Source organism: Streptomyces sp. NPDC093252 (assembly GCF_040683675.1).
Lineage (GTDB): Bacteria > Actinomycetota > Actinomycetes > Streptomycetales > Streptomycetaceae > Streptomyces.
The window spans coordinates 1-57671 of record NZ_JBFBEM010000021.1 but is presented as its reverse complement, the minus strand read 5'-3'; the positions used below and the strand labels follow the sequence as shown (position 1 = coordinate 57671).

Below are 57671 nucleotides of genomic sequence, written 5' to 3'. Positions count from 1 at the left end.
CCGCCGAGTGGGCAGGCAGCTTCCAAGAAACCTTCCTAGTAGGTTTGTGTCAAGGTAGGTAGTGAGCTTTTATCGAATCCAGGAAACCCACGGCCGACTCGCCGCAGCAAATCCATTGCCTCTACCTACCAGGTAGGTTAGATTCGAGTCACACCGCAGCCAGCCGATCCGGGCGCCGTACGTCCGGGAGACGTTCGGGAGTGACATGTCCGTGCCCCAGACCCCCGCGAAGATCTTCCGCGGCAGGGTGGCCGACCAGATCGTCGAGGATCTGCGCGCGCAGATCCTCAGCGGCACCCTGCCCGACGGCTCCCGCCTGCCGTCCGAACGCGAACTGGCCGGGTACTACGACGTCAGCGGCCCCACCGTGCGCGAGGCGGTCCGGGTGCTGACCGCCATGGGCCTGGTCCACACCCGCAACGGCAGCCGGGCCACGGTCACCGCCCAGGGCGACACCCTGCTCGCGGTCTCCATCGCCTCGGTCGTCCAGGTCGAGAAGGTCGGCGCCCGCGAGACCCTCGGCCTGCTGGGCGCGCTCAACGCCTACGCGGCCGAACTCGCCGCCGTGCACGCCGGGGACGAGGAGATCGACCGGCTGCGCGCGGCGGCCCGGGCGATCCCGGAGGCCGAGGGCGTCGAGGCGTCGGCGGCGGCGCTCCAGGAGTTCTTCACGGTGCTCGGCGAGATCTCGCACAATCCGCTGCTCGCGGCGCTGTGCCGGTTCCTCACCGAGGTGCAGATCGGGCTGGCGATGAAGCTGTCGGGCGGCCCGCAGGGCGACTTCGGCCAGGTCTCCGGCCCGTTGCACACCGGCCGGATGCGGATCGTCGCGGCCGTCGCCTCGCGCGACGCGCGGCATGCGGCGACCGTGGTCCGCGAGTACCACCGCGAGGTGATCCAGCGGATCGCCGCCGTGCGCGAGGCGGCCGGCGAGCCCATGGTGTCCGAGTCCGGGCTGACCGAGGCGCTCACCTCCTGGCTGCGCTCGAACGTCACCCTGGGCGGACAACCGGCGTCCACGGCTTCCTCGGCCTCCTCAGCTTCCTCGACCTCCTCGGCCGCCTCCCGGGGCACGGCCCCGTGACCGCGCCCACGGCGCCCACCGCGCTCACCGCCGCGCCCACCGCCCCCAGCGCCCCCGCCGCGCCCGCCTTGGCCCCGGCGCCCGGTGCCGCCCCCGCCCGGACCGTCCGCGACGCCGCCTTCGACGTCCTGCGGCTGCACGGGCTGACCACCCTCTTCGCCAACCCCGGCTCCACCGAGGTGTCCGTCCTCACCGATCTCCCGGCCGACCTGGAGTTCGTGCTCGGTCTGCACGAGGGCTCGGTGGTCGGCACGGCGACCGGCTGGGCGCTGGCCCGGGACGAACCCGCCCTCGTCCTGCTCCACACCACCGCCGGGCTCGGCAACGCGGTCGGCGCGCTGGCCACCGCCCGGGTCAACCGGGCGCCCCTGGTGGTGCTGGTCGGCCAGCAGGACCGCCGCCATCTCGCCCAGCAGCCGTTCCTGGCCGGCCGGCTGGAGGGCCTGGCCGGGGACTATCCGGTGCGGGTGGAGACCCCGCCGCGCGCCCAGGACGTCCCCGGCGCCATCGGCCGGGCCGTGCACGCCGCCCGCGAGGGACGCGGCCCGGCGCTGGTGCTGGTCCCGATGGACGACTGGGCCCAGCCCGCCGACGACCTGCCAGTGGCCGCCCCCGAGGTGCTGCGCCGCTCGGCGGGCGCCGATCCGGGAACCGTCGCCGAGGTCGCCGGCCGGCTGGCCGGGGCCGCCTCGCCGGTGCTGGTGGTCGGCGCGGGCGCCGACCGGGCGGCCACCTGGAAGGCCCTGACCGCCCTCGCCGAACGGCTGGACTGCCCCGTCTGGCAGGAGCCGTTCGGGGCGCGGGCCGGGTTCCCGCAGGACCACCGGCTGTTCGCCGGGCATCTGCCGGCCGACCGGCCCCGGCTGCGGGCCGCGCTCGCCGGGCACGACCTGGTGCTCTGCGTGGGCGCGCCCTTCCTGCGCCAGTACCCGTACGCCCCGGGCGCGCTCACCGGGGGCGGCGCCGAGGTGGTGGTGGTCACCGACGACCCGGCCGAGGCCCATCACTCCCCCGTGGGGCTCGCCGTCGTCACCCCGCTGCCCGACTTCTGCGCCCGACTGGCCCGCCGCACCCCGCCGCGCGAACCGAAACCGGCCACCATCCCGGACCCTGCCACCATCCGGAACCCTGCCACCATCCAGGACCCTGCCACCATCCCGAACCCTGCCGACATCTCGAACCCGGTCACCACCCCGGACCCAACCACGGCCCCGAACCACCGGCGACCGCCCCGGCCCCTCACCTCCGAGGCCCCGCCGCCCCCACTGCCGCCTCCTCCGACCCCGCTGACCCCGGCCCAGGTGCTCGGCGCGCTGGCCGAACGCCTGCCCGCGGACACGGTGATCGTGGAGGAGACTCCGTCCTCCCGCCCCGAACTGCACGCCCTGCTCCCGGCCCGCGCCCCGCTCGGCTTCCTGAGCGCGGCCATGGGCGGCCTCGGCTTCGCCCTCCCCGCCGCGGTCGGCGTACGGATGGCCCGGCCGCGGCGCCCGGTCGTCGCCGTGGTCGGCGACGGCTCCTCGCTCTACCAGATCCAGGCCCTGTGGACGGCGGTCCAGTACGGCGTCGGCGCGGTCTTCGTGGTCCTCGCCAACGGCCGGTACGCGGTCATGGACAAACTCGCCGCGCAGCACGGCGGCAAGCCGCCGTGGCCGGCGTTCGAGCAGGTCAGCGTGGCGGGCCTGGCACAGTCCCTGGGCTGCGCGACCCGCCGGATCAGCACGTACGACGAACTGGGCGCGACCCTGGACGCCCTGTGCCCGGAGCTGACCGTGCGCACCGAGCCGCTGGTCCTGGAGGTCACCGTCTCCGCGGCGGGCGACTTCCGCCCCTGACGCCCCCCACATCACCCCCGCCCCACACTTACGCCTTGATGCCCCGACACCCGCACCCGCACCGTGCCCTCTGGAGGCCGTCATGTCCCTGCTCGATCCCACTCTCTGGTCCGGCAAGGCCGGCATAAGCGGCTGGACGGTCCCGGCCGGCGGCACCGCCCCGGTCCTGGAGCCCGCGACCGGTGAGGTCCTGGACGTCATCGGGCTGGCCACCGCCGAGGACGTCGCCACCGCCGCCGAGCGCGCGGCCCGCGCCCAGTCGTCCTGGGCCCGCGCCCCGTACATCGAGCGGGCGGCGGTGCTGCGCCGGGCGGGCGATCTGTTCACCGAGCACGCCGCGGAGATCCAGCGCTGGCTGATCCGGGAGGCGGGCTGCATCCCCGGCAAGGCCGCATTCGAGACCTCGGTCGCCGCGCAGGAGTGCTACGAGGCCGCCGCGCTGGTCTCCCATCCGCTCGGGGAGATCCTGCCCAGCGCCGAGCCCCGGCTGAGCCTCGCCCGCCGGGTGCCCGCGGGCGTGGTCGGGGTCATCGCGCCCTTCAACGCCCCGCTGATCCTGGGCATCCGGTCGGTGGCGCCCGCCCTGGCGCTGGGCAACACCGTGCTGCTGAAGCCGGATGTGCGGACCGCGGTCTCGGGCGGTGTGGTGATCAAGCGGGTGTTCCAGGAGGCCGGGCTGCCCGAGGACGCGCTGCATCTGCTGCCGGGCGGCGCGGACACCGGGGCGGCGCTGGTGGTGGCCCCGCAGGTGCGGGTGATCTCGTTCACCGGGTCCACGGCCGCGGGCCGCAGGGTGGGGGCCGCCGCCGCCGAGAACCTGAAGCGGGCGCATCTGGAACTGGGCGGGAACTCGGCGCTGATCGTGCTGCCGGACGCCGATCTGGAGAAGGCCGCCTCCACGGCCGCCTGGGGTTCCTTCTTCCACCAGGGCCAGATCTGCATGACGACCGGCCGCCATCTGGTGCACGCCTCGGTCGCCGACGAGTACGTGGCCCGGCTCGCCGAGAAGGCGGAGCATCTGCCGGTCGGCAACCCGGACAAGGAGGAGGTGGCGCTCGGCCCGATCATCGACGCCGCCCAGCGCGACAAGATCCACGCCCTGGTCACCGCGAGCGTCGACTCGGGGGCGCGGCTCGCGGCGGGCGGCACCTACGAGGAGCTGTTCTACCGGCCGACCGTGCTCGCCGATGTCACCGACGCCGCTCCGGCCTACACGGAGGAGGTGTTCGGCCCGGTGGCGCCGGTGCGGTCCTTCACGGACGTCGAGGAGGCGATCGCGCTGGCCACGGCCGGCCCGTACGGTCTTTCGCTGGGCATACTGACCGGTGACGGACTGCGCGGTCTGGAGCTGGCCGAGCGGATCCCGACCGGGATCGTGCACATCAACGATCAGACGGTGAACGACGAGGCGGTGGCCCCGTTCGGCGGCGTGGCCGCCTCCGGCACCGGGGCCCGGTTCGGCGGTACGTCGAACATCGAGGCGTTCACCGAGACCCGCTGGATCACCGCCCGCTCGACCCAGGCGGCGTACCCGTTCTGACCGGCCCGGTGAACCACAGTGCCCCGCCCGGCCCGGTGAACCACCGTGCCCCGCCCGGCCCGGTGATGAGCGCGTAGGGACAGCGGCCGGACGGGGCCCCGGCCGCCCACCGGACGGAGGACGGCACCCCCTCAGGGATCCACCAGCCCCGCCCGGATCGCGTACCGCGTCAGCTCCAACCGGTCCCGCATGCCCAGCTTCTGGAGCAGATTGGCCCGGTGCCGCTCGACCGTCTTCGCGCTGATGAAGAGCAACTCGCCGATCTCCTTGGAGGTGTGCCCCTCGGCGACCAGCTTGAGGATCTCCTCCTCGCGCTCGGTGATGGCCCGCTCCGGCAGCCCGTCCCCGCGCTGGAGCCGCTCCAGATACGACCGCACCAGCGCCCGCTCGGCCCCCGGGTACACGAACGGCTCCCCGCGCACCGCCGCCCGGCACGCCTCCACCAGATCCCGGTCCGCGACGGACTTCAGCACATAGCCGCAGGCCCCGGCCTTGAGCGCCTCGAAGAAGTACTGCTCGTTGTCGTACATGGTCAGGATCAGGATGGGCAGGCCGGGCAGCCGCCGGGACAGTTCGCGGGCCGCCTGGAGCCCGGTCATCCGGGGCATCGCGATGTCCAGCACCGCGAGATCCGGCTCCCGCGCGCGGGCCAGCTCCACCGCCTCCGCCCCGTCCCCCGCCTCGGCGACCACGGTGAGATCGGGCTCGGCATCCAGAATGAGCCGCACACCCCGCCGGACGAGGGTGTGATCGTCGGCGAGCAGCACGCGCGCCGGGACCTGGACCGACGCCGCCCCCGGCACCGGGGCCCGGGCCGACATCGGCACCGGGGCCTGGGCCGGGGCCTGGGCCTGCGCCGACGCCGGCACCGGGGCCTGGGCCTGGCCCGACCCGGCGGTCATCGCCCGCCCCCGGACGCGCCCGGCCCCCGCGACGGCGCCCCGCCGACGGAGACACCCCGGGGACCACCGGCCGTCCCGTCCACCATCCGGTCAACCGTCCTGCCCGCCGCCCCATCCACGATCCCGTCCACCGCCCCGTCCCCCACCGGAACCCGCAGCCCCACCTCCGTCCCGCGCCCGTCCGCCCCCGAGGTGAGCGTGAGCGCGGCGCCGACCAGGAGCGCCCGCTCGCGCATCCCGGCGATCCCCGCGCCCTCGGGGGCCCCGCCGAGACCGCGGCCGTTGTCGCGGACGGTCAGTTCGACGGCGTCGGACCGTACACGCAGCCGGAGCGCGGCGCGGTCGGCGCCGGAGTGCCGGGCGGTGTTGGTCAGGGCCTCCTGGGCGACCCGGTAGAGCACGAGTTCGGTCTCGCGGGTCAGCGGGGGCAGTTCGCCGGTGAGGTCGGGACGGACGGTCAGCCCCTGTCCGGTGAACTCCCCGGCGAGCGACCGCAACGCGCTGACCAGCCCCAGTTCGTCGAGGACCCCGGGGCGCAGCCTGCGGGCGATCCGCCGGATCTCGTCCAGCCCGGCGCGGGTGGCCTCCTGGGCCTGCTCGACCTCCTCGCGCAGCTCACCGGGGACCCGGTCGGCGACCCGCTTGAGCTGGAGCAGCACCGCGGTCAGGGTCTGCCCCACCTCGTCGTGCAGTTCCCGGGCGATCCGGTGCCGCTCGCGCTCCTGCGCGGACAGCGCCCGCACCGCACTCCCGGCCCGCTCACTCTCCAGCCGGTCCAGCATCGTGTTGTACGTGGTGATCAGCCCGGCCGTCTCCGCCGGGCCGGCGACATCCGCGCGGGCGCCGGGGCGCAGCAGATCGGCGGTGGCCATGGAGCGGCCCAGCCGCTTCAGGGGGGCGAGGCCGACCCGCAGGACCAGGGCGTTGGCGACCAGCAGCACCACCAGCCCGGCGCCCACCACCAGGGCCTCGCCGAGCAGGACCGGGGTGGAGACGGTGACCGGGCCGAGCAGCAGCGCCGCCGCCACGATCAGGGCGGCGGAGTTGAGCGAGAAGATCCGCCAGAACAGCGACACGTTCCCGGCCCCGCTCCCGCTCCCGCTCCCTGTGACCCGACTGATCCGACCGGCCCGGCTGATCCTGCTGATCCGGCCGGCCCGACTGATCCGGCCGACCCGACGGCACGTCCGCGCCGCCCACAGCCTCGCCGTGGGCCGCGGGTCCCGTATATCCGTCACAACACCCATGTCGCCACGGTATGCGAGGGTGGCAGCATGGCGGCGCCGCCGAAGTCGATCCGCACACCCGCACCACCGCCCAACACACGCTCCATGTATGAGGGAGAAGAAGAGATCGTGTCCGCTCCACGCCTGAGGGCGACGCCGTTGCCGGGCATCGGGGTCCAGTACGACCTGATCACCAAGGAACACCGGCACCTGTCCGTCGTCGCCCACCGCGACGGCGCCCGGACGGTGAACGTCTACCGCACCGACGACCCCGACTCCTGCGCCCAGTCGCTGCGGCTGTCCAGCGCCGAGGCGGGCTCGCTGATCGACGCGCTGAAGCCGTCGCACACCAGCGCCAGCCTCCTCTACACCACCGATCTCGGACTCGTCGCCGAGCGGATCGAGGTGACCTCCGCCTCGCACTGGAACGGCCGGGTGCTCGGCGAGACCCGGATCCGCACCGAGACCGGGGCGTCCGTGGTGGCCGTGCTGCGCCGGGCGGAGGCCATCCCGTCCCCGACCCCCGACTTCCGGCTCGCGGGCGGTGACACCTTGATCGTCATCGGCACCCGCGAGGGCGTCGACGCTGCCGCGGCGATACTCGGGCGGGAGTGAACGGGTGCATTCCTCCGCGGTCCTGCTCATCGAGTTCGGCTCCATCATTCTCGGCCTCGGCCTGCTCGGCCGGATGGCCGCGCGGCTGAGCTTCTCCCCGATACCCCTCTATCTGCTGGCGGGACTGGCCTTCGGCGAGGGCGGGCTGCTGCCGCTCGGCGCCAGCGAGGAGTTCATCGCCATCGGCGCCGAGATCGGCGTCATACTGCTGCTGCTGATGCTCGGGCTGGAGTACTCGGCCAGCGATCTGGTCTCCAACCTCAAGGCCCACTATCCCTCCGGTCTGGTCGACTTCACCCTCAACGCCCTGCCCGGCGCCGTCGCCGCGCTGCTGCTCGGCTGGGGTCCGGTCGCCGCCGTCGTCCTCGCGGGCGTGACCTGGATCTCGTCCTCGGGTGTGATCGCCAAGGTGCTAGGCGATCTGGGCCGGATCGGCAACCGGGAGACCCCGGTGATCCTCAGCATCCTGGTCCTTGAGGATCTGGCGATGGCGGTCTATCTGCCGATCGTGACGGCCGTGGTGGCGGGCGTCAGCCTCGCGGCGGGCAGCGTCACGCTGGCCATCGCGCTGGGCGTGGCCGGTCTGGTCCTCTTCGTCGCCCTGCGCTACGGCCGGGTGATCTCCCGGTTCGTCTCCAGCGACGACCCGGAGAAACTCCTCCTCGTGGTCCTCGGGCTCACCATCCTGGTGGCCGGTGTGGCGCAGGAACTCCAGGTGTCGGCCGCCGTCGGCGCGTTCCTGGTCGGCATCGCGCTGTCCGGCGAGGTCGCCGAGGGCGCCCACACCGTGCTGAGCCCGCTGCGCGATCTCTTCGCGGCCGTCTTCTTCGTGTTCTTCGGTCTGCACACCAACCCCGCCAGCATCCCGCCGGTCCTGCTGCCCGCCCTGGCCCTCGCCGTCATCACCGCCCTCACCAAGATCGCCACCGGCTACTACGCCGCCAGACGGGCCGGTATCCCGGCCAAGGGCCGCTGGCGCACGGGCGGCGCCCTGGTCGCCCGAGGCGAGTTCTCCATCGTCATCGCCGGTCTCGCGGTGACGGCCGGCATCGAACCGTCCCTGGGCCCCTTGGCCACGGCCTACGTCCTGATCCTGGTCGTCGTCGGCCCCCTGACGGCCCGCTACACCGAGCCCCTGGCCACCTACTGGACCGGCCGTCGCGCGGCCCGCCGGGAGCCGGCGAAGCAGCCGACCGCACCGGAACGGGAGCCTGTCGGCGACTGACCGGGAGAACGGAAGAGGCCCCCCGGGGCCCTCGCAGCCCCCACGGAGGGCCGGACGCGCCGAGCGTGTCCGGCCCTCCGCGCTTCCCATCCCCAACCCCCCGGTGATCCAGGTCACTTCTACAACATCGCGGGACGAGGACCCCGACCCCCTCCCTCCATGGCATGCTCATGCCTCATTACCGACGAGTAGGGTCGACTGGCCGCTACGCGGGGCGGCGTCCCCGCCGTGCCCCGCCGCGGCCCTCTCCTCCCGCACCCCCACCTCCCCAGGACTCACCTTGCGCAGACGCCCCGGGCACTCGCGTGCCCTGATACCCGCCCTGACCTTGACCGCCCTCCTCCTCGCCACCGGCTGCTCCGCTCCCCCACCGTCGCCCGACACCCCCGCCCCCGCCCTCACCACCGGGACCCCCACGGCGGCGACGGCCACCGCCGCCGAACACTCCCTGGCCGTCGCCGCCGCCCCGCCCGGCACCCCGGCCGCCACCGCCACCCCCTCCGGCCCGGACGACAGCGGCGTGACCCGCCGAAGCACCCTCAAGGTGGCCTCCTACGACAGCCGGACCGGCAGCGCGGTGATCGCCCCGCCGAAGAGAGGCGACGAGGACGCGAACGGGAACGAGGGCGGGAACGGCAGCAGAGTCGGCGGCCCCGGGAACAAGGACGGGAACGACAACAGAGCCGACGGCCCCGGGAACAAGGACAGGGACAGCAACGGAGTCGACGGCACCGGAACTGCCGGCGGCAGCCGCACCCCCGCCCGGCCGATGCCGAACCCCCCGGCCGTGGGCGACGTGATCGCCAGCGCCCCGGCCCCCGGTGCCCCCGACGGCCTGCTCGCCCGGATCACCGAGGTCGGCGAGACCACCGCGCGCGGCACCGAGGTCGAGACCGAACCCGCCACCCTCGACGCCGTGCTCGGCGACGACACCGCCGACGGCACTGTCCCCGTCGACCCCTCCTCCTTCGAGATCGACCCGCTCCTCCCCGATGTCGAGGTCTCCTGGGCGACGACGGGCGAGGTCCGCGTCGGCCCCGAGGGCGCCACCGTCCCACTGGGCAGTCTGCGGCTCGACGTCCGCGCCGACCTCCCGGCCACCACCCCCGGTGCAGCACCCACCCCCGCCTCCACCCCGGCGCCCGACCCCGCCTCCGTCTCCGTCTCCGGCCCGGCATCCGCGAAAGCATCGATCTCCGGCTTCGTCCAGATCGCCCCGCAGATCGACTTCCGCTACGACGGCACGGGCACCGGCTCCGCCCCCGCCTCCGCCCGTCTCGGCGTCTCCGGCGACTGGATGTCCGGCTGGGCCCTGAAGGGCCGGGCGGCCGTCACCCGGTCACCGCTGCGGATCCCGTTCGCCGAACTGCGCTCCGCCCCCGTCCTCCAGGTGGGCCCCGTCCCGGTCGTGGTCACTCTCGACCTCACCTGCTATCTGGAGATCAGCGGCGACGGCGGTGTCACCGTCGATCTGGAGCAGCGCCTCGACGGCGACTTCGAGGCGGGCGGCACCTTCGGTCCCGGCCGGGGCTGGATCCCGGTCGCCGCCGCGGAGCTGACCGGCACCCCGGTCAGGACGTCCGTCACCGCCGCCGGAAAGGTCCGGGCCGCCGTCGGCGCCGAGGCCGGGGTCGGCCTCTACGGCTCCGTCGGTGTCCTGGCCGACCTCGCCCCGTACCTCCGCGCCGAGGCCACGGCAGGCACCTCGGGCACCCCGCCCACTCCACCCGCCTGGGCCGTCCTGGGCGGCGTGGACCTCAAGGGCACCCTGCGTCTCCAGCTCTCCGTCTTCGGCACGCCCGTGCTCCGCCACGATCTCCCGCTGGGCACCCTGCACCGGGAATGGAGACTGGCCTCCGGCGGCACCGCATAACGCCCTCCCCTGTCACGTCCCCGTCCCCCCTCATGCGCCGCCCGGGTTCCAGCCCTGGCGGCGCAGCACCGCGGAGATGTCCGGGGCCTCGTAGTGCTCCCCCTTCAGCACCTTGCCGTCCGCACGGCGGGCGACCTCACCGTCCGGACCGAGCTTGGTCATGTTCGAGCGGTGGATCTCGGCGATGACCGCGTCCAGATCGATGCCGTGCACCAGAGCGGTGCCATAGGCGACGTACACCACATCCGCCAGTTCGTGCGCGAGCCGGTCGAGCGGGCCCCCGACCGCCACCTCGGCGACCTCCGCCGCCTCCTCGGCCAACAGCTCACCCCGGTGGGCCGCCAACTCCGGGGAGACCTCGGCGGGAGCACTGCGGGCATCCAGCCCGAAGGCGTGGTGGAACTCATGGACCAGCGCGGCAGGCGAATCACTCATACACAGAATGTAACCGCCCCCACTGACAACGCCCCCGCCCCCGATCTCCCGCCCCCGGCAACGCCCTCACTCCCCGACCCCTTGCCCCCGACACCACCCCCAGCCCCCGACCCCACACCCCCGAAATCAACCCCACCCCCAGCCCTTCACCCCCGAAAGGGCACCCCCACCCCCGGGCAACCCCCAGAACCCAGCGGAGCGCCCACGCTCCCGACAGGTCTCGTTGTGATTCCGATCCTGGTCACCCCACCCCACCGGCTGGCAGGATCGCTCGTATGTCCAAGCTGTTCGCGCGGATCGGCCGGGGCCGGGCGCTTCAGGGCACGGCCGCCGGGGTCGTCGTCCTGGGGCTGCTGCTGTGGTGGTTGATGCCGCTGGGCGAGGAGCCGCCGGGCGGGACGATCACCCTGAGCACCGGCACCCCGTTGGGCGTCTACCAGAAGTACGGCGAGCTGCTGCGGGCCGAGCTGGACCGGGACATGCCGGATCTCGACATCGCGCTCCAGAACAGCGACGGCTCCCAGCAGAACGTGCAGCGGGTGGCGACCGGCGAGGCCGACTTCGCCATCGCCGCGGCCGACGCGGTGCAGTCGTACCAGTTGGCGGACGAGCCGGGCGCCGCTGAACTGCGCGGGGTGGCCCGGCTGTACGACGACTATGTGCATATCGTCGTCCGGCCCGACCGGGGCATCGACAGCGTCGCGGATCTGAACGGCAAGCGGGTGGCGGTCGGACCGCTGCGCTCCGGGGTGCGGCTGATAGCGGACCGGGTGCTGGAGGCGGCCGGGGTCGAGGTCGACGCCATGGCCGACGGGATCGACACCGCGCCGGGCCGGCTCCAGAGCGGTGACATCGACGCGTTCTTCTGGTCGGGCGGGCTGCCGACGGAGGGGCTGCTCAGGCTGGCGGAGACCTATCGGTTCGCCGTCGTGCCCCTGGAGCCGGAGTTCGTGGCGAAGCTGCACTCCGCCGACGAGGGCATGAGCTACTACCGGGCCACCACCATGCCGAAGTCCGCGTACAAGGACATCCAGTCCGAGCCGGTGGCCACCATGGCGGTCTCCAATCTGCTGATCACCCGCAAGGACATGGATCCCCGGGTCACCGAATGGCTCACCCGGACCGTCATCGACAGCCGCGATGTCATCGGCAACCATGTGCACTCGGCCCAGTTGGTGGATGTGCGGACCGCGATCTACACCGAGCCCCTCACCCTGCACGCGGGCGCCCGCCGCTACTACCGCTCAGTGAAACCCTGACCCCTGACCCCTGACCCACGCCTCTTGCCCCCACCCCCGGGCGTCGGACCCCTGCCCCCCTGACCCCGGGCCATGCGACGAGTCCAGACCCCCCAAGCCATCCGGCGGGCCCGGCTCACACCCCCGGCCCACCCCGAGGCACCCGTACCGTCACCTTCAGGCCGTGCGGGGCGTGATGGCCGTAGGTGAGGGAGCCGCCGCCTGCGGCGAGCAGGGCGTGGGAGATGGAGAGGCCGAGGCCCGAACCCTTGATGTTCTGATGGCGTCCGCTTCTCCAGAAACGGTCGCCGACCCGCGAGAGTTCCTCATCGGTGAGGCCGGGCCCGCGGTCGGCGACGACGATGGTGACGCTGTCGCCGTTGGAGGCCACGGTGACGGTCACGGCCTCGCCGCCCGGGGTGAACTTCAGCGCGTTGTCGATCACCGCGTCCAGCGCGCTGGACAACGTGACGGGGTCGGCCCAGCCGGTGGTGGCCGGGCAGTCGCCGGTGAGCAGCGCGCCCTTGGCGTCGGCCGTGGGCGCCCAGGCGGCGACCCGCTCGGCGGTGAGCGCGCCGATGTCGGTCAGCCGGAGATCGGCCTCGGCGTGCTCGGCGAGCGCCAGGTCGAGGAGGTCGTCCAGCACCTGGGCCAGGCGCTTGCCCTCGGTCTGCACCGAGGCGATCTCCGCGTTGCCCTCGGGCAGTTCGAAGGCGAGCAACTCGATCCGCAGCAGCAGCGCGGCGAGGGGGTTGCGCAACTGGTGCGAGGCGTCGGCGACGAAGGCCCGCTGCTGCTCCAGCACATCCTCGACGTTGTCCGCCATCTCGTTGAACGACCGGGCCAGCCGCCGGAGTTCCGGCGGTCCGCCCCCGACCGCGACCCGTGACTTCAGCCGCCCGGTGGCGATGTCATGGGTGGTCGCGTCCAGGATCCGTACGGGGCGCAGCACCCAGCCGGTCAGCCGCAGCGCGGCGCCGACGGCCAGCAGCATCGCCGCCATCAGCCCGGCGCCGATCACCAGCCAGGACCTCAGGATGCGGTCCCGGAGCTGGTCCGTCGGCGAGTCGGTGACCACGACGGCGACGACATCGCCGTCCCGGATGACCGGCGAGGCGACCACGAGCCGCCGGCTCTGCCAGGGCCAGACCTGCTCGGGGTCGTCGCTGCGGCGGCTGAGCAGCGCCTCGGCGTAGGCGTCCCGCAGTTCGCCCTCCTCCGGCAGCCGCCACTTCTCGGGTGCGCGGGACATGACGTTCTCGTCAACGTAGAAGACCCCGACACGGATGCCGTACACCTGGTGGTAGGCGTCGAGTTCGGTGTCGAGGATCTCCTGGCGCTGGTCGACCGTATCGGTCGCTGACGGGGCGGTGAACTGGGCGACGGCCGCGAAGAACGCGGTGTCGTCGATCCGGTCCACGACCACCCGCTGCTGCTCGGCGGAGGCCATGCTCACGGCGAGCGGCACTCCGAGGGCGAGCAGGACGGCCGCCATCAGGACGATCAGCAGCGGGAGCAGCCGGGTGCGCACCGGGCCCGCTAGGCGGCCGGGGCGACGAGCCGGTAGCCCACGCCGCGTACGGTCTCGATCAGGGCCGGCATGCGCAGCTTGGCGCGCAGGGAGGCCACATGGACCTCCAGGGTGCGCCCGGTCCCCTCCCAACTGGTGCGCCACACCTCGCTGATGATCTGTTCCCGGCGGAAGACGACCCCGGGGCGCTGGGCGAGCAGGGCGAGCAGATCGAACTCCTTGCGGGTCAGCGGGACCGGCGTTCCGTCGACGGTGACCTGCCGGGTGGGCAGGTCGATCCGGACCGGGCCGAGGTGCAGGGCCCCGTCGCCGCCGGCGGCCGGGTCCTCGTGGACGGTGCGGCGGCTGACGGCGTGGATCCGGGCGAGCAGTTCGCCGGTGTCGTACGGCTTGACCACATAGTCGTCGGCGCCGAGGTTGAGGCCGTGGATGCGGGAGCGGACGTCGGAGCGCGCGGTGACCATGATCACCGGGGTGCTGGTGCGTTTGCGGATCTTGCCGCAGACCTCGTAGCCGTCCTGGTCGGGCAGTCCGAGGTCGAGCAGGACGACGCCGAATCCGGCGCCCTCGGGGACCAGGGCCCTGAGGGCCTCCTCGCCGTTGCGGGCGTGGGTGACGTCGAAGCCGTGCCGGGCGAGGATCGCGGACAGCGCGGCGGCCACATGGTTGTCGTCCTCGACAAGGAGCAGTCGCATCCCGGCCTCCTTCGGTTCATCGCGTGTACGGTCCCGACGGTTAGAAAGATCCGGCGAGCGGATCTTCAGCTATGGCCGAAGCCCTCCGTGCGGCGGCCCCCGTGGGCCGTGTCGCGCGCGTGGTTCCCCCGCGCACGCGCGCGTGCACCCTGGCAGTCACGCCGATCGGCGACAGTGCCGTCAAGGGGGTTCCGGGGGTTCATGGGTACCGTTACGCGGACGAAACAGGGTCGCGGTCGCCTGTTACACGGCGTGTCGGGCCGGAGCCGGGCCGTAGTCGTTTCGTGATACTCAAATTCGCCTCAGATGTGCTGACGCTGATCGCACGGGCTGGTTACTGTCCTCCGCAACCGAGGAGGACGGAGCCAGTAAGCGATGACCGAAGTATCGGTGGCCAAGGACGATAGGGCCGCGACCGGCGAGCTGGTCGTCCTGAAGAGCGTCAACAAGCACTTCGGCGCGTTGCACGTGCTCCAGGACATCGAACTGACGATCGACCGCGGCGAAGTCGTCGTGGTGATCGGCCCCTCCGGGTCGGGTAAGTCCACCCTGTGCCGCACCATCAACCGTCTGGAGACGATCGACTCCGGTTCGATCACGATCGACGGCCGGCCGCTGCCCCACGAGGGCAGGGAGCTGGCCCGGCTGCGCGCCGATGTCGGCATGGTCTTCCAGTCGTTCAATCTCTTCGCGCACAAGACCGTGCTGGAAAATGTGATGCTCGGTCAGATCAAGGTGCGCAAGGCCGACAAGCAGGCGGCCGAGGAGAAGGCGCGCGCACTGCTCGACCGGGTGGGCGTGGCCAGTCAGGCGGACAAGTACCCGGCCCAGCTCTCCGGTGGCCAGCAGCAGCGCGTCGCCATCGCGCGGGCACTGGCCATGGGACCGAAGGTGATGCTCTTCGACGAGCCCACCTCGGCCCTCGACCCGGAGATGATCAACGAAGTCCTGGAAGTCATGCAGCAACTCGCCCGGGACGGCATGACCATGATCGTCGTCACCCATGAGATGGGCTTCGCCCGTTCGGCCGCCAACCGCGTGGTCTTCATGGCGGACGGCCGGATCGTGGAAGAGGCGACACCCGACCAGTTCTTCAACAACCCGCGCAGTGACCGCGCCAAGGACTTCCTGTCGAAGATCCTGCACCACTGAGCGTTGCTGTCGAAGATCCGCACCACTGAGCGACCGCGCCCCCGGCCGCTCACCGACCCGGCTCGGCGGACCCGTTGACGGGCCGTCACCACCGCGACGAAGACGACGCCATCCCCCACCGTACGGACGCCATCTCCTCACCACACGAAGGATGTTCACCATGAAGCTCCGCAAGGCCACCGCGGCGGCAGCCACCGCCCTCGTCCTCTCCCTGACCGCGACGGCGTGCGGCGGCGACGACAGCAGCAGCGACGCAGGCTCCGACTCCAGCAGCAGCGGTGGCGGCGACACGATCAAGATCGGCATCAAGTACGACCAGCCCGGTCTGGGCCTGAAGGAGCCGAGCGGCGACTTCTCCGGCTTCGACGTGGACGTGGCGACCTATGTCGCCGGGGAGCTGGGCTTCGAGCCCGACCAGATCGAGTGGGTCGAGACCAAGAGCGCCGACCGCGAGAACGCGCTGGCCCGCGGGGACGTCAAGTTCATCGCCGCGACGTACTCGATCACCGACGAGCGCAAGGAGAAGGTCGACTTCGCCGGCCCCTATCTGCTCGCCCACCAGGACCTGCTGGTCAAGGCCGACTCGGACATCGCCGAGGGCACCGACCTCAATGGCAAGAAGCTGTGTTCGGTCACCGGTTCGACGTCGGCGCAGAACGTCAAGGACGAGATCGCGCCGGACGCGCAGCTCCAGCAGCGCAGCACGTACTCGGAGTGCATCTCCAGCCTCCAGAGCGGTGCGGTCGACGCGCTGACCACCGACGACTCGATCCTCGCGGGCTTCGCCTCCCAGGAGCAGTACCAGGGGCAGTTCAAGCTGACCAACCTGAAGCTGAGCAACGAGAACTACGGTATCGGCGTCAAGAAGGGTGACACCGCGACCGTGAACAGCATCAACGAGGCGCTGGAGAAGATGGTCAGCGACGGCGCCTGGCAGCAGGCCGTCACCGACAACTTCGGCCCGGCCGAGTACAAGAACGAGCCCGCCCCGGCGATCGGCAACGTCGTCTCGTAGCCGTCCGCCCGGCCGTCCCCGGTGTCCCGGGGCGGCCGGGCCGCGGAGCGCATCCGATGGGTGGCGACCGGCAGGCCGCCGCCCATCAGTGAGCGGGCGTCCACCCCTGCTGCGGACGCCCGCGGCCGACGCGGAACACCCCGGGCCCACACCGCCGCCCCCCACCACGGCGTCGGGCCGGATCCGCCACGTTCGTCACCCACCCGGAAGTGCGGGAGACCGTGTTCGACTTTCTTTCCACCTACGACGACCCCACCCTGCTGGGCGCCTTCTGGATGACGGTCCAGCTCACCTTCTTCTCGGCCATCGGCTCCCTGGTCTGGGGCACGCTGCTGGCCGGCATGCGGGTCAGCCCGGTACCGCTGATGCGCGGCTTCGCCGTCGCCTATGTGAACATCGTCCGGAACATCCCGCTCACGGTGATCATCGTCTTCACCTCGCTCGGGCTCGCCGACATCTTCGGCGTGACCATGGGCGCCCCCGACGACTTCGCGCTCCAGGGCTTCCGGCTCGCGGTGCTCGGCCTGGCCGCCTACACCGCCGCCTTCGTCTGCGAGGCACTGCGCTCGGGCATCAACACCGTGCCGGTGGGGCAGGCCGAAGCGGCGCGCGCGCTGGGGCTGAGCTTCCTCCAGGTCCTGACGCTCATCGTGCTGCCGCAGGCGTTCCGGGCGGTCATCGCCCCGCTCGCCAACGTCCTGATCGCGCTCACCAAGAACACCACTGTGGCCGCCGCCATCGGCGTCGCCGAGGCCGCGCTACTGATGAAGGAAATGATCGAGAACGAGGCCCAGACCCTGCTGATCGGCGCGGTCTTCGCCTTCGGATTCCTGGTACTCACCCTGCCCACGGGTCTGCTCCTGGGCTGGCTGAGCAAGCGACTGGCGGTGAAGCGATGACCTCCGTCCTCTATGACGCCCCCGGCCCCCGGGCCAAGGTGCGCAACCTCATCCTCTCGGTGGTGTCCATCGTCCTGCTCGCCGTCCTGGTGTGGTGGGTGTGGCAGACCCTGGACGACAAGGGCCAGTTGGAGTGGGCGCTCTGGGAGCCGTTCACCCAGGGCGAGGCATGGACCACCTATCTGCTGCCCGGCCTCGTCAACACCCTCAAGGCCGCGGCGCTGAGCGTGGTCATCGCCCTGCCGCTGGGTGCGGTCTTCGGCATAGCGCGAATGTCCGACCACAAGTGGGTGCGGGTCCCCGCGGGCGCGGTGGTCGAGTTCTTCCGGGCCATCCCGGTCCTGCTGCTGATGCTGTTCGCCAACGAGGTCTACGTCGGCTTCTCGGGCATCAGCAGCGACGACCGGCCGCTGTACGCGGTCGTCACCGGCCTGGTGCTCTACAACGCCTCGGTCCTGGCCGAGGTCGTGCGGGCCGGCATCCTCGCCCTGCCCAAGGGGCAGACGGAGGCGGCGCAGGCGATCGGGCTGCGCAAGGGCCAGACGATGACGTTCATCCTGCTGCCGCAGGCCGTCACCGTGATGCTCCCGGCGATCGTCAGCCAGCTCGTCGTGATCGTGAAGGACACCGCGCTGGGCGGCGTCCTGCTGAACTTCACCGAGCTGCTGAACTCCCGCGGCACCCTCGCCGCGAACTACGCCAACGTCATCCCCAGCTTCGTCGTCGTCGCGATCATCTTCATCGTCCTCAACTTCATCCTGACCAGCTTCGCGAGCTGGCTGGAGCAGCGTCTGCGGCGCAGCAAGCGCAGCACGGGCGCGGTGCTCGGCGCGGACCAGGTGGAGGAGCTGAACGCGGCGGAGGTCGGCGGGACGTTCGGGACGGGCGCCAACAGCGGTTCGACCTGAGCCCCTCCCCGGCCGGGCGACCGGCCGGTGACGGACTGATGATCCGTCAATAGCCTGCTGTGACCCAGGGGGCAGTGGCATGATCGCCACTGCCCCCTGTCACTTGACGAGGGCACTGGCAATGGGTTGCATACGTTCTGTGATCGTGCACCCTGCTCCCACCTTCTGTTCACATATGTCCCTCCGGACACCTTCGCGCGCAGGGGGCGCCGCGTCGTGGACCCGGTGATCATCGTCGGCGCGGGGCCCGTCGGGCTCACGCTCGCCCTGGCGCTGGCCCGCCAGGAGGTGCCGTGCGTCGTCCTGGACGAGACCCCGGGCGCCGACGAACCCCGGCTCGCCCGCACGGCCGTGCTCCGCGAGGACACCGCCGCCCTCCTGACCCGCCTCACCGGCCTCCCCCTCGACCGGGCCGGCGCCCACTGGGCCGGATGGCGGTCGATGCGGCGCAGACAGGTGATGCGCGAGATCGCATTCGAGGAGGAGGGATACGGGGACGAGTACAGGGAGGAGTACGGGGACGAGTACGGGGAGCCCGGGGAGTACGGCGGTGAAGGGCTGGACGGGCGGGGCGGATGGGGCGGGCGCGAGCCGGGTGGCGCCCCGGGTGAGGGCGACCGCCGGGACAGCGGCCGGGCCGGTGCCGACGGCCGGGCCGGTGCCGACGGTGCCGAGGGACCCGGCAGCGCGGGACCGTCGCCGCTGCACATCGCCCAGCACCTCCTGACCGGCGCCCTGCGCGCCGCCCTGGCCCGCGAACCCCTGGTGGAGATCGCCACCGAGAGTCGGCTGGACACCATCGAGCAGGAACCCTCCGGTGTCACCGCCCACACCCGCGGCCCGCGCCCCACCTGGTGGCGGGGCAGCTATCTGGTCGGCTGCGACGGCCCCCGCTCCACCGTCCGCAAACTCCAGGACATCCGCTTCCCGGGCCGCACCGCGGTGGAACGGCACGCCGTGGCCGCGCTGCGCACCGAACTCCCCTGGCCGGACCGGGCGTTGCTGCACCGGATGCCGCCCTGGCGGACCTCGTGGCCCTCGGGCGGGGAGGTGACCGCCCGGCCGCTCCCGGACGGCGTCTGGCGCGTGGACTGGCTGCTGCCCCCCGGCAAGGACCTGGTCACCCCCGAACTGCTGGTGACCCTGATCCGGGAGACCCTGGCGGGCTGGACGGAGGACGGCACGACACCGCCGTACGACCTCCTGGACACCGGTGTGCACACCGTCCACCACCGGCTGGCCCGGCGCTGGCGGGTCGGCCGGGTCTTCCTCGCGGGCGACGCGGCGCATCTGCTCGGCGCGTTCAGCACCCAGGGGCTGGACGAGAATCTGCGCGACGCCGACAACCTCGCCTGGAAGCTCGCCCTGGCCTGGCACCACGGGCCGCACGAGGCACTGCTCGACAGCTACCAGGCCGAGCGGCGCACGGCCATCGCCGCCCGGCTGCGCGCCGCCGACCAGGCGCTGCCGCTGCTGCGCGGCGGGGGCGGCCTGCGCGCCTACGTGCCCGGCGCGACCCGGGGCAACGATCTCCTGCTCACCGACGCCCACCTCGGCCGCGGTCCTCTCGGCGCGCCGGGCGCCTACCCGGACTCGCCGCTCGCCCCGCGCCACATCCAGGCGGAGGTCCCGGTGGACACGCCTCCCGGCGCGCCGGTGGTGGACGTCCGGGTGACCGCCGAGGATGGCTCCTCCGTCCAACTGCGCGACCGGCTGGGCCGGGGCCGCCTCCTGGTCGTCCTGATCGCGCCGGGCACGGGGGTCTGGGAGCGCCGCCACTGGGTCACCGCCGGGATCATGCCCCGGCTGGCGGCGGCCGTGACCGCGCTGCCCCACCCCGCCGAACTGCTGGTCGCCGAGAGCTACCCGGGCGCGGGCGCCCACAGCGTCCTGCTGATCCGCCCCGACGGCCACCTGGTCACGGCCCAGGGCGGCGTCCGCCCGGCCGACCTGTACGCGGCGGCGGAGGCGGCCGTGGGGTTGCGCTCCGCTGGGGAGGGCGCCGGTGGAGGGGGCTCCGCTGGAGGGGCTGGTGACTCGGAGGGCTCGGGCTCCGAGGGTTCGGGCCCGGGGGGTCTGGAGGGGGCGGAGGGCTCGGGAGGGCCGGGGGGCCGTGGGGGTTCTGGAGGCTCGGGAGGCTCGGGAGGGCCTGGAGGCTCGGGTGATTCGGAGGGCTCGGATCAGCCAGGTAGGCAGGGGGATGCCGGAGGGGCTGGAGGGGCTGGGAAGTCCAGGAGGCCCAGAAGTTCCAGGAAGGGTGAGACTGCGGGGACGGCCGGTAGGCGTGGGGCGGCGGGGACAGCCGGTAGCCGTGGGGCAGCCGGGGCGGCCGGTGACCGTGGGGCACCCGACAGGGCCGGTCGAGGTGAGGCATCGGAGGTCGCCGGCGGTTCGGCGGCTGCCGGGGAGCCCGCGGCCGGTTCCGGAAGCGGGCGCGGCACAGGGGGCGGCTCCGGGTCCGGGCGCGGCGCAGGGTCCGGCTCCCCCGCAGGGTCCGGGCCTGGCACCGGCTCCGCAGCGAGTGCCGGCACCGGCACTGACACCGGCTCCGCCGCTGATGCGCAGGGCGCCGAGGCGAAGGTGCGCTGAGGCGGAAGGCGAAGGTGGGCTGAGGAGAGGAGCGGGCCGCAGGCGTCGACGCCACGGCCCGCCCCCACCCACCCGGGGAACGACTCCGCCCACCCTGGAAGCGACTCCGCGCACCCAATCCCCCACGCACCGCAACCCACCGCGACCCATCGCCACGAGCCTCCCCACCCCCGCCGCTCCACCCGCTCCGCCGCCCATTCCCCTCCGCCCCTCTGCCCTCCGCACGTCAACACCGGCACCCCCACCCCACCGCACCGTCCGCATGCTGATTGCCAGTTGACCGCCGAGAAAGCGGCATGGTCTACTCCGAATCGTGATCGACACCTGTGTGCACCTGTGGCGGAGGGTCCATATGGACCTGGTCCGCTACGCGGGTTGCGTGTGTCGCACGTCCTGCTGAACTCGCTTCTCCTCCCTCTCGCGCCCGCCGCCCAAGGCCGCGGCGCGACCCGCGAACGCTCATCAGGACGGTGCACCCTTGTCTCTCTCGCCCACCCCCGCTGTCTCCACGCCGACCGACGCCGCGGCCCCGGCTCCGGCGACTCCGACGCAGGCCGACCTCCTCGATTTCGTACGCCGCACCGCCGCCGACGCCGATGTGATCGCCTCCCTGCCCCTGGACCCGGAGGGCCGGACCTGGGTACGCCTGGAAGGTCCCGGCGGCAGCGAGGCATGGCTGATCGGCTGGCCTCCCGGCACCGGCACCGGATGGCACGACCACGCCGACTCGGTCGGTGCCTTCCTCACCGCCCGGGGCGAGCTGAAGGAGCAGTCCCTCGCCGCCCGCCTGCCCACCGACGGCTGGAAGACCCTGGAGCTGTCCGAGGACGTCGACCGGGAGCGCCGACTGCCCGCCGGCAAGGGCCGCTCCTTCGGCCACCACCACGTCCACGAGGTCCTCAACGAGTCCACCGAGGACCACGCGATCTCCGTCCACGCCTACTACCCCCCGCTCCCCCGCATCCGCCGCTACAGCCGCACCGGCCAGGTCCTGCGCCTGGAGCAGGTGGAGCGCCCCGAGGACTGGCAGTGAGCACCCCGACGGCACAGCACCTGGGCCCGATCCCGGCGGAGGCACGACGATGACCACCCCCAACGGCCACGCCGAGCGCCCCGTCGGTATAGACGAACTCCTGGAGCGCGTCCGCACCGGCTACGAGCGCATCTCCCCCCAGGAGGCGTACGAGGCGGCCCGGACCGGTGACACCCTCCTTGTCGACATCCGCTACGCCGCCCTGCGCGACCGTGACGGCCTGGTCCCCGGTGCCGTGATCGTCGAGCGCAACGAACTGGAGTGGCGCCTCGACCCTCACGGCAGCCACCGTCTGCCCGAGGCGACCGGCCATGACCTGCATGTCGTGGTCCTCTGCAACGAGGGCTACGCCTCCAGCCTCGCCGCGGAGTCCCTCCACCGTCTGGGCCTCTACCGGGCCACCGACCTGATCGGCGGCTTCCAGGCGTGGAGAGCGGCGGGCCTGCCGGTCACTGCGTCCGTCTGACCCCGGGAGAACCGGCACGGCACCGGGAGATCCCGGCGGCCCAGTCCTTCGCGGCTCCGGGTCGGACGTCGACCACCGGGCACTGCCTCCCGGGCAGAAGCGGCAACCGGGCCCTCTCCCAACGCCCAGACTCCCGCCGCCCAGCTCCTGCCACCTGGGTTCTGCACCCGGCTCCTCGCCGCCCCGGCCCTGAGCGCGATCGACGCCCCCGCGCGCCCACCGTGCTCAGGGCCCGACCAGCGGCCCCGCCTGCCCCGTCCCCTCGGCGCCCCCGGGAGTGGAGTTCGCCAGGGCCGTGCCTGATGTGCCCGCCCTGATCCCCCGCCCTCAGTACCCCTCCCCTTCTCCTCCTCCCTCCCCCTCCCAGAACTCGCTCTCCTCCCCCTCCTGCTCCAGCGCCTGCCGGACCACTCTCAGGGCCAGCCCCTCCGGGTACCCCTTGCGCGCGAGCATCCCCGCCAGCCGGCGCAGCCGCTTGTCCCGATCGAGTCCCCGGGTCGCCCGGAGCTTGCGGGCGACCAGTTCGCGCGCGGTCGTCTCTTCCTGTTCGGCGTCGAGCTGACCGACCGCCGCGTCGATCAACGCGGACTCGACCCCCTTGGTCCGCAGCTCCCGGGCGAGGGCGCGGCGGGCGAGGCCCCGGCCGTGGTGCCGGGACTCCACCCAGGCGTCCGCGAACGCGCTGTCGTCGATCAGTCCGACCTCCTCGAACCGCGACAGCACCTCGTCGGCCACCTCGTCCGGGATCTCCCGCTTGCGCAGGGCGTCGGCGAGCTGCTTGCGGGTGCGCGGGGTCCCGGTGAGCAGGCGCAGGCAGATCGCCCGCGCCCGCTCAGCCGGGTCCCCTGAAGGCTCCCCCTTCTCGGCCCTCGACGAGGAGGGCGAGCCTTCGTCCGTGCCGGACGGCTCTCCGGAGCCGCGCCGACGGCGCCCACGCCCACCGCGTGTCCCGCCGTCACCGCCTGCTCTTCGGTCGCCGCCGGGGCGACCGCCGTCCGTGCCGCCCCCGAAAGGGGCGCCGACCCGCTCACCACCGTCCGGCGCGGCGGAGCCGCCGGGCGGGTCGAGGTGATCAAGGGGGCCGAGATGACCGAGGTGACCGGAACGGCCGGGTTCGGCGTACTCGGCCCAGTCGGTTCGCCGTGTCACCGGATCAGCTCTTGGCAGCCGGGGCCTTGGTCTTGGCTGCCTTGCTCGCCGGTGCCGGAACCGTCTTGGCGTCCTCGGCGGGGGCGGCGGCGGTGGCCGCGGCATCCACGCTCGGCTCGGACGCGGGCTCCTCGGGCCGTACGCCGACGCCCAGCTTCACCTTGATCTTCTTCTCGATCTCGTTGGCCAGGTCGGGGTTGTCCTTCAGGAAGTTGCGCGCGTTCTCCTTGCCCTGGCCGAGCTGGTCGCCCTCGTACGTGTACCAGGCGCCGGCCTTGCGCACGAAGCCGTGCTCCACGCCCATGTCGATCAGACCGCCCTCGCGGCTGATGCCCTGGCCGTAGAGGATGTCGAACTCGGCCTGCTTGAAGGGCGGCGCCACCTTGTTCTTGACGACCTTGCAGCGGGTGCGGTTGCCGACCGCGTCCGTGCCGTCCTTGAGGGTCTCGATACGACGGATGTCGATACGCACCGAGGCGTAGAACTTCAGCGCCCGGCCACCGGTCGTGGTCTCCGGCGAGCCGAACATCACGCCGATCTTCTCGCGGAGCTGGTTGATGAAGATCGCGGTCGTCTTGGACTGGTTGAGCGCGCTGGTGATCTTCCGCAGGGCCTGGCTCATCAGCCGGGCCTGGAGGCCGACGTGGCTGTCGCCCATCTCGCCCTCGATCTCCGCGCGCGGCACGAGCGCGGCGACGGAGTCGATGACGATCAGGTCGAGCGCGCCGGAGCGGACCAGCATGTCCACGATCTCCAGCGCCTGCTCGCCGTTGTCCGGCTGGGAGAGGATCAGGTTGTCGATGTCGACGCCGAGCTTCTGCGCGTACTCGGGGTCGAGGGCGTGCTCCGCGTCCACGAAGGCGACCTGGCCGCCGGCCTTCTGCGCGTTCGCCACCGCGTGCAGGGTCAGGGTCGTCTTGCCGGAGGACTCGGGTCCGTAGATCTCGACGACCCGGCCGCGCGGCAGTCCGCCGACGCCAAGGGCCACGTCCAGCGCGGTCGAGCCGGTCGGGATGACCTCGATGGGCTCCCTCGACCGCTCGCCCATGCGCATGACCGCGCCTTTGCCGAATTGCCGTTCAATCTGTGCGAGCGCGGCGTCCAGCGCCTTCTCGCGGTCGGTTCCTGCCATGGGTTCCACCCGATTTGCTTGTGTCGATCGCTTCACGTCAAAAACGCTATCGCCTGCCACTGACAATCCGTCGTGACGCGGGTCCGACCTGTGGATAACTCGGGCCCTTCTCCACCCAAACCATGTCGAAACACCCGCCGGAAGCCGTGCCCGGAGCTTCCATGAGAATAGATGTTCGATTTTCATGTCAAGCGCGCCACGCGCCCCGGACGCACCTCCACTCCCCCTCCCCCCTCCCTCCACCTCAATAATCAAACTTGACTAGCGGCAGTCGTGCTCCCTACCGTCACAGCCATGCCCGAGAAGACGATCCCGATCCTCCCCTGCCCGTCCGTCCCCGAGCTGGTCGAGTTCTACGAGCATCTGGGCTTCACCGTGGATCTGCTCCAGACCCGCCCCAACCCCTACGCCGCGCTCAGCTACGGCGACGGCATCGCGCTCCAGTTCTACGGCCACAAGTCGGTCGTACCGGCCGAGTCCTGGTCGTCCTGCTACATCACCACGGACCGCGTCGACGAGCTGTACGACACCTTCCGCGCCGCGCTGAAGCAGGCGTACGGGCGGATCCCGACCCGTGGCATCCCGCGCATCGGCCAGCTCAAGGACACCTCGTACGGGGTCCGCCAGTTCCTGCTGACCGACCCCGGCGGCAACTGTCTGCGCGTCGGCCGGCCCACCGGCGCACCCCCGGAGCACGCCCCGGCCCCGAGGGAGCCCTTCGCCCGCGCGCTGCACCATGCCTGGCTGCTCGGCGTCTCCAAGGGGGACCCGGCCCAGGGCGCCCGGGTCCTCGACCACGCGCTGGCCCAGGAGACACCGAGCGGCGCGGGTGAGCGATACCGCGCGCTGGTGCTCCGCGCCGATCTCGCCCTCCAGCTCGACGACCCCGCCACCGCCCGCGCCCGCCTCACCGAGGCAGCCGCTGTGCAGCTCACGGAACCGGACCGCGAAGCCCTGGCGGACGAACGGTCCCGGGCCGCCGACCTGGCCGCCGAGGCGGGGCTGCCCACCGACGGCGACGCCCGCTGACGGAGGCGACGGCCCGCGCGCCGGGTCAAGCGGCCCACGCCGGACGCCCCGCGCCGAGCTCAGCCGCCCGCGCCGGACTCCCCGCGCCGGTCCTGCCCCACCCCGGAGTCCTGTCCGTCCCGGCCGCCCTGCTCATCCCCGGCGGGCCGCGCCTTGGGCACCCGCCGCTCCCACAGCGCCCGTCCCCGCCGGTAGAGACTCTCCTGGGGCGGGCGGCTGCGGCGGCCCTGCACGCGCGCGTCGTCCGCGACGTCGTACCGCTTCACATACGCCCCGAGGAACGCCTGGAGCGTGGCCACCGCGGGGATGGCGATCAGGGCGCCGACTGCCCCGAGCAGCGCCGTACCGGCGATCACCGAGCCGAAGGCGACGGCGGGGTGGATGTCGACGGTTCTGGCGGTCAGCTTGGGCTGGAGGACATAGTTCTCGAACTGCTGGTAGACCACGACGAAGATCAGCACCCAGAGCGCGTACCAGGGGTCCTCGGTGAAGGCGATCAGCATCGGCAGGGCGCCCGCGAGATAGGTGCCGATGGTGGGGATGAACTGCGAGACCAGGCCCACCCACACCGCGAGCACGGGCGCGTACGGAACGCTCAGGGCCTCCAGCAGGATGTAGTGCGCGATGCCGGAGATCAGCGCCATGAGGCCGCGCGAGTAGAGGTAGCCACCGGTCTTGTCGACGGCGATCTCCCACGCGCGCAGGACCTCGGCCTGGCGGGACGGCGGCAGGACCGAGCAGATGGCGCGCCGCAGCCGGGGGCCGTCGGCGGCGAAGTAGAACGCGAACAGGGTGACCGTCAGAAGCTGGAACAGACCGCCGAGGACCTGGGTGGAGACGTCCAGCACACCCGTGGCGCTGTTCTGCACGTAGTCGCGCAGCCAGTCGGAGCGCAGCAGGCCCTCCTGGACGTCCACCCGCTTCAGCTCGGTGTTGAAGTGGGTGTTGATCCAGTTGATGACGGAGTCGAGGTACTCGGGGAAGCCCTCGACCATCTTGATGATCTGCCCGGCGAGCAGGGAGCCGAGCATGGTGACGAAGCCCGCGATGGCGATGATCACGCCCAGGAAGACGAGCCCCGTGGCCATCCCGCGCCGCAGCCCGCGGGCGGCCATCCAGCTCACCGCGGGCTCGATGGCGAGGGCCAGGAAGAACGAGATCAGGATGTTGATCAGCAGCCCGGTGAGGGCGTGGAAGGCCCAGCTTCCGAGCTGGAACACGGCGATGAGCGCCAGCGCCAGCACCATGGCGCGGGGCAGCCAGCGCGGCATGCGGGCGCCCGGCCCGGCGGGGGGCGGTGCCGGGGGCGGAGGGCCGGGCGTGGATGCGTGCGGGGCTGTCTGCCCGGTCTCGTCAGTGGGTGCCACGGAGCAAGTCTCGCCCACGCCGCTGACAATCGGATACGGTCCCGCGATCTTCGTGACCGGTCAGCGCTTCTCCTGTGGCACGTTCATGACCAAGCAGACCACCCGCCACACGTCCTTCGCCGCCCAGCCGGAGTCCAGCGCCTGGTGCACCGTCCGCCCGCCCAGCTCGGACATCACGTGATCACGCGCGAAGGTTTCGGAGTATCCCGTGCCGAAATGCTCCGCCATCCGCTCCCAGAAGACCGTCAACCGCATGACTTCAGTATCCCGCCCCTGGGAGGGGCCCTGGCCGGAGAGGGTGCTGCGGTCGGAGCGGGCGCCCTACGGCCGGACGCATGCCCGCATCCGGAGCCTTCACGCTCGATCCCGCACCCCCCGGGGCACACCCCGCTCTCCCGCGCGGGGCAGTTCTATGGCACCCGTCGCCCGCGGGTTGTGGATGTGGCTGGACCGGCTCCCGCGCGCGGCAGTTCATCCGGCCAACCGCGCGGGTGCCGGAGCAGCGTTTCTCCACCCACCGCTTCCTGGCGGTGACGCCGATCCCGCCGAGACCGCGTTGGACGCCCACCGCCATGCCGACGGCGGGTACGGCCACACCCTGGAGCCGGATCTACGCGGCCCGGTCGGCGAGCCCCCGCACACCGCGCACGCGCTGCGGGCGCTGGACGCGGTCGGCCGCTCTTCGGCGGCCGGCGGGTGGAGCCGCTGTGCCGCCACCCGACGGACGTCTCCACGCCGGAGGGCGCCCTGCCCGTCGTCCACCCCGGCCGGCGCGACCGCCCCAGTGGCCCCGTTCACCCCGGTCGTGACGGATCCGCCGGGCACACCGCTGACAACCGGCCCGGTGGTCGGCGTACTGCGCCACAACGCTGTGTGGCAGGCGTGGCTGTTCCGGGCCACGGACATCTGCCGGACGGCCGTCGACACCCTGGAGCGGTCGCATCCGTACGAGATCCAGGCCGCCCTCCCGGCCGTCCTGGAGTCCACGCCGGACCGTCCCCGCGCCCAGGCCGCCGGGGACCGGCTGGGCCGCCTGTGCGCGACCAGCGAGATGACCCGTTCCCTGGACTTCCTCGCGGCCACACAACAGGACGACGACGGCCGACCCGCGGAGCGGCCCCAGTGGGCCGCCGTTCCCACCCCCGAATCCCGCCCCATGGTGACGATCAAGGCCCTGCGCACCCTCCCCTCAGGGCGTACGGGCACGGTGCGGTGTCGCCCGGACGCGCATGGGTCATCAGCCGCCCAGGGCGCGTACCCCGGCCGTCACGAGAACGGCCGCCGCGACGACGACCAGGAAGGGCGCCCGCAGCACCAGCGCCACGGCCGCCGCAGCGAGCCCCGCCGCCCGCGCGTCCAGCATCAGCGTCTGTCCGTCGGCGAAGGTCTGCTGGGCCGTGAGGGCGGCGAGCAGGGCCACCGGCAGCAGCGCGGCGAGCCGCTTGACCAGGGGACGTTCCAGCACGCCCGCGGGGACGAGCAGCCCGATGACCTTGACGGCGTAGCAGCCGACGACGGTCGCACCGATCGCGATCCAGATGTTCACCGGTCCTCCTCCCGCCGCCGCGCCGCGTCGGCGGTGGCCGTGGAGCCCCGCCCGCGGGTCCCGCCGGGTCCCTTGCGCCGCCCTTCGGCCCACAGCACCGCCGGTGCCGCGAGCGCCGCCGCCAGGACCGGCACACCCGCGGGCAGCACCGGGAGCAGGCCCAGGCCCAGGAGGACCGCGAGCCCGGCCACGGCCCGCTCGGTGGTGGACCGCAGCATCGGCGCGAGCAGCGCCAGGAAGACGGCGGGTCCGGCCGCGTCCAGACCCCACGCGTCGGTGTCGCCGATGGCCTCGGCGCCGAGCGCGCCGAGCAGGGTGGTGAGGTTCCACAGCACGTACAGGGTCAGCCCGGTGACGGTGAACCCGATCCGCGCGGCGCGCCGGGTGGGCTGGGCGAGGGCGACGGCCGCGGTCTCGTCGATGACCCACTGGGCGGCGAACGGCCGCACCGCGCGCGGGAGGGCCAGTACCTGCGACAGCCGCAGCCCGTAGAACGCGTTGCGCACGCCGAGGAAGAACGCCCCCGCGGCGGCCGTGAAGGGGTTCCCGCCGGCCGCCAGCGCACCCACCAGAGCGAACTGGGAGGCCCCCGTGAACACCAGCAGACTGAGCACACAGGTCTGCGCGAGCGTGAGGCCGCTGCCCGCCGACGTCACTCCGAAGGCGAACCCGGACAGTCCTACGGCGACCCCGACTCCGAGGGCGTCGCGGACGACGGCCCGGTCGGGTTTGTGCGGGACTTCGGCCCGTATGTCGGTGAGAGCGGTGTGTTCTGCCACGCGTCGCACGATAGGAGCAGCCCCGGACCGGCGTCTTGTACGTTCTTGCGCTCGCGCTGGTAGGCGCCCGGGGGCACGCCGACGATCCGAGCGAAATGCCGGTTCAGATGCGGCTGGTCGGTGAAGCCGACCGCGGTCGCGGCCTCGGCGGGTGCCGTCCCCGCGTCCAGGAGCCGCCGGGCGCGCCGCACCCGGGTGTCGGTCAGCCAGGCGTGCGGCGGCATGCCGTAGGTGTCGCGGAAGGCCCGCAGCAGGGCGAAGGGGCTGGTGCCCAGCTCGGCGGCGAGGCGCTCCAGGGTCGGCGGATCGGCCATCCGCTCCTCCAGCACGGCCCGCGCGCGGGCGGCGTTCCGGGCCCCTGCCGTGCGGACCTCGCGCTGGGGCAGCGGTCCGCCGTTCAACCGCAGCAGCCGGGTCACCGCGACCCTCAGCAGCGTGTCGGCGGCCAGCGCGTTGCCCTCGTCGGCGGCCCGCAGCACCCGGTGCACCAGTGCGACGGCATACGGGTCGTCGAGCACCGGCCGGACGAATCCGGGCGTACCGCGCAGGGTGGTCGTCTCCGCCGCTATCTCCGCCACCACCTCGGGCGACGGGTACACGGCCCCGTACCGCCAGCCCTCGGGCACTCCGGCCCGCCCGGTGTGCGGGGTGTCCGGATTGACCAGCGCGAGCGCCCCGGCACCGGCGTACTGATCGGCCCCGCCGTGGTGGAAGACCTCCACCCCGTCGGCGATGGCGGCGATCACGAAGTGCTCGTGGGTGTGCCGGACGAACGTCTTGCGGATGTACCGGGCACGCAGCAGATCGACACCGGGCAGATCCGCGTACCGCCAGTGCCGTGCTCGCTCGTCCCGACCGGCCATCCCCCCATTCTCCGCCACCTGCCCACCCGCCCCCACCGGACAGCAGCCGTCCAGCACCCCGCCCCCACCGGGCAGCAGCCACCTCGCCGTCCGACCTGACCGACGACAGCCACTCGGCCCCCTCCCCCACCAGGCAGTAGCCACTCCACCGCCAGCCCCCATCCGGGGCGCAGCCGCTCCACCGACCCGCCCACCGGACCGCTTCCTCACGCCGGCGGCCCACCCGGTTTCAGCCACTTCACCAACCCGCCCACCCGGACCCGCAGCCACCCCAGCAGCCCACCGCAACCATGACCACCCCACCGCCCGGCCCCACCAGGCCGCCCATCCCACCGACCGGCCCACCACCACCGACCCACCACGCCGGGTCCCCAGCCACCCCGCCCAGCCCAGACCCAGGACTCCGACCCACACACCAGAACCCCAGCCTCTCCCCCGCCATCCCTCAGCCCCTCCCCCACCCCACACCCGGCCCCACTCAAGCCCCCGCCGCATCCCGCCGCCCCACCTCACCCGAAAAACGCCACCCCACCCCCCGTTCCCCCAGCTCAACCCACCCCCAGCCCGATTGTCAGTGGCGGGGTGCAGGATGGACGCATGGTCAGCGCGCACCGAGCCCTCGACGGCTTCTCCCCCGCCACCCGCGGCTGGTTCACGGGCGCCTTCTCCGCGCCCACCGCCGCTCAGGCGGGGGCGTGGCAGGCCATCGGCGAGGGTTCGGACGTGCTGGTGGTCGCCCCGACCGGCTCCGGCAAGACCCTCGCCGCCTTCCTCGCCGCCCTCGACCAGTTGGCGTCGGCCCCGCCCCCTGCCGATGCGCGCAAGCGCTGCCGGGTGCTGTACGTGTCCCCGCTGAAGGCGCTGGCCGTGGATGTGGAGCGCAATCTGCGCAGCCCGCTGACCGGCATCCGCCAGGAGTCCGTGCGGCTGGGCCTGCCCGAGCCGGAGGTGCGGGTCGGCATCCGCTCCGGCGACACCCCGGCCGCCGAGCGCCGCGCGCTGTCCACCCGCCCGCCGGACATCCTGATCACCACCCCGGAGTCCCTGTTCCTGATGCTCACCTCGGCCGCGCGTGACGCGCTGACGGGGGTGGAGACGGTGATCCTGGACGAGGTGCACGCGGTGGCGGGCACCAAGCGGGGCGCGCATCTGGCGCTGTCCCTGGAGCGGCTGGACGAGCTGCTGCCGAGGCCGGCCCGGCGCATCGGCCTGTCGGCGACGGTCCGTCCGGTCGACGAGGTGGCCCGCTTCCTGTCCCCGCGGCGCAAGGTGGAGATCGTCCAGCCGCGGTCCGGCAAGGAGTTCGATCTGTCGGTCGTCGTCCCGGTCGAGGACCTCGGCGAACTGGGCGGCTCACCGGTGGCCGACGGCTCCGCGGGCGCGGAGCGGCCGTCGATCTGGCCGCATGTGGAGGAGCGGATCGCGGACCTGGTCCAGTCGCACCGCTCCACGATCGTCTTCGCCAACTCCCGCCGCCTGGCCGAGCGGCTGTGCAACCGGCTCAACGAGATCGCCTACGAGCGGGCCACCGGCGAGCCCCTGGACGAGCACCATTCCCCGGCCGCGCTGATGGGCGGCTCCGGCGCTGCCCAGGGCGCCCCGCCGGTCCTCGCGCGCGCCCATCACGGCTCGGTCTCCAAGGAGCAGCGGGCGCTGGTGGAGGAGGACCTCAAGGCGGGGCGGCTGCCCGCGGTGGTGGCCACCTCCAGTCTTGAGCTGGGCATCGACATGGGCGCGGTGGATCTCGTCGTCCAGGTCGAGTCGCCGCCCTCGGTGGCCTCCGGCCTCCAGCGGGTGGGCCGCGCGGGCCACCAGGTGGGCGCGGTCTCCACGGGCGTGGTGTTCCCGAAGTACCGGGGCGATCTGGTGCAGGCGGCGGTGGTGACGGAGCGGATGCGCACGGGCTCCATCGAGTCCCTGAGGGTGCCCGCGAACCCGCTGGACGTGCTGGCGCAGCAGCTCGTCGCCATGACGGCCCTGGACACCTGGCAGGTGGACGACCTGCTCGCCCTGGTCCGGCGCGCGGCCCCCTTCGCCGCCCTCCCGGAGTCGGCGTTCACCGGGGTCCTCGACATGCTGGCGGGCCGCTATCCCTCCGACGCGTTCGCCGAGCTGCGCCCGCGCGTGGTGTGGGACCGCGTGATGGGCACGGTCACCGGCCGCCCCGGCGCCCAGCGCCTCGCCGTGACCTCCGGGGGCACCATCCCGGACCGCGGCCTGTTCGGCGTGTTCCTCGCCGGGTCCGACCCCAAGAAGGGCGGTGGCCGGGTCGGGGAGCTGGACGAGGAGATGGTCTACGAGTCCCGCGTGGGGGACGTGTTCACGCTGGGCACCAGTTCCTGGCGCATCGAGGACATCACCCGCGACCGTGTCCTGGTCTCCCCCGCGCCGGGGGTGCCGGGTCGGCTGCCGTTCTGGAAGGGCGACCAGTTGGGCCGCCCGCTGGAGCTGGGGCGCGCGGTGGGCGCCTTCCTGCGCGAGGTGGGCTCCCTGAGCCGCGAGGACGCCCGGCTGCGCCTGGTCGCCGCGGGCCTGGACGCGTGGGCGGCGGACAATGTGCTGTCGTATCTGGACGAGCAGCGCGAAGCCTGCGGCCATGTCCCGGACGACCGCACGATCGTGGTGGAGCGCTTCCGCGACGAGCTGGGCGACTGGCGGGTCGTGGTGCACTCCCCCTTCGGCGCCCAGGTGCACGCCCCCTGGGCCCTCGCCCTCGGTGCCCGGCTCAGCGAGCGCTACGGCATGGACGCCCAGGTCATGCACGCCGACGACGGCATCGTGCTGCGCCTGCCCGACGCCGACCTGCTCGGCCTGGACCTACTGGACCAGGAACCACGGAAGGCGGGCACGGAGTACGACGCCGAACAGGCCCCGGTCGGCGCGGCGGACGTCGTCTTCGACCGGGGCGAGGTCGGCCAGGTCGTCACCGACCAGGTCGGCGGCTCGGCCCTGTTCGCGTCCCGTTTCCGCGAGTGCGCCGCCCGCGCGCTGCTGCTGCCCCGCCGCAACCCCGGCCGCCGCACGCCGCTCTGGCAGCAGCGCCAGCGCGCCTCCCAGCTCCTGGAGGTCGCGGGCGAGTACGGCTCCTTCCCGATCGTCCTGGAGGCGGTCCGCGAATGCCTCCAGGACGTCTTCGACGTCCCCGGCCTCACCGAGCTGATGGGCGACCTGGAGGCGCGCAGGGTCCGCCTCGTCGAGGTCACCACCCCCGAGCCCTCCCCCTTCGCCCGCTCCCTCCTGTTCGGCTACGTCGCCCAGTTCCTCTACGAAGGGGACTCACCGCTCGCCGAGCGCCGCGCGGCGGCCCTGTCGCTGGACTCCCGGCTGCTGGCGGAGCTGCTGGGCCAGGCGGAGCTGCGCGAACTGCTCGACGCCGAGGTGCTCGCCGAGCTGGAGCGCGAGCTGCAATGGCGTACCGAGGACCGCCGGGTCAAGGACACGGAGGGCGTGGCCGATCTGCTGCGGATGCTCGGGCCGCTCACCGATGCCGAGCTGGCCGAGCGGGGCGCCGAGCCGTCGTGGGCGCCCGAGCTGGCCCGCGCCCGCCGCGCCATCCGGGTGCGGGTCGCGGGCGCCGACCACTGGGCGGCGATCGAGGACGCGGGCCGGCTGCGCGACGCCCTGGGCACCGCCCTGCCGGTGGGGGTGCCCGAGGCGTTCACCGAGCCCGTGAAGGACCCCCTCGGCGACCTCCTCGCCCGCTATGCCCGCGCCCACGGCCCGTTCACCTCGGCCACCGTGGCGGCCCGCTTCGGGCTGGGCACGGCCGTCACCGAGGGCGCCCTCCAGCGGCTCGGGGCGGCGGGCAGGGTCGTCCAGGGCGAGTTCCATCCCGCGGGCATCGGCCAGGAGTGGTGCGACGCGACGGTACTGCGCAGGCTGCGCCGCCGCTCCCTGGCCGCGCTGCGCCGGGAGCTGGAGCCGGTGCCCCCTGCCGCCCTCGCCCAGTTCCTGCCGCAGTGGCAGCACATCGGCAAGGGCCACGCCCTGCGCGGCGCCGACGGACTGATCCGCGCGGTCGAGCAGCTCCAGGGTGTCTCCGTACCGGCGTCGGCGCTGGAGAAGCTGATCCTGCCGTCCCGTGTCACGCAGTACACCCCGGCCATGCTCGACGAGCTGACGGCGGCCGGGGAGATCGTCTGGGCGGGCGCCGGTTCCCTGCCCGGCAAGGACGGCTGGGTGTCCCTGTATCTGACGGATGCCGCCCCCTTGCTGCTGCCCGAGCCGCACCCGCTGGAGCTGACGGCACTGCACGAGTCGGTGCTGAGGGCGCTGGCCGGCGGCTTCGGCCTGTTCTTCCGCCAGATCGCCGACGAGGTCCGGTCCACCACCCACCCCGACGCCACCGACCCGCAGCTCGCCGATGCCCTGTGGGACCTGGCCTGGTCCGGCTGGCTCACCAACGACACCCTGACCCCGCTGCGCGCCCTCCTCGGCTCGGGCCGCACCGCGGGCTCCACCGCCCACCGCGCCAGACGCGCCGCCCCGCGCGGCCGGTACGGCTCCCTGACGGCCGCCGCCCGCCCCGCCTCCCGCAGCGGCCCTCCGACCGTCGCCGGCCGCTGGTCCCTCCTCCCGCCCACCGAGCCCGACCCCACGGTCCGGGCCCACGCCCGCGCGCGTACGCTCCTGGACCGGCACGGCGTGGTGACCCGGGGCGCGGTCGCGGCCGAGGGCGTCGAGGGCGGCTTCTCGGCGACGTACCGCATCCTGTCCGCGTTCGAGGACAGCGGCCAGGCCCGCCGCGGCTATGTGGTCGAGGGCCTGGGCGCCGCGCAGTTCGCGATGGACGGCGCCGTGGACCGCCTCCGCGCGATGGCGAACGCCCGCGAACGGGGCGAGCCCCTCGCACCCCCGGACGGCGACCGGACCGCCCCAGCCCCCACCGACACCGGCACCGACACCGGCACCGGCACCGGCACCGACTGGACGACAGCCTTCGACACCCCCTCCGGCCCCGGCCGGACCGCCCCCGAGTCCCCGGACAACCACATTCCCCCACCGCCCCCCGCCGACTTCCAGGACTTGCCCGTCCACCGCCCCACCCCCGGCGAGTACATCTCCCCGCGCGACCACCCCCCGCAGGACCCCGCCCCCTGGCTGAACGGCCCTCGCTCGGCGTACGCGACCGGCGGATCCCGGGGTCCGCGAAGAGCGCCCGCCTCCCGAGCGGTCGTGCTGGCCGCCGCCGACCCGGCGAACGCCTACGGTGCCGCCCTGCCCTGGCCGGAGCCACCGACCGGCGCCGGACACAAACCGGGCCGGAAGGCGGGTTCGCTGGTCGTCCTGGTGGACGGCGAACTGGCGCTGTACATGGAGCGCGGCGGCAAGACCCTGCTGGCCTGGCCCACCGACCCCCGGACCGCGCCCGCCGACGACCCCCGGCTGCTGGAGGCGACCGAAGCCCTGGCCGCGTCCGCCCGAGCGGGCACCCTGGGCACGGTCACGGTCGAACGCGTCAACGGCACCGCGGCCCTCACATCCCCCTACGGCCCCCTCCTGGAGGCCGCAGGCTTCATCGCCACCCCACGCGGCCTACGCCTCCGCGCCTGACCCCACCCCACCCCACCGCACACCCCCAGCCCCGCACCCAGCACCAGTCCCGACACCTCCTCTCCCTCCCCCCATGCCACCCTTGACCCATGCCCGAAGGTGACACCGTCCGGCAGACGGCACAGCGGCTGCACACCGCACTCGCCGGCCGGATCCTGACCCGCTCCGACCTGCGCGTCCCCCAGTACGCGACAGCCGACCTCACCGGCCGCCGCGTCCACGACGTCACCCCGCGCGGCAAACACCTGCTCACCCGCATCGAAGGCGGCATCACCCTCCACTCGCACCTCAGGATGGACGGCGCGTGGAAGGTGTTCGCCAACGACCAGCGCTGGACCGGCGGCCCCGCGCACCAGATCCGGGTGATCCTCGGCACCACCGACCGCACAGCCGTCGGATACCGCCTCCCCGTCCTCGACCTGCTGCGCACCTCCGACGAGGACCGTGTGGTCGGCCACCTCGGCCCCGACCTCCTCGGCCCGGACTGGAACCCGGACCGCGCCCTCGCCAACCTCCTCGCCGACCCCGCCCGCCCCCTCGGCGAAGCCCTGCTGGACCAGCGCAACCTCGCCGGGATCGGCAACGTCTACAAGAGCGAGCTGTGCTTCCTCCTTGGCGCCACCCCCTGGCTCCCCATCGGCGCCCTCCCCACCGACCGCGCGGCCCAGCTCCCACCCCTCGCCAAGAAACTCCTGGAAGCCAACCGCGACCGCCCGGTCCGCACCACGACCGGCCGCCGCGGCCAGGACCTGTTCGTCTACGGCCGGGCGGCCCGCCCCTGCCTCCGCTGCCGGACCCCGATCCAGGCGGCCGACCAGGGCGACGGCTCACGCGCCCGCCCCACGTACTGGTGCCCGACCTGCCAGCGAGGCCCCGCACCCGGCTCCCCCGCACCCCACCGAAACCCGACCCCGCACCCCACCGTCGGCCACCACCCACCCCGCCACACCAATTGACGACCCGCCAGAAATGCTCACACCGTCCCCTCATGGCCACCGCCTACGACCTCACCGGCCGCACCCCCTTCGGCACCGGCGCCGCGAGCGGCATCGGCCGCGCCCCGGCCGTACTGCCGACCCGCGCAGGCGCCACCGTGCACTGCGCGGACCGCGCCCGCCTCCAGGAGGCCGTCACCTCCTGCCGGACGCCGCACATCACGGCCGCCATCGCCGGATCACGCACAGCAGCCCGGTCCTGGAGACCCGGAACGAGGACCTCGACCGGGTCCTGGACGTCAACTTCAAGGGGTGCTCCACGCCTGCCAGGAGGCCGCCCGCCTGATGATCGCCCGCGCGACCCCGGGCTCCATCGTCACCATGGCATCGGACGCGATCGACACCGGCAGCCCCGGCCTGCTCCGCTACGGGGCGACCAAGGCGGCGGTGGTCCAGTTGACCGGGACCCTCACCGCGGAGGTGGGCCGCCACGGCATCCGCGTCAACGCGGTCGCCCCGGGCTGGACCCGCACCCCCACGACCGACCACCACACCCCCACCCCTCACACCCCACCCCTCGAACCGGCACCCCCGGCCCGTCCCCCACCGAGACCCGCATGTCCCGCATGTCCCCACGGGGCCGTGTCGGCCACCCCGAGGACCCGGCCCGCGCCGTCCTCCACCTGGCCTCCGACGCCGCGCCCTTCACCACCGGCCAGATCCTGCGCCCGAACGGCGGCGTAGCCATGCCGTGGTAGACGCGCGCGCTCACCCCCACACACCACTTCAATCGACCGCCCCACCCCCCACACCCCGAGGCCCAATCCCCCGCCAAGCCGCCCGCCACCGCCCGGCCGCCAGCGCCCCCGCAGCCCGTGCCCTCGGCACACAATGCACCGGCAGCAGACTGAGCCCCCACCCCCCAGCCGCGACAGCACCCTCCACCACCCCCGCGCCCGGCGCGATGGCGAGCCGTACGACGGCCCACCACCACACCGCACCGAACACCAGCCCGACCCCCCAGCGCACTATTCGCCCCGCCATGGTCGCCCTCCTCCGGTCCGACACCAGAACGCCGCCCATAGCGGCCGGCAGGGCGCACCAGCGGCACACGGCCGCGAGCCCCCGCCCGCGCTCCGCCGACGGGATCAGCGAGACCAGCGGGATCGGACAGGATCAATCACTCGCGGCCTGGAACATCCAATGATGCTTCTCAAGATCCGCCGTGATCCCGATGAACATGTCCTGGGACACCGGATCCGGCTTCTCCGTCGAGTTCACCCGCTCCCGCATCCGGGTGATCGCCGCGGCGAGCGCATCGGTCAGCACCCTCACAGCGTCGCTGTCCTTGATCCAGCCGTTCGGCACCGCACCGATCCCGCTGTCGGCCGAGACCGTCGCGGCCCGCCCATCGGGCGAGACACCGAGGGCGGAGGCTCGTTCGGCGACGGTGTCGGAGTGTGCCCGCGCCGAGGCGACCACATCGTCCAGTTGAAGGTGCACGGACCGGAAGCGGGGCCCGACGATGTTCCAGTGGACCTGTTTCGCCACGAGCGACAGATCCACGAGGTCCACCAGCGCGGACTGGAGCGCTTCGGCCACGACCTTGAGGTCCGCATCGGGCAGCGGACTCTTGACGACGTACATCACACCTCCGTGAAAGGCCCCGAGAACCGTCCCTCCACGATGACCTCAACCCCCAAAACCGGCAAACGGAGCAACCACCCCAACTCACCGAAGCCGAAGCTGAAGCCGTTACCCGGACCCGAAGCCGGAGCCACAATCCCAAACGCACACCCACACCCCTCCCACCCCAAGCACCAGCACCCCCAACCAACGCTCACACTCACACCCACGCAAAAACCCCGGCCCACCCCTCCAGAAAGCCACGCTCCCCGAAGAAGCCCAGACCGGGGCTTCACTCACACGTCCACACCTACATACGCACACCCACCCCGTCAGCGACAGAGCACGCGCCCGCATCTCACGCGGCGACCACCTCGGTGGTGGGCGCCTTGATCGTCACCCGTTCCGGAGGCACCCCGGCCACCGAGACGGAACCCAGCATCGGCCGGACCGGCGTAGGTACAGGTTCGCTGGGAGTGGCCGCAGCGGACTGGGCCAGCTCGGCGAGGGCGAGCTCATCGCTCACCTCGCGCATGAGCTCGGACATCCGTACGTCCAACGCGTCGCAGATCGCGGCGAGCAGCTCGGAGGAAGCCTCCTTCTGCCCCCGCTCCACCTCGGAGAGATAGCCGAGCGAGACTCGGGCGGAGGAGGAGACTTCGCGCAGAGTACGGCCCTGGCGCTGGCGCTGCCGACGCAGCACGTCACCCAGCAGGCGACGGAGCAGAATCATCGGTGGCTCCCTCCTCGGACCGCGTAACCGCATCCTTCACGCCCCACCGTACCGCCTAGCGCCGCGGCCGTGCGGGGAGCGATGTCGTGTTCACTCAGGGCTGCAAACATCAAAACCCCCCGTTCTGTTCCGTATCCTGTGCCCGCTCATTCCCGGTCTGTTCGCCCGCAAGCTGCTCCAGAAGCAGTGCGAGTACGCTCCGTGCACTCTCCCTACGGATTTCCTCGCGTCCGCCGTTCAACCGCAGGGCCAGCACTTTTCCGCCACCGGCAGAATCGGAATGAGCGCCCTCTACCCCGTCGACGGCCACGAAAACCGTCCCTACGGGCTGTCCGTCCTGCGCGTCCGGCCCCGCCACGCCCGTGGTCGCGACGCCCCAGTCGGCGCCGAGCAAGGCCCGCACTCCGGCCGCCATCTCCGCCGCGACCTGCGCGTCCACCGCTCCGCGCGCCTCCAGAAGGCCGGCGTCGACCCCCAGCACGCGATGCTTCACATCGGTCGCGTAGGCAGTGACCGATCCCCGGAACGCCTTGGACGCCCCCGGTACCGACGTCAGCTCCATCGCCACCAGTCCGCCGGTCAGCGACTCGGCGACGGCGACCGTCTCGCCTCTCACTGTCAGTAGTCGCAGCACGTCGGCGGCCGTGGAATTCACGCGTCCGTCTCCTCCGCCGCCGCCCTGCGCTCGGCGATTCCCTGTCTGCGCAGCACAATGGCTTGTCGTACATAGTCGAGACCGGTGACCACGGTCAGGACGACCGCCGCCGCCATCACCCACCACCGCAGGGTGGCCAGCCAGCCCGTCAACGCCAGTACGTACATCCCGACCGCCACGCCCTGGGTGAGCGTCTTGAGCTTGCCACCACGGCTCGCCGGGATGACGCCGTACCGAATGACAAGAAAACGCAGCAGCGTGATGCCGAGTTCCCGGCCGAGGATGACGGCCGTCACCCACCACGGCAGATCGCCCAGCGCCGACAGACAGATCAGCGCCGCACCCATGATCGCCTTGTCCGCTATCGGATCGGCGATCTTCCCGAAGTCGGTGACGAGGTTGTACGTACGCGCGAGATGCCCGTCGAACAGATCCGTGATCATGGCGATGGCGAAGGCCGCCCAGGCCAGTGACCGCCAGGCCGGGTCGTAGCCGCCGTCGGCGAGCATCAGTGCGACGAACGCGGGCACCAGCACCAGCCGGAGCATGGTCAGCAGGTTGGCGATGTTCCAGACGCTCGCCTGATTGACCGCGGCGGCGGCCAGCTTCCCGCCCCGCAGGGCCCGCCCGTCCGACGACTCCCCACCCTCACCGATGCCCCCCTCGCCCACCGCGCCGCCCTCACCCCGGGCCGCCGCCCCGGAAACCCCACGCCCCGAACCGCCCGAGGCACCCGAACCACCGGAACCAACCCCTCCGGAAACCCCACCCCCGCCGACTCCCCCAACCCCAGAACCCCCGGCACGCCCACCGCCACCGCCACCCTCAGCCGCACCGCCCCCCTCAGCGGCACCCCCCGCCTCACTCACCTCATGCGCACCATGAACCCCATGAGCCCCGTGCACTCCACGCTCCCCATGCACCCCGTTCACCCCGGCGGAGCCCCCCGCAGCCGACGACGCCGGGACTCCCGTCATCTGCCCGCCTCCTCACGGCCCACGTGCGAGCCCCGCGGCCCGGTCGCCGACGCGAGGACCGTCAGGGGCTCGGCCACCAGGTCGACACCCTCCGTACCGACCACCTTCGCCTCGACCATACGACCGACCGCCAGCCCCTCGCCGCTCGTGAGCAGCACCTGGCCGTCCGTCTCGGGCGCCTGGTGCTCCCCGCGCCCGTACACCCCCTCCTCGGGGCCGACGGACTCGACCAGCACCCGCAGGGTCTCCCCGAGGCGCTCCTCGGCCCGCTGCGAGACAAGCTCCTCGGCCAGCCGGGAGACATGGGCGAGCCGCTCGGCGACGACATCCACGTCCAGCTTGTTCTCGTACGTCGCCGCCTCCGTGCCGTCCTCGTCCGAGTAGCCGAAGACGCCGATGGCGTCGAGCCGCGCGTGCGTGAGGAACCGCTCCAGCTCGGCGAGGTCGGCCTCGCTCTCACCGGGGAAGCCGACGATGAAGTTGGAGCGCACCCCGGCCTGGGGCGCCTTGCCGCGGATGGTGTCGAGCAACTCCAGGAACCGGTCGGTGTCCCCGAAGCGCCGCATCGCGCGCAGCACATCGGGCGCGGAGTGCTGGAAGGACAGATCGAAGTACGGGGCGATCTTGGGCGTGGAGGTGAGTACGTCGATCAGGCCGGGCCGCATCTCGGCCGGCTGGAGGTAGCTGACCCGCACCCGCTCGATGCCGTCGACCCCGGCCAGCTCGGGCAGCAGGGACTCCAGGAGCCGGATGTCGCCGAGGTCCTTGCCGTAGGAGGTGTTGTTCTCGGAGACGAGCATGATCTCCTTGACGCCCTGCTCGGCCAGCCAGCGCGTCTCGTTCAGCACATCGCTGGGGCGGCGGGAGATGAAGGAGCCGCGGAAGGACGGGATGGCGCAGAAGGTACAGCGGCGGTCGCAGCCGGAGGCCAGCTTGACCGAGGCGACCGGTGAGCCGTCGAGTCTGCGGCGCAGGGGCGCGCGGGGGCCGGACGCGGGCGCGAGACCGTCGGGCAGATCGACCGGGGCCTCGCCCTCCGGGGCCAGGGCATCCCCGGCGGACCCATGGCCGGGCAGCGCCACCTCGGCGGCGGACTGCTGCCGCTCGGCGGGGCTGATCGGCAGCAGCTTGCGCCGGTCGCGCGGCGTGTGGGAGGCGTGGACCCCGCCGGAGAGGATGGTCTGCAACCGGTCGGAGATGTCCGCGTAGTCGTCGAACCCGAGCACACCGTCGGCCTCGGGGAGGGCCTCGGCCAGCTCCTTGCCGTACCGCTCGGCCATGCAGCCCACGGCGACCACGGCCTGGGTCCGGCCGTGTCCCTTGAGGTCATTGGCCTCCAGCAGGGCGTCGACCGAGTCCTTCTTGGCGGCGTCGACGAATCCGCAGGTGTTCACCACGGCGACATCGGCGTCCTCGGCGTCCGCGACGAGCTGCCAGCCGTCCGCCTCCAGACGGCCCGCGAGCTCCTCGGAGTCCACCTCGTTTCGGGCGCAGCCAAGCGTGACGAGTGCGACGGTACGGCGTTCAGGCATGGGCTCAAGACTACTTCGTCCCACTGACACCCCACGCCGACGGGGCCAGGGCGATCCTGCCCGGCCCCGGCCCCGCACCACCCTGGCACCGCCCCCGCGGGACACCCGCACAGGAGCCGCACAGCAAACACCGAAAACGGCTCCCTGGACACCCTCATCGCAGGCCCGGAGAAACCGCACCCCTGGAAAACGGCTCCCGCAGTGCGAGGAAGCCCCACAGGAGCCCCGCACCGGAAAACCCCGCCCAGGAACCCCGCAACACCTCACCCCGCCTGCGGATCCCCCTTGGTATACGTCAGCCGCTCCACAGCCCCCGGCTGCCAGTCCTCGTCGATCTTCTTGCCGTTCACATAGAGCTGGATGGCCCCGGCGTCGCCGAGCACCAGGTTGATCTTGGAGCTGTCCTGGAAGGTCTTGGAGTCGCCCTGCTTGAGCAGGCCGTCGAAGAGCAGGCGTCCGCTGTGGTCCTTTGCGGAGATCCAGCTCCGCCCGTCCGTGGCGCTGACCTGGACGGTCACCTTGTCCTGCGGCGCGGCGGCGATGGCGCTCTCGGTCGGATCGGGGGTGGGGGCGGCGGGCTTGCCGGTCCCGGCGGACGGCGAGGTCGACGCCTCGGTCGACGGCGTGGCACCACCGGCGACCTGGTCCTTGGCGCCGCCGTCGGCGTCACCCTTGAACACGGTGAACCCGACGAAGCCGATCACGGCGACGATCGCGGCGACCATGGCCGCCGTCCAGTTCGGCCCCCGGCGCTCGGGGCGGATCCGCTCCGCCTCGAACATCGGGGCCGCCGCGGTCGGGGCGGGCCGCCCGCCGTGATCGGCGTCGTACCGGGCCAGCAGCGGGCTCGGATCGAGGCCCACGGCCTTCGCCAGGGTCCGGATGTGACCGCGGGCGTAGACGTCACCCCCGCAGGGCGCGAAGTTGTCGGCCTCGATCGCGTGCACGATGGCGATCCGGACCCGGGTGGCGGTACTGACCTCGTCGACGGTCAGCCCGGCCGCGATCCGCGCCTGCTGGAGCACACGGCCGATGGAGGGGTGGGCTTCCTCGGATACGTCGGATACGTCGTCGAACGGACGCTCGTCTTCAGGGAAGTTGCCGATGGACACGGGGGCGCCTTTCGAGCGTGTAGCCACCTGTGCTGGAAGTTCAGTCTGAGGGGGTACGAAAGGGTGGGGCAACCGGGCGACACCACTTTGTACGCCATCGGTATGGCCCGTCATACCGATGGTGGGACAGCTCTTTTCCGCTTCCCTCAACTTGACGTACGCCGAAGGGAAACGGTTGCTCAATGATCCCTTACGGGTGAGTCCCGCGGACGCCCAACGGAGCACGACCAGGATCACGATTTGGGCGAGACTCCGCATCGGCTTTCCGCCCGCGCCGCGAACCGGGCCCCAACGACCACCCGTATGCCCCGACCGGGCCACCCGTCCGACGGCACGGAGGCCATCCCGGGGTCCACCCTGACGAGGACAGCGTGCAGCACCCCGGTCCCGGTCCCTCACGCCCCACGGCTACCCCGCCGGCCCCCCGATACCCCACGGACTCCCCCGGACCACCGCGAGGCCCCCAGTACCCCGCCGACTCTCTCCGGATCACCACGCCCCCACCCACTACCCCGCCGCCTCCCCCCGAATCACCGCCAGCACCCCATCCAGCTCATCCGGCTTCACCAGTACATCGCGCGCCTTGGAGCCCTCGCTCGGCCCGACGATGTTCCGGGACTCCATCAGGTCCATCAGCCGCCCGGCCTTCGCGAAGCCCACCCGCAGCTTGCGCTGGAGCATGGAGGTCGACCCGAACTGCGTGGACACCACCAGCTCGGCCGCCTGGCAGAGCAGATCGAGGTCGTCGCCGATGTCCTCGTCGATCTCCTTCTTCTGCTTGCCGCCCACGGTGACGTCGTCCCGGAAGACCGGCGCCATCTGGTCCTTGCAGTGCTGGACGACGGCCGCGACCTCGTCCTCGGTGACAAAGGCGCCCTGCATACGGGTCGGCTTGTTGGCGCCCATGGGCAGGAACAGCCCGTCGCCCTTGCCGATCAGCTTCTCGGCGCCGGGCTGGTCGAGGATGACCCGCGAGTCGGCGAGCGAGGAGGTGGCGAAGGCGAGCCGGGAGGGCACGTTCGCCTTGATCAGCCCGGTGACGACGTCCACGGACGGCCGCTGGGTGGCCAGCACCAGATGGATACCGGCCGCCCGCGCGAGCTGGGTGATCCGCACGATCGCGTCCTCGACGTCCCGCGGCGCCACCATCATCAGATCGGCCAGCTCGTCGACGATCACCAGCAGATACGGATACGGCTGGAGATCGCGCTCACTGCCCTCGGGCAGCTTCACCTTGCCGTTGCGAACGGCTTCGTTGAAGTCGTCGATGTGCCGGTAGCCGTACGCGGCCAGATCGTCGTAGCGCAGATCCATCTCCCGGACGACCCACTGGAGGGCCTCGGCGGCGCGCTTCGGGTTGGTGATGATCGGCGTGATCAGGTGCGGGATGCCCTCGTAGGCGGTCAGCTCGACCCGCTTGGGGTCGACCAGGACCATCCGGACGTCGTCGGGGGTGGCCCGCATCATGATCGAGGTGATCAGACAGTTGATGCAGGACGACTTGCCGGAGCCGGTGGCGCCGGCGACCAGCATGTGGGGCATCTTCGCCAGCGAGTGCATGACATAGCCGCCCTCGACGTCCTTGCCGAAGGCGACCAGCATCGGATCGTCGTCCTCCGCCGACTCCGCGAGCCGCAGCACATCCCCGAGGTTGACCATCTCCCGGTCGGTGTTCGGGATCTCGATGCCGACGGCCGACTTCCCCGGGATCGGGCTGATGATCCGCACATCCGGGCTGGCGACCGCATAGGCGATGTTCTTGGTCAGTGCGGTGATCCGCTCGACCTTGACGGCGGGCCCCAGCTCCACCTCGTAGCGGGTGACCGTCGGCCCCCGGGTGAAGCCGGTGACGGCGGCGTCGACCTTGAACTCGGTGAAGACGGTGGTCAGCGAGGCGACGATCGCGTCATTGGCCGCGCTGCGCGCCTTGCCTGGCCCGCCCCGCTCCAGGAGGTCCAGGGGCGGCAGGGAGTAGGTGATGTCGCCGGAGAGCTGGAGCTGCTCCGCACGGGCCGGCAGATCGCGCAGTTCGTCCGGCGGCGCCTTGGTGAGGTCGGGGACCGCCCCTGTGAGCTTCTCCTGCCGGGGCCGCGCCCCGGGCACCGGCGACGGCGAGGGGAGCGGGGTGGGGGTGGTGTCCTCCCGGTCGCCCACCCGCACGCCCTGGGTGAGGTCGGCGACGAGCGGCGAGGGCGGCATGCCATGCAGTACGGCCCCGTCCAGATCGGCCGCGGCGGCTGCCGCGAAGTCCACGGCGTCCATCTGCCGGTCCGTGCCGGGCTGCGGCACCGCCGACCGCCTCGGACGCCCGCGGCGCCGCGAGAGGGCCTCTTCCTCGGCCTCCTCGGGGTCGTACGGTCCGTCGGCCGCCCCGCCGCGTTTGCGGCTTCGCGCGGGCAGCGACTCCCGCCACTGGTCGTCGTAGCGCTCGTCGTCCTCGCTGCGCCCGCCCGCCTCTGGGTCCTGGGCGAGGCCGAGGCGGACACCGAGCTGCCGCAGCCGCTGCGGGATCGCGTTCACCGGCGTGGCGGTGACCACCAGCAGCCCGAACACGGTGAGCAGCACCAGCAGCGGCACGGCCAGCACATCGGTCATCGTGTACGACAGCGGTGTGGCCGCGCCCCATCCGATGAGCCCGCCGGCGTCCCTTATGGCCTGCATGCCCTCGGTGCGCGCGGGCGAGCCGCAGGCGATGTGCACCTGGCCGAGCACGCCGATCACCAACGCGGACAGCCCGATGACGATCCGTCCGTTGGCGTCGGGCTGCTCCGGATGCCGGATGAACCGGAACGCGACGACGGCCAGCAGGATCGGCACCAGCAGATCGAGCCGCCCGAAGGCACCCGTCACCAGCATCTCGACGAGGTCGCCGACCGGGCCGCGCAGATTGGACCAGGTACCGGCGGCGACGATCAGGGCGAGCGCCAGCAGGAGCAGCGCGACCCCGTCCTTGCGGTGGGCCGGGTCCAGGTTCTTGGCCCCCTGCCCTATCCCGCGGAACACCGCGCCCACGGCGTGCGCCAGCCCCAGCCAGAGGGCGCGCACGAGCCGGTACACGCCGCCGGTCGGACTGGGCGCCGGTTTGGGCGGGGGCGCGGCCTTCTTGACGGCCCGCTTGACGGGGGCCTTCCCGGCGGGCTTCTTGGCGGGCGCCTTCTTCGCCGGAGCCGGAGCCTTCTTGGCAGCGCCCTTCCTCGCCGGAGCCGCCGCCTTCTTGGCGGGCTGCTTCTTGGCTGCGGAGGGACGTGAGGCCATAGGTGCGAGAGTACCGCCGCACCGGGGTGTCGACCCGCGTGCCGGTGCCTTCACCCATTCGTGTCGCCCCGGGGGCTCCGGAACTGACGGGATGTGAGGGGGGTATGAGGAGCTGTGAGGGCACCCACAGGGAGGGGACACAGCGGGCCCTTGGGGGGCGCATACGCCATACGCGCCGCCCCCGGGACCGCCGAGGAGGAACCCGGTCCGCCCCCACGCCCCCGCAGACCCGGCCCGCTACCGGAGCGGAAACCCCGTCACCGGGACGAAGAAGCCGTCACTCGCACTTCACTCGGCCGAAGGGACAGACCATCACTGCGGCAGAGAGACCGCCGCCGCCCCACCCGCCCCCGGCTCCAGCGCGTCCAACGCCCGCCGCAGACCCGTCAGCTTGCGCTCCAGGTGCGCCGCCGTGGCCACGGCCGCCGCGTCCGCGGACTCGTCGTCCAACTGCTTGGACAGCGCCTCGGCCTGCTCCTCGACCGCGGCCAGCCGCGCGGACAGCTCGGCGAGCAGCCCGGCCGGTTCCTTCCCGGCCCCGGTCCCGCTCTTGCCGCCGCCACCCTCCAACTGGAGCCGCAGCAGCGCCGCCTGCTCTCTGAGCTGGCAGTTCTTCATGTACAGCTCGACGAACACCGAGACCTTCGCCCGCAGCACCCACGGGTCGAACGGCTTGGAGATGTAGTCGACCGCGCCCGCCGCGTACCCGCGGAACGTGTGGTGCGGTCCGTGATTGATCGCGGTGAGGAAGATGATCGGGATGTCCCGGGTCCGCTCACGCCGCTTGATGTGCGCGGCGGTCTCGAAACCGTCCATCCCCGGCATCTGGACGTCCAGCAGAATGACCGCGAAATCGTCCGTGAGCAGCGCTTTGAGCGCTTCCTCCCCGGACGATGCCCGGACCAGCGTCTGATCGAGCGCCGAGAGGATCGCCTCCAGCGCCAGCAGATTCTCCGGCCGGTCATCGACCAGGAGGATCTTGGCCTTCTGCACCATGGCCCGCCCTCCTCGCCCCGGCATGGGGCCTCCCCTGTCCGAAGGACTTGGGGAAGCGCCGTCTCGGGCCACCCCCGGGGACGACTCCGTCTCGCCGCCCGTCCTCGTGCCGGTCATCGTAGCCGCACCCCGCCCGTCGCCACACCCTGTCACCGTGATGTCACTGTGCACATAGCAGAAACGCTACGGGAGACCAGAAGGTTCCCCGAATCGCGTACGTCCACACGGCGACGCGCACACTGTGTCAGCAACTCCGCGTGAATACGCGCCGCTCCAGCTCCCGCCACTACCGGCACCTACGCGCGCGAGCACCTGACAGAACCGGGGCTTCACCCACGTCGAGCTGATGCCGCGCACCCACGCACGCGGGCACCCGACGCCTGAGGCCCACCGAGGACCACCGCGCCCCGCCCAGACCCGCGGAGCCCGGCCAAAATCGCTCAGGTCGCTCAGGTCACTCGGGCCGCCCAGGACACGCGAGGCACCCCGTCCACCCCGTCCGCCCCATTCACTCCACCCGCATCCACTGCCGCATCACCGCCAGCAGATGATCCGGATCCACCGGCTTGGTCACATAGTCCGACGCGCCGGACTCGATGGCCTTCTCCCGGTCGCCCTTCATCGCCTTCGCGGTCAGCGCGATGATCGGCAGCCCGGCGAACTGCGGCATCCGCCGGATCGCGGAGGTGGTCGCGTACCCGTCCATCTCCGGCATCATGATGTCCATCAGAACGACCGCGACATCGTCGTGCTGCTCCAGCACCTCGATGCCCTCGCGCCCGTTCTCGGCGTACAGCACCGACAGCCCGTGCTGCTCCAGGACGCTGGTGAGGGCGAAGACATTGCGGATGTCGTCGTCGACGATGAGCACCTTCTCGCCGCCGAACCGCGGCCCCGCGGCCGGTTCGTGGTCCACCTCGGACCGCTCCGGCGCCCAGCTCTCCGGCCGCTGCACCGAGGGCCGCGAGAACGCCTCCGAACCCCGGCGTCGACGCCGGAACAGCGCCGCCGCCCCGCTCTGCGTCTCCTGGTACGACTTCACCTCCGCCGGCGTCTCGATCTGGGGCACCGCCAGGCGCGCCTCGATCGCCAGCGGCTCGGACCCCTGAGGGGCCGTCTGGAAGCCCTGCGCGGGCAGTTCACCGGGGTGCAGCGGCAGATACAGCGTGAAGGTCGAGCCGCGGCCGGGCTCGCTCTGCGCGTGGATCTCCCCGCCGAGAAGCTGGGCGATCTCCCGCGAGATGGACAGCCCGAGCCCCGTACCGCCGTACTTGCGGCTGGTCGTGCCGTCGGCCTGCTTGAACGCCTCGAAGATGACCCGCATCTTGCTGGCGGCGATACCGATCCCGGTGTCCGTCACCGAGAACGCGATCAGCGCGGCCCCCGGGTCGGTCACCGAACCGGCCTCCAGGAGCTGCTCCCGGATGGACTGCGGTACATCCGCCCCGGCCGGCCGGATCACCAGCTCCACCGACCCGGAGTCGGTGAACTTCACCGCGTTGGACAGCAGATTGCGCAGCACCTGGAGGAGCCGCTGCTCGTCGGTGTGCAGGGTGGCCGGCAGCTCCGGCGACACCCGCACCGAGAGGTCCAGGCCCTTCTCCGCGGTGAGCGGCCGGAAGGTGGCCTCGACGTAGTCCACGAGCTGGACGAGCGCGATCCGGGTCGGCGAGACATCCATCTTGCCCGCCTCGACCTTGGACAGGTCCAGGATGTCGTTGATCAGTTGGAGCAGATCGGAACCGGCGCCATGGATCGTCTCGGCGAACTCGACCTGCTTGGGCGTCAGATTCCCGTCGGCGTTGTCGGCGAGCAGCTTGGCCAGGATCAGCAGCGAGTTCAGCGGCGTACGCAGCTCATGGGACATGTTGGCGAGGAACTCGCTCTTGTAGCGCATCGAGACGGCGAGTTGCTCGGCGCGCTCCTCCAGGACCTGGCGGGCCTCCTCGATCTCGGTGTTCTTCACCTCGATGTCCCGGTTCTGGCGGGCGAGCAGCTCGGCCTTCTCCTCCAGTTCGGCGTTGGACACCTGGAGGGCCTTCTGCCGGTTCTCCAACTCCTCCGACCGGTCCCGCAACTGCTCGGTCAGCTCCTGGGACTGCTTCAGCAGCACCTCGGTCTTGGTGTTGACGGAGATGGTGTTGACGCTGGTCGCGATCATCTCTGCGATCTGGTTGAGGAAGTCCTTCTGGATGTGCGTGAACGGGGTGAAGGAGGCCAGCTCGATCACCCCGAGCACCTTGCCCTCGAACAGCACCGGCAACACGATGACCTGCGCGGGCGGCGCCTCACCGAGCCCGGAGGAGATCTTCAGATAGCCGCTGGGCGCGTTCTCCACCAGGATCGTCCGCTTCTCGTTGGCGGCGGTCCCGACCAGCGCCTCCCCGGGCCGGAACGAGGTCGGCATCGACCCCATCGAGTACCCGTACGAGCCCAGCATCCGCAGTTCGTAGTCGTCGTCCGAACCGGCCGCCACGTCCTTGCCGTCCAGCAGCGGCATGGCGAGGAAGAACGCCCCGTGGTGCGCGGCGACCACCGGGGTCAGCTCGCTCATGATCAGCGAGGCCACGTCCTCCAGGTCCCGGCGGCCCTGCATCAGAGCGGAGATCCGGGCGAGGTTGCCCTTGAGCCAGTCCTGCTCCTTGTTGGCGATGGTGGTGTCGCGGAGGTTGGCGATCATCTTGTTGATGTAGTCCTGGAGATCCTGGATCTCACCGGAGGCATCCACGTCGATCTTGAGGTTGAGGTCGCCCCGGGTCACCGCGGTCGCCACCCGCGCGATGGCCCGCACCTGCCGGGTAAGGTTTCCTGCCATTTCGTTCACGGACTCGGTGAGGTCCCGCCAGGTACCGTCAACATCCCTTACCCGGGCCTGACCGCCGAGCTGTCCTTCCGTGCCCACCTCGCGGGCCACGCGCGTGACCTCTTCCGCGAACGACGAGAGCTGGTCGACCATGGTGTTGATGGTCGTCTTGAGTTCGAGGATCTCGCCGCGGGCGTCGATATCGATCTTCTTGGTCAGATCGCCCTTGGCGATGGCGGTCGTCACCATGGCGATGTTGCGGACCTGACCGGTCAGGTTGGACGCCATCTGGTTCACCGACTCGGTGAGGTCCTTCCAGGTGCCCGCCACGCCCGGGACATGCGCCTGACCGCCCAGGATGCCGTCCGTGCCCACTTCACGGGCCACCTTGGTGACCTGTTCGGCGAACGAACTCAGCGTCTTGACCATGGTGTTGAAGGTGTCGGCGAGCTGGGCGACCTCGCCCCGCGCCTCGATGGTCACCGTCCGGGTCAGATCGCCGTTGGCGACCGCCGCCGCGACCTGCGAGATGTTGCGCACCTGCATGGTCAGGTTCTTGGCCATCAGATTGACGTTGTCGCTGAGGTCCTTCCAGATGCCGACGACACCGGGGACATGCGCCTGGCCGCCGAGGATGCCCTCGGTGCCGACCTCGCGGGCCACCTTGGTGACCTGCTCCGCGAAGGACGAGAGTTGATCGACCATCGTGTTGACGGTCGTGACGAGTTCGAGGATCTCGCCCTTGGCGTCGACGGTGATCTTCTTGGACAGGTCGCCCTTGGCGACCGCGGTGGTGACATCGGCAATGGACCGCACCTGCACGGTGAGGTTGTTCGCCATGAAGTTCACCGACTGGGTGAGGTCCTTCCAGGTCCCGGAGACGCCCTGCACCTCCGCCTGACCGCCCAGCTTGCCCTCGGTGCCGACCTCCCGGGCGACCCGGGTGACCTCCTCGGCGAACGACGAGAGCTGGTCCACCATCGTATTGAGGGTGTTCTTCAGCTCCAGGATCTCGCCCCGCGCGTCGACCGTGATCTTCTGCGAGAGGTCACCGCGGGCGACCGCCGTGGCGACCTGGGCGATCTGCCGCACCTGGGCAGTAAGGTTTCCTGCCATTCCATTCACGGAGTCCGTGAGGTCCCGCCACACCCCCGCGACACCGGGGACCTGCGCCTGGCCGCCGAGCCGCCCCTCCGTACCCACGTCGCGCGCCACCCGCGTCACCTGGTCGGCGAAGCCGGAGAGCTGGTCGACCATCGTATTGACGGTGTTCTTCAGCTCCAGGATCTCCCCGCGCGCGTCCACGGTGATCTTCTGCGACAGATCACCCCGCGCCACCGCGGTCGTGACCTGCGCGATCTGCCGCACCTGGGCGGTCAGATTGCCGGTGATGGAGTTGACCGAGTCGGTGAGTTCCTTCCAGGTCCCGGAGACCCCCGGCACCTGCGCCTGACCGCCGAGACGGCCCTCCGTACCCACCTCCCGGGCCATCCGCACGACCTGCTCGGCGAACGACGAGAGCTGATCCACCATGGTGTTCACGGTGTTCTTGAGCTGGAGCATCTCGCCGGAGACGTCGACGGTGACCTTCTGCGACAGATCACCGTTGGCGACCGCCGTCGTGACCTGGGCGATGTTGCGGACCTGCCCGGTCAGATTGCGGAAGGCGGTGTTGACCGAGTCGGTGAGGTCCTTCCAGGTACCGGCCGCCCCCATCACCTGTGCCTGACCGCCCAGTTCGCCCTCGACGCCGATCTCCCGGGCGACCCGGGTGACCTCGGAGGAGAACGCGGAGAGCTGGTCCACCATCGTGTTCACGGTGTTCTTCAGCTCAAGCATCTCGCCGGCCACGTTCACGGTGACCTTCTGCGTCAGATCACCGCTGGCCACGGCGGTCGTGACGGCCGCGATGTCCCGCACCTGGGTGGTCAGGTTCCGGAAGACCGTGTTGACCGAGTCCGTCAGGTCCTTCCAGGTACCGGCCGCGCCGGGCACGTTCGCCTGCCCGCCGAGCCGCCCCTCACCGCCGGTCTCATTGGCCACCCGGGTGACCTCGTCGGCGAAGATCCGCAGGGTCTCGGTCATCTGGTTGATCGTCTCTGCAAGCTGCGCGACCTCGCCGCGCGCCTGCACGGTCACCTTCTGCGACAGATCGCCGTTGGCGACCGCCGTGGTGACCTGTGAGATTCCCCGCACCTGGGCGGTCAGATTGCCCGCCATGGTGTTCACCGAGTCGGTGAGTTCCTTCCACACCCCCGCCACACCGGGCACCCGGGCCTGCCCGCCCAGCTCGCCCTCGGTGCCGACCTCGCGCGCCACCCGGGTCACCTCGGACGAGAACGCCGAGAGCTGGTCGACCATCGTGTTGACGGTGACCTTCAGCTCCAGCATCTCGCCGGCCACGTCGACCGTGACCTTGCGCGACAAGTCACCCTTGGCGACCGCCGTGGTCACCAGCGCGATGTCCCGCACCTGCGCGGTCAGCCGGTTCGCCATGGTGTTGACGGATTCCGTCAGGTCCTTCCACGAACCCGACATCCCGCGCACCCGCGCCTCACCGCCGAGCTTGCCCTGGGTGCCGACCTCGCTGGCGACCCGCGTGACCTCGTCGGTGAACGTCGACAACTGATCGACAAGGTTGTTTACAGTCCGCCCGACCTTCAGGAACTCACCCCGCAGCGGATTCCCCGGCCCCTCCGCCGTCTGCTGCCGCAGCTCCATCCGCGGCGACAGATCCCCCTCGGCCACCGCCGACAGCACCCGGCCGACCTCGGAGACCGGCCGCACCAGATCGTCGACCAGGGCGTTCGAGGCATCGATCGCGGCGCCCCAGGAGCCCTCCAGGGCCCCCGCCTCCAGCCGCTCCGTCAGCTTGCCGTCCCGCCCGACCACCCGGCGTACCCGGGACAGTTCACCGGTGAGATGGAGATTGCGCTCCGCGACCTCGTTGTAGACGGCGGCGATCTCCGCCATCACCCCGTCGCCGGACACCGTGAGCCGCTTGCGGAAGTTCCCGTCCCGCATGGCCACCAGCGCGGTCAGCAGCCGGTCCAGGGCGGCCGTGTCCACCGTGGTGGTGCCGCCGCGTGGTGGACGCCGCTTCTCCGGGGCACGTCCGCCCTTCGCGCGCGTCCCAGTGCCCCGCGTCGCTGCGCCAGACTCCACTGTGTCCCTCCCGCAGGGGTCGACCATTTCTGCCGTGCTCAGGTGGTTCCGTTCCCGCACTCCGGTGTACCGGGCCGCCTTCCCCCGATGCCACCACGCTCCGGGCGGCCCACGGACCGCACTGGGGCTGCTGCCCACCTCGCACGCGTCACACTCGGCCCGCCCGGACCTTCATCGGAAGCCTGCCCAGTGTTTCACCCCGGCAGAACCAGGCCATAACAGTTCGGCAGCTTCGCACACCGTCCGCACCCTCCGGACGGAAACACCGGTGACCGGCATCCGCATGGACGGGGAAGGTAAGTAACCTTGCATGCGGCTGTCCAGCCATGCCGGTCCGACCGGCCTGGGCGGTGGTACGAGAACGAGCGGGCATCGGAGGGGCGGCCGTCACCATGACCACCGGACTGATCCCCGGGGGGCACCCCCCGGACCCCCGGCCGACGGGTGGTCTGCCGTCGCAGTCGCGGCGGGAGCCGGCCGGCCGGCAAGCCCTGCCCATGGACGACCGGTCGAGGAGTTCCGTGATCACCGCGCGTGCGACCGCCAGCTTCGAGCCCCTCGGGCGCTCGGTCGCCTCCGCCCGCTCCTTCGTCCGCGACACCCTCCAGGGCTGGGGCTTCGCCGACATCGTCGACGACGCGGTGGTCCTCACCAGCGAACTGGTCACCAACGCGGTGGTCCACGCGGGCACCGCCGCTGACGTCCTGTGCCTGCGCAGCGAGGACGGCGTGCGCGTCGAGGTCGCCGACCGCTACCCCGAGCGCGAGATCCCGCTCCAGGGCTCCGCGGGTGCCATGGGCAACCTCGACCGCGAGGGCGGGCGCGGCCTCCAGCTCTGCGCCGCCCTGGCCGGCCGCTGGGGCGTCGACTACACCCCCACCCACAAGCAGGTCTGGTTCCAGCTCGACCTCCCCGAGCGGGCCGTCGGCACCCGCGCCGCCGGGCCCTGCCTCCCCACCGACCTGCTCCCGCTCGCCGACGGCCGGGTCCGCGTCGCCGTCATCCAGATCGACCGCAGCGGCTCGGTCTCCGCCTGGAACGAGGACGCCGAGGATCTCTTCGGCTACCCCTCCGAACAGGTGACCGGAAAGCCTCTTACCGATTTCGCCGCCTGGCCCCACACCCCCGGCACCAGCACCGGCATCGCCGAAGCCCTCCAGCTCTCCCGCTGGGAAGGCAGCTACGGCATCCGCGACGCGGCCGGCCGCGTCGTCCCGGTCTACGCCTCCCACCTCCGCGTCCGCGACACCGACGGCGACCCCTCCACCGTCTGCCTGCTGGTCCGCGACGACGAGCGCGCGGTCCTCCAGACCCCGGTCCGCGTCTCCGCCCCCGACACCGCCAAGAGCGCCGAGGGCCAGAGCAGCGACCCCTTCGAGGTCTTCATCGGCTCCCCGGCCCCCGACGATCTCGACGGCCTCCTCCAGCGCACGGTCGAACGCGCCCGCGACATGCTCGACGCCGACTCCGCCTTCCTCCTCCTCGCCACCGACGACGAGACGGAACTCGAAGTCCGCGCCTCCACCGGCCTGCCCTCCGCCCGCCAGCGCTTCGCCCGCGTCCCCGTCGAAGCCGGCCCCGGCCGCTACGGCTCCGCCCGCATGCCCGCCGTCCACGACGATCTCTCCTCCGTCCCCGGCGCCGTCCCGCTCCTCAACGGCACCGGCATGCGCTCGGTCGTCACCGTTCCGCTCAAGGTCGAGGGCCGCCTCACCGGCTCCCTCGGCGTCGCCGCCGAAGCCCCGGGCCGCTACTCCAACGAAGAGGCCCTGCGCCTCCAGTTCGCCGCCGACCGCATCGCCCTGGCCGTCGAATCCGCCCGCCTCGGCGAGCTGGAGCGGCTGCGCAGAGGCTCCCTCAGCTTCCTCGTCGAAGCCTCCGACCTGCTCGCCGGAACCCTGGACCGCGACCAGACCCTCGCCCTCATGGCCCAGATGACCGTCCCCACCCTGGCCACCTGGTGCGCCGTCTACACCCTCGCCGACCAGGCATCCGAGCCCTATCTCTCCTACGTCCTGCACGAGGACGAGGAACTCATCGACGGCATCAAATCGTTGCTCTCCAAGATCCCCCCGCCCGACCCGGTCCCCACCCCCGGCGCCCATGTCTGGACGGCCCCCGCCGAGGCCGCCCACCAGGCCGCCCTGCGCACCTCCATGCGCAGCCTCGGCCTGAGCGAACCCGCCTCCATCAGCGCCGGTATCAACACCACCCTCGCCACCGCCTCCGCCGTCGGCGGCGAAACGGTGGTCCTCCCCCTCGTCGCCCGCAACCGCGTCATCGGCATGCTCACTCTCGGCAAGCCCACCGACGAACACTTCCGCCAGGAGATCCTGGAACTCGGCGAGGACCTCTCCCGCCGCGCCGCCCTCGCCCTGGACAACGCCCGCCTCTACTCCGAGCGCACCGCCATCAGCCAGTCCCTCCAGCGCAGCCTCCTGCCACCCGGCCTCCCCCAGATCGCCGGCGTCGAGGTCGACGTCATCTACCGAGCAGCCGGAGAAGGCAACGAAGTGGGAGGCGACTTCTACGACGTCTTCCCCATCGGCGAGAACACCTACGGCTTCGCCATCGGAGACGTCTGCGGTACGGGCCCCAACGCGGCGGCCGTCACCGGCCTCGCCCGACACGCCCTGCGCCTCCTCGCCCGCGAGGGCCTCAGCGGCCCCGCCGTCCTCCAGCGCCTCAACTCCGCCATCCTCGACGAGGGCGCCCGCAGCCGCTTCCTGACCCTCCTCTACGGCGAGCTGCGCCCCCGCGAGGACGGCAGCGCCGAACTGAAGGTGGTCTGCGCCGGCCACCCGCTCCCCCTCCGCCTGCGCCAGAACGGCACGGTCGAACCGGCCGCCGAACCCCAGCCGCTCCTCGGCGTCCTGGAGGACCTGGAACTGTACGAGCAGACGATCACCCTCGACCCGGGCGATGTCCTCCTCTGCGTCACGGACGGCGTCACCGAACGCCGCGAGGGCACCCGCATGCTGGGCGACGACGGACTCACCGAGGTCCTCACCACCTGCACGGGCCTCACGGCCGGCGCGGTGGCCGCCCGCGTCATGCGCGCGGTGGAACGCTTCGCCTCGGACGCTCCTTCGGACGACATGGCCATCCTGACGCTGCGCGTCCCCGGCCTGCCCACCTGACCACACCCACAACGAAAGAAGCCCCCGCCCAACTGGGCGGAGGCTTCTTTCCGTTCAGAGCCCCCAAACGGAATCGAACCGTTGACCTTCTCCTTACCATGGAGACGCTCTGCCGACTGAGCTATAGGGGCCTGTTGCTTGGTGAGGTTTGCTCGCAGCAACGGAATAGATCATACCCCGAGCTGACCTGTGCTCCCAACCACGATCAGAAAGCGGGCTGAAGCAGTCCGCCGAGTGCATTGCAGGCCGTCACGACCCGTTGCATGTCCCGCTTGGTCAATCCGGCATCCACGGGCAGCGCCAACGTCTCATCCGCGGCCCGCTCCGTCTCCGGCAGCGAAACACACCGCCGGAATTCCGGCATCCGATGCACCGGGGTCTTCACCGGCACCCGGCAGTCAACTCCCCTGGCCCGCAAAGCCCGTGCGAAAGCATCCCGGTCGGGCCGCCCATTCCCGAGCACCCGCACCACATACTGCTGATACGTATGCCCCACCCCGCCCTCGGGCGGGCACACCCCCCGCAACTTCGCATCGAGATACCCCGCCCGCTGCCGCCGCTGAGCCACCTCGTCGTACGGCGCCCCGGACTCCCCCGCCTCCAGCACCAGCAGCCCATGCCGCTGCCCAACGCCACGCATCCCCCCGAGATCCGCCGGCCGCCCGAACCGATGCACCACAACCACCGCCGCAGTCCGCACACTCACAGCCGCCTCGACCGCCACCGTATCCAGGCAGTACGTCATCGGATCGATGTCGGCGAACACCGGCGCCGCCCCCACCAGGGCCACAGCCTCGGTGACCTCGACGTTCCCGAACGCAGGCACGATGACCTCATCACCGACGCCGACCCCAGCGGCCCTGAGCAGTGCAGCAGTACCCATGCTTCGGATGCTGATTGCGCAACGTGAACTGCAAGTGACACCCAACGAAAAAAGGCTGGACCCCAAACCGAAGTTCGGGGTCCAGCCTCAAAATTTGTTCGGCGGCGTCCTACTCTCCCACCGGGTCCCCCCAGCAGTACCATCGGCGCTGTAAGGCTTAGCTTCCGGGTTCGGAATGTA

The 57671-nt window shown here is 72.0% G+C and carries 42 protein-coding genes, 1 tRNA gene, 1 rRNA gene and 2 pseudogenes; 21 read left to right on the top strand and 25 right to left on the bottom strand.

Translation table 11 applies throughout. From position 1 onward, the window contains the following. Positions 1 to 205 precede the first annotated feature (205 nt). The 3 genes from AB0O01_RS33680 to AB0O01_RS33670 all read left to right on the top strand — a co-directional run bounded on the left by AB0O01_RS33680 (position 206) and on the right by AB0O01_RS33670 (position 4459). Positions 206 to 1084 (top strand): GntR family transcriptional regulator, encoded by an 879-nt coding sequence (locus tag AB0O01_RS33680; protein ID WP_365319489.1) that lies wholly within the window; start codon positions 206 to 208, stop codon positions 1082 to 1084. Continuing rightward, a complete protein-coding gene (locus tag AB0O01_RS33675) occupies positions 1081 to 2919 on the top strand; it encodes a thiamine pyrophosphate-dependent enzyme (protein ID WP_365319487.1) in 1839 nt (612 codons plus the stop codon). Before AB0O01_RS33680 ends, AB0O01_RS33675 begins: the two co-directional genes overlap by 4 nt. Positions 2920 to 3001: 82 nt before the next feature. After that, complete coding sequence (locus AB0O01_RS33670) at positions 3002 to 4459, top strand: benzaldehyde dehydrogenase (RefSeq protein WP_365319485.1); 1458 nt, start codon at positions 3002 to 3004, stop codon at positions 4457 to 4459. A 131-nt stretch (positions 4460 to 4590) separates the two neighbouring features. Here AB0O01_RS33670 and AB0O01_RS33665 read toward each other — a convergent pair whose 3' ends face one another. Together AB0O01_RS33665 and AB0O01_RS33660 are read right to left on the bottom strand one after the other, a co-directional pair. After that, a complete protein-coding gene (locus AB0O01_RS33665) occupies positions 4591 to 5280 on the bottom strand; it encodes a response regulator transcription factor (protein WP_365319596.1) in 690 nt (229 codons plus the stop codon). A 77-nt stretch (positions 5281 to 5357) separates the two neighbouring features. Continuing rightward, entirely contained in the window at positions 5358 to 6437 is a 1080-nt protein-coding gene (locus AB0O01_RS33660) for a sensor histidine kinase (RefSeq protein WP_365319483.1), read from the bottom strand. A gap of 279 nt (positions 6438 to 6716) precedes the next feature. Here AB0O01_RS33660 and AB0O01_RS33655 point away from each other — a divergent pair, with 279 nt between their 5' ends. The 3 genes from AB0O01_RS33655 (at position 6717) to AB0O01_RS33645 (ending at position 10300) form a co-directional block, all read left to right on the top strand. Beyond that, the gene (locus AB0O01_RS33655; RefSeq protein WP_365319481.1) at positions 6717 to 7202 is read left to right on the top strand and encodes a TrkA C-terminal domain-containing protein; all 486 of its coding nucleotides are present in this window, start codon (positions 6717 to 6719) and stop codon (positions 7200 to 7202) included. Positions 7203 to 7206: 4 nt separating this feature from the next. Beyond that, positions 7207 to 8427, top strand: a complete 1221-nt coding sequence (locus AB0O01_RS33650) for a cation:proton antiporter (RefSeq protein WP_365319479.1) — start codon at positions 7207 to 7209, stop codon at positions 8425 to 8427. A 328-nt stretch (positions 8428 to 8755) separates the two neighbouring features. Next, complete coding sequence (locus tag AB0O01_RS33645) at positions 8756 to 10300, top strand: hypothetical protein (RefSeq protein WP_365319477.1); 1545 nt, start codon at positions 8756 to 8758, stop codon at positions 10298 to 10300. Positions 10301 to 10330: 30 nt separating this feature from the next. Here AB0O01_RS33645 and AB0O01_RS33640 read toward each other — a convergent pair whose 3' ends face one another. Further along, positions 10331 to 10735: a MazG nucleotide pyrophosphohydrolase domain-containing protein gene (locus AB0O01_RS33640; protein ID WP_365319476.1), complete on the bottom strand. Its 405-nt coding sequence runs from the start codon at positions 10733 to 10735 to the stop codon at positions 10331 to 10333. A gap of 275 nt (positions 10736 to 11010) precedes the next feature. Here AB0O01_RS33640 and AB0O01_RS33635 point away from each other — a divergent pair, with 275 nt between their 5' ends. Then, entirely contained in the window at positions 11011 to 11994 is a 984-nt protein-coding gene (locus tag AB0O01_RS33635; protein ID WP_365319474.1) for a TAXI family TRAP transporter solute-binding subunit, read from the top strand. Positions 11995 to 12109: 115 nt separating this feature from the next. On the opposite strand, the gene AB0O01_RS33630 is transcribed toward AB0O01_RS33635, so the two are convergent. Both AB0O01_RS33630 and AB0O01_RS33625 read right to left on the bottom strand, forming a co-directional pair. Further along, positions 12110 to 13504, bottom strand: a complete 1395-nt coding sequence (locus AB0O01_RS33630; RefSeq protein WP_365319472.1) for a HAMP domain-containing sensor histidine kinase — start codon at positions 13502 to 13504, stop codon at positions 12110 to 12112. Between the two features lie 8 nt (positions 13505 to 13512). Beyond that, entirely contained in the window at positions 13513 to 14199 is a 687-nt protein-coding gene (locus tag AB0O01_RS33625; protein ID WP_365319471.1) for a response regulator transcription factor, read from the bottom strand. A gap of 375 nt (positions 14200 to 14574) precedes the next feature. Here AB0O01_RS33625 and AB0O01_RS33620 point away from each other — a divergent pair, with 375 nt between their 5' ends. The 8 genes from AB0O01_RS33620 to AB0O01_RS33585 all read left to right on the top strand — a co-directional run bounded on the left by AB0O01_RS33620 (position 14575) and on the right by AB0O01_RS33585 (position 22261). After that, positions 14575 to 15351 (top strand): amino acid ABC transporter ATP-binding protein, encoded by a 777-nt coding sequence (locus AB0O01_RS33620; RefSeq protein ID WP_365319469.1) that lies wholly within the window; start codon positions 14575 to 14577, stop codon positions 15349 to 15351. A 160-nt stretch (positions 15352 to 15511) separates the two neighbouring features. After that, the gene (locus tag AB0O01_RS33615; RefSeq protein ID WP_365319467.1) at positions 15512 to 16366 is read left to right on the top strand and encodes a glutamate ABC transporter substrate-binding protein; all 855 of its coding nucleotides are present in this window, start codon (positions 15512 to 15514) and stop codon (positions 16364 to 16366) included. A gap of 221 nt (positions 16367 to 16587) precedes the next feature. Further along, positions 16588 to 17265: an amino acid ABC transporter permease gene (locus AB0O01_RS33610; RefSeq protein ID WP_365319594.1), complete on the top strand. Its 678-nt coding sequence runs from the start codon at positions 16588 to 16590 to the stop codon at positions 17263 to 17265. After that, positions 17262 to 18173, top strand: a complete 912-nt coding sequence (locus tag AB0O01_RS33605) for an amino acid ABC transporter permease (protein WP_365319465.1) — start codon at positions 17262 to 17264, stop codon at positions 18171 to 18173. Before AB0O01_RS33610 ends, AB0O01_RS33605 begins: the two co-directional genes overlap by 4 nt. A gap of 216 nt (positions 18174 to 18389) precedes the next feature. Then, positions 18390 to 20762, top strand: a complete 2373-nt coding sequence (locus AB0O01_RS33600) for an FAD-dependent monooxygenase (protein WP_365319463.1) — start codon at positions 18390 to 18392, stop codon at positions 20760 to 20762. 352 nt (positions 20763 to 21114) lie between these two features. Then, positions 21115 to 21162, top strand: a complete 48-nt coding sequence (locus AB0O01_RS33595; protein WP_365319592.1) for a hypothetical protein — start codon at positions 21115 to 21117, stop codon at positions 21160 to 21162. Positions 21163 to 21240: 78 nt separating this feature from the next. Further along, positions 21241 to 21795, top strand: coding sequence for a cysteine dioxygenase (locus AB0O01_RS33590; RefSeq protein WP_365319461.1), 555 nt, complete (start codon positions 21241 to 21243; stop codon positions 21793 to 21795). Positions 21796 to 21844: 49 nt separating this feature from the next. After that, complete coding sequence (locus AB0O01_RS33585) at positions 21845 to 22261, top strand: rhodanese-like domain-containing protein (RefSeq protein WP_365319459.1); 417 nt, start codon at positions 21845 to 21847, stop codon at positions 22259 to 22261. Between the two features lie 327 nt (positions 22262 to 22588). Here the strand turns inward: AB0O01_RS33585 and recX are convergent, their stop codons facing one another. Both recX and recA read right to left on the bottom strand, forming a co-directional pair. Next, the gene (gene recX / locus AB0O01_RS33580) at positions 22589 to 23410 is read right to left on the bottom strand and encodes a recombination regulator RecX (RefSeq protein WP_365319458.1); all 822 of its coding nucleotides are present in this window, start codon (positions 23408 to 23410) and stop codon (positions 22589 to 22591) included. A gap of 4 nt (positions 23411 to 23414) precedes the next feature. Next, positions 23415 to 24542, bottom strand: a complete 1128-nt coding sequence (recA, locus tag AB0O01_RS33575; RefSeq protein ID WP_365319456.1) for a recombinase RecA — start codon at positions 24540 to 24542, stop codon at positions 23415 to 23417. A gap of 294 nt (positions 24543 to 24836) precedes the next feature. Here recA and AB0O01_RS33570 point away from each other — a divergent pair, with 294 nt between their 5' ends. Then, positions 24837 to 25571 (top strand): VOC family protein, encoded by a 735-nt coding sequence (locus tag AB0O01_RS33570; protein ID WP_365319455.1) that lies wholly within the window; start codon positions 24837 to 24839, stop codon positions 25569 to 25571. 59 nt (positions 25572 to 25630) lie between these two features. Here AB0O01_RS33570 and AB0O01_RS33565 read toward each other — a convergent pair whose 3' ends face one another. Both AB0O01_RS33565 and AB0O01_RS33560 read right to left on the bottom strand, forming a co-directional pair. After that, complete coding sequence (locus AB0O01_RS33565) at positions 25631 to 26938, bottom strand: AI-2E family transporter (RefSeq protein ID WP_365319453.1); 1308 nt, start codon at positions 26936 to 26938, stop codon at positions 25631 to 25633. A gap of 60 nt (positions 26939 to 26998) precedes the next feature. Next, on the bottom strand, positions 26999 to 27193 hold the full coding sequence (locus AB0O01_RS33560) for a DUF3046 domain-containing protein (protein WP_365319451.1): 195 nt from the start codon (positions 27191 to 27193) through the stop codon (positions 26999 to 27001). 80 nt (positions 27194 to 27273) lie between these two features. Between AB0O01_RS33560 and AB0O01_RS33555 the strand changes: the two are divergent. Next, positions 27274 to 28124, top strand: a pseudogene (locus tag AB0O01_RS33555) (hypothetical protein); the annotation flags it as partial. Between the two features lie 51 nt (positions 28125 to 28175). Here the strand turns inward: AB0O01_RS33555 and AB0O01_RS33550 are convergent. Genes AB0O01_RS33550 through AB0O01_RS33540 form a run of 3 tightly spaced genes read right to left on the bottom strand, consistent with a single transcriptional unit; the run spans position 28176 to position 30126 of the window. Continuing rightward, positions 28176 to 28484 carry an AzlD domain-containing protein gene (locus tag AB0O01_RS33550; RefSeq protein ID WP_365319449.1) on the bottom strand — a complete coding sequence of 103 codons (309 nt, stop codon included), beginning with the start codon at positions 28482 to 28484 and terminating at the stop codon, positions 28176 to 28178. After that, positions 28481 to 29263: an AzlC family ABC transporter permease gene (locus AB0O01_RS33545; RefSeq protein WP_365319447.1), complete on the bottom strand. Its 783-nt coding sequence runs from the start codon at positions 29261 to 29263 to the stop codon at positions 28481 to 28483. The genes AB0O01_RS33550 and AB0O01_RS33545 overlap by 4 nt, the downstream gene beginning before the upstream one ends. After that, positions 29164 to 30126: an AraC family transcriptional regulator gene (locus AB0O01_RS33540; protein WP_365319445.1), complete on the bottom strand. Its 963-nt coding sequence runs from the start codon at positions 30124 to 30126 to the stop codon at positions 29164 to 29166. The genes AB0O01_RS33545 and AB0O01_RS33540 overlap by 100 nt, the downstream gene beginning before the upstream one ends. A 597-nt stretch (positions 30127 to 30723) precedes the next feature. Between AB0O01_RS33540 and AB0O01_RS33535 the strand changes: the two genes are divergently transcribed. From AB0O01_RS33535 to AB0O01_RS33525, 3 genes and pseudogenes are all read left to right on the top strand, one after another. Next, a complete protein-coding gene (locus AB0O01_RS33535) occupies positions 30724 to 35679 on the top strand; it encodes an ATP-dependent helicase (protein WP_365319443.1) in 4956 nt (1651 codons plus the stop codon). An 89-nt stretch (positions 35680 to 35768) separates the two neighbouring features. After that, complete coding sequence (locus AB0O01_RS33530; RefSeq protein WP_365319441.1) at positions 35769 to 36635, top strand: DNA-formamidopyrimidine glycosylase family protein; 867 nt, start codon at positions 35769 to 35771, stop codon at positions 36633 to 36635. Between the two features lie 32 nt (positions 36636 to 36667). Continuing rightward, positions 36668 to 37372: pseudogene (locus AB0O01_RS33525) on the top strand (SDR family oxidoreductase). Positions 37373 to 37400: 28 nt separating this feature from the next. Here the strand turns inward: AB0O01_RS33525 and AB0O01_RS33520 are convergent. The 10 genes from AB0O01_RS33520 to AB0O01_RS33475 all read right to left on the bottom strand — a co-directional run bounded on the left by AB0O01_RS33520 (position 37401) and on the right by AB0O01_RS33475 (position 53468). Further along, positions 37401 to 37658, bottom strand: coding sequence for a hypothetical protein (locus AB0O01_RS33520; RefSeq protein WP_365319439.1), 258 nt, complete (start codon positions 37656 to 37658; stop codon positions 37401 to 37403). A 132-nt stretch (positions 37659 to 37790) separates the two neighbouring features. Continuing rightward, a complete protein-coding gene (locus AB0O01_RS33515) occupies positions 37791 to 38261 on the bottom strand; it encodes a DNA starvation/stationary phase protection protein (protein WP_365319437.1) in 471 nt (156 codons plus the stop codon). Positions 38262 to 38598: 337 nt separating this feature from the next. Beyond that, a complete protein-coding gene (locus AB0O01_RS33510) occupies positions 38599 to 38973 on the bottom strand; it encodes a helix-turn-helix transcriptional regulator (RefSeq protein WP_365319435.1) in 375 nt (124 codons plus the stop codon). Between the two features lie 109 nt (positions 38974 to 39082). After that, positions 39083 to 39628 (bottom strand): CinA family protein, encoded by a 546-nt coding sequence (locus tag AB0O01_RS33505; protein WP_365319433.1) that lies wholly within the window; start codon positions 39626 to 39628, stop codon positions 39083 to 39085. Then, entirely contained in the window at positions 39625 to 40299 is a 675-nt protein-coding gene (gene pgsA / locus AB0O01_RS33500; RefSeq protein ID WP_365319431.1) for a CDP-diacylglycerol--glycerol-3-phosphate 3-phosphatidyltransferase, read from the bottom strand. Before pgsA ends, AB0O01_RS33505 begins: the two co-directional genes overlap by 4 nt. A 302-nt stretch (positions 40300 to 40601) precedes the next feature. Beyond that, positions 40602 to 42137, bottom strand: a complete 1536-nt coding sequence (rimO, locus tag AB0O01_RS33495) for a 30S ribosomal protein S12 methylthiotransferase RimO (RefSeq protein ID WP_365319429.1) — start codon at positions 42135 to 42137, stop codon at positions 40602 to 40604. A gap of 263 nt (positions 42138 to 42400) precedes the next feature. Then, a complete protein-coding gene (locus tag AB0O01_RS33490; protein WP_365319427.1) occupies positions 42401 to 43249 on the bottom strand; it encodes a RodZ domain-containing protein in 849 nt (282 codons plus the stop codon). A 507-nt stretch (positions 43250 to 43756) separates the two neighbouring features. Next, complete coding sequence (locus AB0O01_RS33485; RefSeq protein WP_365319425.1) at positions 43757 to 46504, bottom strand: DNA translocase FtsK; 2748 nt, start codon at positions 46502 to 46504, stop codon at positions 43757 to 43759. A gap of 312 nt (positions 46505 to 46816) precedes the next feature. Beyond that, complete coding sequence (locus AB0O01_RS33480; protein ID WP_365319423.1) at positions 46817 to 47500, bottom strand: response regulator; 684 nt, start codon at positions 47498 to 47500, stop codon at positions 46817 to 46819. Positions 47501 to 48008: 508 nt separating this feature from the next. Then, the gene (locus AB0O01_RS33475; protein WP_365319421.1) at positions 48009 to 53468 is read right to left on the bottom strand and encodes a HAMP domain-containing protein; all 5460 of its coding nucleotides are present in this window, start codon (positions 53466 to 53468) and stop codon (positions 48009 to 48011) included. 392 nt (positions 53469 to 53860) lie between these two features. Between AB0O01_RS33475 and AB0O01_RS33470 the strand changes: the two genes are divergently transcribed. Beyond that, positions 53861 to 56608, top strand: coding sequence for a SpoIIE family protein phosphatase (locus tag AB0O01_RS33470; protein WP_365319419.1), 2748 nt, complete (start codon positions 53861 to 53863; stop codon positions 56606 to 56608). Between the two features lie 58 nt (positions 56609 to 56666). On the opposite strand, the gene AB0O01_RS33465 is transcribed toward AB0O01_RS33470, so the two are convergent. The 3 genes from AB0O01_RS33465 to rrf form a co-directional block, all read right to left on the bottom strand. Beyond that, positions 56667 to 56739: transfer RNA gene (locus tag AB0O01_RS33465), tRNA-Thr, on the bottom strand. A gap of 74 nt (positions 56740 to 56813) precedes the next feature. Continuing rightward, on the bottom strand, positions 56814 to 57476 hold the full coding sequence (locus AB0O01_RS33460; protein ID WP_365319590.1) for a DegT/DnrJ/EryC1/StrS family aminotransferase: 663 nt from the start codon (positions 57474 to 57476) through the stop codon (positions 56814 to 56816). 111 nt (positions 57477 to 57587) lie between these two features. Continuing rightward, positions 57588 to 57671, bottom strand: a 5S ribosomal RNA gene (gene rrf, locus AB0O01_RS33455); the annotation flags it as partial.

Coding starts and splice junctions, on each gene's coding strand:
- AB0O01_RS33680 (WP_365319489.1), top strand. CDS start 206: ATGTCCGTGCCCCAGACCCCCGCGAAGATCTTCCGCGGCAGGGTGGCC.
- AB0O01_RS33670 (WP_365319485.1), top strand. CDS start 3,002: ATGTCCCTGCTCGATCCCACTCTCTGGTCCGGCAAGGCCGGCATAAGC.
- AB0O01_RS33665 (WP_365319596.1), bottom strand. CDS start 5,280: ATGTCGGCCCGGGCCCCGGTGCCGGGGGCGGCGTCGGTCCAGGTCCCG.
- AB0O01_RS33640 (WP_365319476.1), bottom strand. CDS start 10,735: ATGAGTGATTCGCCTGCCGCGCTGGTCCATGAGTTCCACCACGCCTTC.
- AB0O01_RS33635 (WP_365319474.1), top strand. CDS start 11,011: ATGTCCAAGCTGTTCGCGCGGATCGGCCGGGGCCGGGCGCTTCAGGGC.
- AB0O01_RS33625 (WP_365319471.1), bottom strand. CDS start 14,199: ATGCGACTGCTCCTTGTCGAGGACGACAACCATGTGGCCGCCGCGCTG.
- AB0O01_RS33620 (WP_365319469.1), top strand. CDS start 14,575: ATGACCGAAGTATCGGTGGCCAAGGACGATAGGGCCGCGACCGGCGAG.
- AB0O01_RS33615 (WP_365319467.1), top strand. CDS start 15,512: ATGAAGCTCCGCAAGGCCACCGCGGCGGCAGCCACCGCCCTCGTCCTC.
- AB0O01_RS33605 (WP_365319465.1), top strand. CDS start 17,262: ATGACCTCCGTCCTCTATGACGCCCCCGGCCCCCGGGCCAAGGTGCGC.
- AB0O01_RS33585 (WP_365319459.1), top strand. CDS start 21,845: ATGACCACCCCCAACGGCCACGCCGAGCGCCCCGTCGGTATAGACGAA.
- recA (WP_365319456.1), bottom strand. CDS start 24,542: ATGGCAGGAACCGACCGCGAGAAGGCGCTGGACGCCGCGCTCGCACAG.
- AB0O01_RS33570 (WP_365319455.1), top strand. CDS start 24,837: ATGCCCGAGAAGACGATCCCGATCCTCCCCTGCCCGTCCGTCCCCGAG.
- AB0O01_RS33560 (WP_365319451.1), bottom strand. CDS start 27,193: ATGCGGTTGACGGTCTTCTGGGAGCGGATGGCGGAGCATTTCGGCACG.
- AB0O01_RS33540 (WP_365319445.1), bottom strand. CDS start 30,126: ATGGCCGGTCGGGACGAGCGAGCACGGCACTGGCGGTACGCGGATCTG.
- AB0O01_RS33535 (WP_365319443.1), top strand. CDS start 30,724: ATGGTCAGCGCGCACCGAGCCCTCGACGGCTTCTCCCCCGCCACCCGC.
- AB0O01_RS33530 (WP_365319441.1), top strand. CDS start 35,769: ATGCCCGAAGGTGACACCGTCCGGCAGACGGCACAGCGGCTGCACACC.
- AB0O01_RS33520 (WP_365319439.1), bottom strand. CDS start 37,658: ATGGCGGGGCGAATAGTGCGCTGGGGGGTCGGGCTGGTGTTCGGTGCG.
- AB0O01_RS33515 (WP_365319437.1), bottom strand. CDS start 38,261: ATGTACGTCGTCAAGAGTCCGCTGCCCGATGCGGACCTCAAGGTCGTG.
- AB0O01_RS33510 (WP_365319435.1), bottom strand. CDS start 38,973: ATGATTCTGCTCCGTCGCCTGCTGGGTGACGTGCTGCGTCGGCAGCGC.
- rimO (WP_365319429.1), bottom strand. CDS start 42,137: ATGCCTGAACGCCGTACCGTCGCACTCGTCACGCTTGGCTGCGCCCGA.
- AB0O01_RS33485 (WP_365319425.1), bottom strand. CDS start 46,504: ATGGCCTCACGTCCCTCCGCAGCCAAGAAGCAGCCCGCCAAGAAGGCG.
- AB0O01_RS33480 (WP_365319423.1), bottom strand. CDS start 47,500: ATGGTGCAGAAGGCCAAGATCCTCCTGGTCGATGACCGGCCGGAGAAT.
- AB0O01_RS33470 (WP_365319419.1), top strand. CDS start 53,861: ATGACCACCGGACTGATCCCCGGGGGGCACCCCCCGGACCCCCGGCCG.